The 57,671-nt window shown below is 41.5% G+C and carries 49 protein-coding genes and 1 riboswitch (1 of these 50 only partly in view); of the genes, 22 read left to right on the top strand and 27 right to left on the bottom strand.

Annotation, left to right across the window (positions count from 1 at the left end; all coding sequences use genetic code 11):
- The 5 genes from I8751_RS27215 to petN all read right to left on the bottom strand — a co-directional run.
- Positions 1-283, bottom strand: partial view of a DUF1772 domain-containing protein gene (locus tag I8751_RS27215; RefSeq protein WP_214442203.1) — the 5' portion only. It extends 179 nt beyond the left edge of the window; the window shows 283 of its 462 coding nt (coding positions 1-283); it begins with the start codon at positions 281-283; its stop codon lies beyond the left edge, outside the window.
- Complete coding sequence (locus I8751_RS27210) at positions 273-467, bottom strand: hypothetical protein (protein ID WP_214442202.1); 195 nt, start codon at positions 465-467, stop codon at positions 273-275. The genes I8751_RS27215 and I8751_RS27210 overlap by 11 nt, the downstream gene beginning before the upstream one ends.
- A gap of 88 nt (positions 468-555) precedes the next feature.
- Complete coding sequence (locus I8751_RS27205; protein WP_214442201.1) at positions 556-1,143, bottom strand: TetR/AcrR family transcriptional regulator; 588 nt, start codon at positions 1,141-1,143, stop codon at positions 556-558.
- Between the two features lie 300 nt (positions 1,144-1,443).
- Positions 1,444-1,605, bottom strand: a complete 162-nt coding sequence (locus I8751_RS27200) for a hypothetical protein (protein WP_214442200.1) — start codon at positions 1,603-1,605, stop codon at positions 1,444-1,446.
- Between the two features lie 7 nt (positions 1,606-1,612).
- Positions 1,613-1,702, bottom strand: coding sequence for a cytochrome b6-f complex subunit PetN (petN, locus tag I8751_RS27195; RefSeq protein WP_010998401.1), 90 nt, complete (start codon positions 1,700-1,702; stop codon positions 1,613-1,615).
- Between the two features lie 67 nt (positions 1,703-1,769).
- Here petN and I8751_RS27190 point away from each other — a divergent pair, with 67 nt between their 5' ends.
- Positions 1,770-2,258 (top strand): hypothetical protein, encoded by a 489-nt coding sequence (locus tag I8751_RS27190; RefSeq protein ID WP_225894445.1) that lies wholly within the window; start codon positions 1,770-1,772, stop codon positions 2,256-2,258.
- A gap of 27 nt (positions 2,259-2,285) precedes the next feature.
- On the opposite strand, the gene I8751_RS27185 is transcribed toward I8751_RS27190, so the two are convergent.
- A complete protein-coding gene (locus I8751_RS27185; RefSeq protein WP_214442199.1) occupies positions 2,286-3,971 on the bottom strand; it encodes a glycosyltransferase family 4 protein in 1,686 nt (561 codons plus the stop codon).
- Between the two features lie 311 nt (positions 3,972-4,282).
- On the opposite strand from I8751_RS27185, the gene I8751_RS27180 reads away from it, so the two are divergent.
- Both I8751_RS27180 and I8751_RS27175 read left to right on the top strand, forming a co-directional pair.
- A complete protein-coding gene (locus tag I8751_RS27180; RefSeq protein ID WP_214442198.1) occupies positions 4,283-5,290 on the top strand; it encodes a zinc-dependent alcohol dehydrogenase family protein in 1,008 nt (335 codons plus the stop codon).
- A gap of 48 nt (positions 5,291-5,338) precedes the next feature.
- On the top strand, positions 5,339-7,555 hold the full coding sequence (locus I8751_RS27175; protein ID WP_404800455.1) for a pentapeptide repeat-containing protein: 2,217 nt from the start codon (positions 5,339-5,341) through the stop codon (positions 7,553-7,555).
- Between the two features lie 376 nt (positions 7,556-7,931).
- Here I8751_RS27175 and ilvN read toward each other — a convergent pair whose 3' ends face one another.
- Positions 7,932-8,450: an acetolactate synthase small subunit gene (ilvN, locus tag I8751_RS27170; protein WP_214442196.1), complete on the bottom strand. Its 519-nt coding sequence runs from the start codon at positions 8,448-8,450 to the stop codon at positions 7,932-7,934.
- A gap of 273 nt (positions 8,451-8,723) precedes the next feature.
- On the opposite strand from ilvN, the gene I8751_RS27165 reads away from it, so the two are divergent.
- Positions 8,724-9,089 (top strand): BON domain-containing protein, encoded by a 366-nt coding sequence (locus I8751_RS27165; RefSeq protein ID WP_214442195.1) that lies wholly within the window; start codon positions 8,724-8,726, stop codon positions 9,087-9,089.
- 12 nt (positions 9,090-9,101) lie between these two features.
- Here the strand turns inward: I8751_RS27165 and I8751_RS27160 are convergent, their stop codons facing one another.
- Positions 9,102-10,040, bottom strand: coding sequence for an alpha/beta fold hydrolase (locus I8751_RS27160; protein WP_214442194.1), 939 nt, complete (start codon positions 10,038-10,040; stop codon positions 9,102-9,104).
- A gap of 484 nt (positions 10,041-10,524) precedes the next feature.
- Between I8751_RS27160 and I8751_RS27155 the strand changes: the two genes are divergently transcribed.
- Positions 10,525-10,917: a hypothetical protein gene (locus I8751_RS27155; RefSeq protein WP_214442193.1), complete on the top strand. Its 393-nt coding sequence runs from the start codon at positions 10,525-10,527 to the stop codon at positions 10,915-10,917.
- A gap of 441 nt (positions 10,918-11,358) precedes the next feature.
- Here I8751_RS27155 and I8751_RS27150 read toward each other — a convergent pair whose 3' ends face one another.
- The 6 genes from I8751_RS27150 to I8751_RS27125 all read right to left on the bottom strand — a co-directional run bounded on the left by I8751_RS27150 (position 11,359) and on the right by I8751_RS27125 (position 18,586).
- Entirely contained in the window at positions 11,359-13,335 is a 1,977-nt protein-coding gene (locus I8751_RS27150) for a caspase, EACC1-associated type (RefSeq protein WP_214442192.1), read from the bottom strand.
- On the bottom strand, positions 13,328-13,729 hold the full coding sequence (locus I8751_RS27145; protein WP_214442191.1) for a sugar ABC transporter permease: 402 nt from the start codon (positions 13,727-13,729) through the stop codon (positions 13,328-13,330). The genes I8751_RS27150 and I8751_RS27145 overlap by 8 nt, the downstream gene beginning before the upstream one ends.
- A 332-nt stretch (positions 13,730-14,061) precedes the next feature.
- On the bottom strand, positions 14,062-14,478 hold the full coding sequence (locus I8751_RS27140) for a type II toxin-antitoxin system VapC family toxin (protein WP_214442190.1): 417 nt from the start codon (positions 14,476-14,478) through the stop codon (positions 14,062-14,064).
- Complete coding sequence (locus I8751_RS27135) at positions 14,475-14,720, bottom strand: hypothetical protein (protein ID WP_214442189.1); 246 nt, start codon at positions 14,718-14,720, stop codon at positions 14,475-14,477. The genes I8751_RS27140 and I8751_RS27135 overlap by 4 nt, the downstream gene beginning before the upstream one ends.
- Positions 14,721-14,907: 187 nt before the next feature.
- Positions 14,908-17,835 carry an isoleucine--tRNA ligase gene (ileS, locus tag I8751_RS27130; protein ID WP_214442188.1) on the bottom strand — a complete coding sequence of 976 codons (2,928 nt, stop codon included), beginning with the start codon at positions 17,833-17,835 and terminating at the stop codon, positions 14,908-14,910.
- A 133-nt stretch (positions 17,836-17,968) separates the two neighbouring features.
- Entirely contained in the window at positions 17,969-18,586 is a 618-nt protein-coding gene (locus I8751_RS27125; protein ID WP_214442187.1) for a TetR/AcrR family transcriptional regulator, read from the bottom strand.
- A 501-nt stretch (positions 18,587-19,087) separates the two neighbouring features.
- Between I8751_RS27125 and I8751_RS27120 the strand changes: the two genes are divergently transcribed.
- The 3 genes from I8751_RS27120 to I8751_RS27110 all read left to right on the top strand — a co-directional run bounded on the left by I8751_RS27120 (position 19,088) and on the right by I8751_RS27110 (position 22,512).
- A complete protein-coding gene (locus I8751_RS27120) occupies positions 19,088-20,308 on the top strand; it encodes an ABC exporter membrane fusion protein (RefSeq protein WP_214442186.1) in 1,221 nt (406 codons plus the stop codon).
- 203 nt (positions 20,309-20,511) lie between these two features.
- Positions 20,512-21,684, top strand: a complete 1,173-nt coding sequence (gene devC, locus I8751_RS27115; protein ID WP_214442185.1) for an ABC transporter permease DevC — start codon at positions 20,512-20,514, stop codon at positions 21,682-21,684.
- 141 nt (positions 21,685-21,825) lie between these two features.
- Entirely contained in the window at positions 21,826-22,512 is a 687-nt protein-coding gene (locus I8751_RS27110; RefSeq protein ID WP_214442184.1) for a DevA family ABC transporter ATP-binding protein, read from the top strand.
- 33 nt (positions 22,513-22,545) lie between these two features.
- On the opposite strand, the gene leuS is transcribed toward I8751_RS27110, so the two are convergent.
- Positions 22,546-25,167 carry a leucine--tRNA ligase gene (gene leuS, locus I8751_RS27105; RefSeq protein WP_214442218.1) on the bottom strand — a complete coding sequence of 874 codons (2,622 nt, stop codon included), beginning with the start codon at positions 25,165-25,167 and terminating at the stop codon, positions 22,546-22,548.
- Positions 25,168-25,313: 146 nt separating this feature from the next.
- Between leuS and I8751_RS27100 the strand changes: the two genes are divergently transcribed.
- Positions 25,314-25,754, top strand: coding sequence for a gamma-glutamylcyclotransferase family protein (locus I8751_RS27100; protein WP_214442183.1), 441 nt, complete (start codon positions 25,314-25,316; stop codon positions 25,752-25,754).
- Positions 25,755-25,787: 33 nt separating this feature from the next.
- Here I8751_RS27100 and I8751_RS27095 read toward each other — a convergent pair whose 3' ends face one another.
- The 3 genes from I8751_RS27095 to I8751_RS27085 form a co-directional block, all read right to left on the bottom strand.
- Positions 25,788-26,405: an anti-sigma factor family protein gene (locus I8751_RS27095; RefSeq protein ID WP_214442182.1), complete on the bottom strand. Its 618-nt coding sequence runs from the start codon at positions 26,403-26,405 to the stop codon at positions 25,788-25,790.
- Positions 26,406-26,560: 155 nt separating this feature from the next.
- The gene (locus I8751_RS27090; protein ID WP_214442217.1) at positions 26,561-27,217 is read right to left on the bottom strand and encodes a sigma-70 family RNA polymerase sigma factor; all 657 of its coding nucleotides are present in this window, start codon (positions 27,215-27,217) and stop codon (positions 26,561-26,563) included.
- 719 nt (positions 27,218-27,936) lie between these two features.
- Entirely contained in the window at positions 27,937-28,089 is a 153-nt protein-coding gene (locus tag I8751_RS27085; protein WP_214442181.1) for a hypothetical protein, read from the bottom strand.
- Positions 28,090-28,362: 273 nt separating this feature from the next.
- Here I8751_RS27085 and I8751_RS27080 point away from each other — a divergent pair, with 273 nt between their 5' ends.
- The gene (locus I8751_RS27080) at positions 28,363-29,187 is read left to right on the top strand and encodes a L,D-transpeptidase (RefSeq protein ID WP_214442180.1); all 825 of its coding nucleotides are present in this window, start codon (positions 28,363-28,365) and stop codon (positions 29,185-29,187) included.
- Positions 29,188-29,231: 44 nt separating this feature from the next.
- Here I8751_RS27080 and I8751_RS27075 read toward each other — a convergent pair whose 3' ends face one another.
- Complete coding sequence (locus I8751_RS27075) at positions 29,232-29,789, bottom strand: late competence development ComFB family protein (RefSeq protein WP_214442179.1); 558 nt, start codon at positions 29,787-29,789, stop codon at positions 29,232-29,234.
- Positions 29,790-29,921: 132 nt separating this feature from the next.
- Positions 29,922-30,854 (bottom strand): M23 family metallopeptidase, encoded by a 933-nt coding sequence (locus I8751_RS27070; protein WP_214442178.1) that lies wholly within the window; start codon positions 30,852-30,854, stop codon positions 29,922-29,924.
- A 762-nt stretch (positions 30,855-31,616) separates the two neighbouring features.
- Between I8751_RS27070 and I8751_RS27065 the strand changes: the two genes are divergently transcribed.
- Both I8751_RS27065 and I8751_RS27060 read left to right on the top strand, forming a co-directional pair.
- Positions 31,617-32,567, top strand: a complete 951-nt coding sequence (locus I8751_RS27065; RefSeq protein ID WP_214442177.1) for an RpoD/SigA family RNA polymerase sigma factor — start codon at positions 31,617-31,619, stop codon at positions 32,565-32,567.
- A 79-nt stretch (positions 32,568-32,646) separates the two neighbouring features.
- On the top strand, positions 32,647-32,892 hold the full coding sequence (locus tag I8751_RS27060; protein ID WP_214442176.1) for a hypothetical protein: 246 nt from the start codon (positions 32,647-32,649) through the stop codon (positions 32,890-32,892).
- 70 nt (positions 32,893-32,962) lie between these two features.
- On the opposite strand, the gene I8751_RS27055 is transcribed toward I8751_RS27060, so the two are convergent.
- Positions 32,963-33,610: a class I SAM-dependent methyltransferase gene (locus tag I8751_RS27055; RefSeq protein ID WP_214442175.1), complete on the bottom strand. Its 648-nt coding sequence runs from the start codon at positions 33,608-33,610 to the stop codon at positions 32,963-32,965.
- 218 nt (positions 33,611-33,828) lie between these two features.
- On the bottom strand, positions 33,829-34,830 hold the full coding sequence (locus I8751_RS27050) for a CHAD domain-containing protein (RefSeq protein ID WP_214442174.1): 1,002 nt from the start codon (positions 34,828-34,830) through the stop codon (positions 33,829-33,831).
- 295 nt (positions 34,831-35,125) lie between these two features.
- Here I8751_RS27050 and I8751_RS27045 point away from each other — a divergent pair, with 295 nt between their 5' ends.
- Positions 35,126-36,193 (top strand): DUF3616 domain-containing protein, encoded by a 1,068-nt coding sequence (locus I8751_RS27045; protein ID WP_214442173.1) that lies wholly within the window; start codon positions 35,126-35,128, stop codon positions 36,191-36,193.
- On the opposite strand, the gene I8751_RS27040 is transcribed toward I8751_RS27045, so the two are convergent.
- A complete protein-coding gene (locus I8751_RS27040; RefSeq protein WP_214442172.1) occupies positions 36,190-36,594 on the bottom strand; it encodes an NIL domain-containing protein in 405 nt (134 codons plus the stop codon). The genes I8751_RS27045 and I8751_RS27040 overlap by 4 nt on opposite strands.
- Before the next feature lie 167 nt (positions 36,595-36,761).
- Here I8751_RS27040 and I8751_RS27035 point away from each other — a divergent pair, with 167 nt between their 5' ends.
- Positions 36,762-37,352 carry a thioredoxin family protein gene (locus I8751_RS27035; protein ID WP_214442171.1) on the top strand — a complete coding sequence of 197 codons (591 nt, stop codon included), beginning with the start codon at positions 36,762-36,764 and terminating at the stop codon, positions 37,350-37,352.
- A gap of 302 nt (positions 37,353-37,654) precedes the next feature.
- Here I8751_RS27035 and chlP read toward each other — a convergent pair whose 3' ends face one another.
- Positions 37,655-38,911: a geranylgeranyl reductase gene (gene chlP / locus I8751_RS27030; RefSeq protein WP_214442170.1), complete on the bottom strand. Its 1,257-nt coding sequence runs from the start codon at positions 38,909-38,911 to the stop codon at positions 37,655-37,657.
- A gap of 138 nt (positions 38,912-39,049) precedes the next feature.
- A riboswitch (Fluoride riboswitch) is annotated at positions 39,050-39,133 on the top strand.
- Between the two features lie 90 nt (positions 39,134-39,223).
- On the opposite strand from chlP, the gene I8751_RS27025 reads away from it, so the two are divergent.
- From I8751_RS27025 to I8751_RS27010, 4 genes are all read left to right on the top strand, one after another.
- Entirely contained in the window at positions 39,224-40,864 is a 1,641-nt protein-coding gene (locus tag I8751_RS27025) for a cation:proton antiporter (RefSeq protein WP_214442169.1), read from the top strand.
- Positions 40,865-41,158: 294 nt separating this feature from the next.
- A complete protein-coding gene (locus I8751_RS27020) occupies positions 41,159-45,049 on the top strand; it encodes a DUF2157 domain-containing protein (protein WP_214442168.1) in 3,891 nt (1,296 codons plus the stop codon).
- A gap of 146 nt (positions 45,050-45,195) precedes the next feature.
- Entirely contained in the window at positions 45,196-45,426 is a 231-nt protein-coding gene (locus I8751_RS27015) for a type II toxin-antitoxin system Phd/YefM family antitoxin (RefSeq protein ID WP_214442167.1), read from the top strand.
- Positions 45,423-45,809: a type II toxin-antitoxin system VapC family toxin gene (locus I8751_RS27010; RefSeq protein WP_214442166.1), complete on the top strand. Its 387-nt coding sequence runs from the start codon at positions 45,423-45,425 to the stop codon at positions 45,807-45,809. Before I8751_RS27015 ends, I8751_RS27010 begins: the two co-directional genes overlap by 4 nt.
- Here I8751_RS27010 and I8751_RS27005 read toward each other — a convergent pair.
- On the bottom strand, positions 45,777-46,019 hold the full coding sequence (locus I8751_RS27005; protein WP_214442165.1) for a hypothetical protein: 243 nt from the start codon (positions 46,017-46,019) through the stop codon (positions 45,777-45,779). The two genes, I8751_RS27010 and I8751_RS27005, sit on opposite strands and share 33 nt — an antisense overlap.
- A 40-nt stretch (positions 46,020-46,059) precedes the next feature.
- The gene (locus I8751_RS27000) at positions 46,060-47,007 is read right to left on the bottom strand and encodes an NAD-dependent epimerase/dehydratase family protein (RefSeq protein ID WP_214442164.1); all 948 of its coding nucleotides are present in this window, start codon (positions 47,005-47,007) and stop codon (positions 46,060-46,062) included.
- Between the two features lie 415 nt (positions 47,008-47,422).
- Here I8751_RS27000 and purD point away from each other — a divergent pair, with 415 nt between their 5' ends.
- From purD to nblS, 4 genes are all read left to right on the top strand, one after another.
- A complete protein-coding gene (gene purD / locus I8751_RS26995) occupies positions 47,423-48,706 on the top strand; it encodes a phosphoribosylamine--glycine ligase (RefSeq protein WP_214442163.1) in 1,284 nt (427 codons plus the stop codon).
- A gap of 65 nt (positions 48,707-48,771) precedes the next feature.
- Positions 48,772-49,221 (top strand): element excision factor XisH family protein, encoded by a 450-nt coding sequence (locus I8751_RS26990; protein ID WP_214442216.1) that lies wholly within the window; start codon positions 48,772-48,774, stop codon positions 49,219-49,221.
- The gene (locus I8751_RS26985) at positions 49,209-49,553 is read left to right on the top strand and encodes a XisI protein (protein ID WP_214442162.1); all 345 of its coding nucleotides are present in this window, start codon (positions 49,209-49,211) and stop codon (positions 49,551-49,553) included. The genes I8751_RS26990 and I8751_RS26985 overlap by 13 nt, the downstream gene beginning before the upstream one ends.
- Before the next feature lie 360 nt (positions 49,554-49,913).
- Complete coding sequence (gene nblS / locus I8751_RS26980) at positions 49,914-51,863, top strand: two-component system sensor histidine kinase NblS (protein ID WP_214442161.1); 1,950 nt, start codon at positions 49,914-49,916, stop codon at positions 51,861-51,863.
- Positions 51,864-51,982: 119 nt separating this feature from the next.
- Here the strand turns inward: nblS and I8751_RS26975 are convergent, their stop codons facing one another.
- A complete protein-coding gene (locus I8751_RS26975; protein ID WP_214442160.1) occupies positions 51,983-57,421 on the bottom strand; it encodes an ATP-binding sensor histidine kinase in 5,439 nt (1,812 codons plus the stop codon).
- Positions 57,422-57,671: the final 250 nt, after the last annotated feature.

Genomic DNA, 57,671 nt, shown 5'->3' with positions numbered 1-57,671 from the left:
TCAGTTGAATTAATAATCCAGCTAATGCAATCAATGCCAACCAACTTGAGATCGTCCCAATCTGGCTGACAATTGCAAAAGTAAAAGTTGTTAACACCCCAAATATGCCGAATATAGGCATTCGAGCATCTGCTATTTTGTGAAGATGTCCCATCACGTTGGCGATCGCATCCTCATCACTGGCTGCTAAAGCAGGACGCCCCACAACCGCAAAAAACACATCAACCCCATAAACTACCCCTACTGATAAAATCGCAAATATTAGTAAGACGTTAGCCAACATAAGAACCTTCCTTTAAGTCATCCAGTAACGAAATGGCTTGAGGCTGCCAACCCAAAACTTTTCTGGCCTTTGCTCCACTCACCTGTTGGTCAAGAGCCAGCGCATCGGCAAATGTACCCATTACTATGTGGGCTTCCTCCGCGCTGCCGATATATCCTGTTGCTCCTGTAACTAAAACGTTCATGACAAAATTTCTCCATTAACATTAGTTGGTCAAACAACTAAAAATCCTCAAAAAAAGAAGAGTGTTGCTGATCAACCTCAGAAGGTTATTATTTTTCACTCAACTGTGAGGTAAACATCTGGAGCAGGACACAGTAAGCACTCTCTAAATCAAAGTCTGGGTCTACCAACTTCTGTAAAGCCAACCCATCAAACGCTGCCAGTAAGATACCTGCCACTGCCTCTGGCTTAGTAATCTTACCTCCTGCAATCTGGCACACCAGACGAGTAATACATTGTCGCCCAGTTGAGAGCATAACCTGAACCGCTTCGTGGAAGTTGGGGTTGCGTAGCCCTAGTGCGAACAACTCACATCGCAGCTGAAACCATTCAGGCTCATTGATCACCCGTTGCTTTGGTTCACTAAACGTTGTCTCCAACAATTGCGGTGAAGCCAGTGTGTTACACCACTGTTCCACCTCCTTCATATAACGGTCTCCTGCAACATAGAGTACTTCTTGCAGGAGTTGATCTTTGCTACTGAAGTAGTAGTGAATCAAGCCAGGAGCCACCCCAGCTGCATTTGCGATCTCCTTCATCGTTGCCGCATAGTATCCTTCCTCTGCTAAGAGCTTATAAGCAGCAGAGATAATTAGTGAACGATTATTAGCACCGTTTGATGCCGTTTTTTTGCTCACTGACATTCTCTAGTTATATTTTCTGGTTGGTCGTACAACCAAATATTAACTTACCTCTTCGATTTCTGCAATACTGGGTTACAAGCGTTAGTGTTTACGAGATTTATTTACGTATTGAGAGTTTGGCGCATAGCACCGGTATTTGATTTGGATTCTGTGAACTCTGACGATAAATAAAAGCGTAAGCGCCATCAAGAGATTGACGCTTACAACCAGCAGATATGGGCTTTCTCCTAATATCGCGTCCCTACAAAAGTGGTTTTGAATGCAGAAAACTAGGCTATGTTTACCCCAAAAGAGTTATCGCCGTTTAGTGGTGCTGCGTCGGGTTTCGCGTTTTTCGTCTTCTTGACGACGGCGATCGCGCCAATCTGCTAGCGTCAAATAACCAACGCCACCAGTAACTGCTAGTAGCAGCACCAAGGCAACTAAAGCCAAAATACTCAGGAATGGACTTTCCACAATTCCCCTATAATCCGTTGCGTCCCCAAACTACCATTGCAATTGACCAAGTGAATACAACTAACAGTGATACCCAACCCAATGTCAAAATCGCCATAGTCCTACTTTTTAAATAATTACAACACGTCTCTAATATTTATCATACTGGGAATAGGGAATAGGGAATGGAGAATGGTAAGGGAAGAATTTTTTTGTGTCTATATAGAAATTTAGATAGTCCTATGATGGTAGAACGTCTAGAATCCCTTAAAGCTGGAATAGTTGGGGGTTTTGCCTTATGTTTCGCTTTCGCTACGACCAGTTTTTTGAATACTCTCGTACTAGCGAAGTATTTTCCGATACTCGCAATTCTCCAAATTGATCTGAGTTGGCACTGGTGGGTGAATGGGGTAAGTGCTGCTGTTTGCGGTTTTTTGTTTGGTGTCACGTATCGCTATATCATTCGTTCTGATGAAAATCCCCAACTCAAAGCTGGCGGTGTGTTTGCCTTTGGTTTTGTGCGGGGGTTAACTCAGATAGAAATGGGCTGGAATTCTACTGTTACCATTTTGCCTGCTGTAGTGCTGGCTTTTGAAAGTATTTTGTGGTTTACAATTGCGGCGATCGCTGTTGATATCGCTATACAACTTGGTTGGCTTAAACCTTTTCAGTAGTTTCGAAATTTTTTCTTGTCTTCGATTTTATATCTCTAAAAGTGAATTTTCTACACGCAAAATATCAAATTTGAGCAGATACATCACGGTGCGAAGTAATTCTGTAGAAGAGACATCTGGGTGCTGATGGATAATTGTCTCAATTGAGACTGCTCCATGTTGGGCGATCGCAGCTAAAATTCCATCTACAGTAGAATTTGCGCTTCTTCTGTCTGCACCAAAATTGGTAATCCAGTTTTGCCTAAGTTGCTGTAAATGCTCTGGTGTACCCATACTACCTAGCCCTAATATTAAGTCTGGGGTTAGCTTGATATTGGTGTAATGGGCAAATAGCCTAAAAGGATCATCACACAAAGGTGCAGGCGGGCTACCTCGTAGAACTGGCGCAGACATCGGTGCAGTATTGCGAACTGTGGCTAATTCCTGCCACAATTCCTCATAAGCTGCAATTACAACTCGCCAATCATAAGTTTGCCTCGCACGTTGTCGTCCGTTCTCTCCCAAGCGCTTTCTCATCTCAGGATTAGTAATTAACTCTATTAAAGCTCTGGATGCTGCATCAATATCAACAGCAATTACCATTGATGAATGAGCAATATAGGAACTGTAATTTAAGTTATCGCTCAGATACGCAGAGCCTAAATCAAGTCCAGAACCAGCCGGAGGCATAAGGGTAGGAATGCGTAAACCATCAACTTCATGACGCACAGACTCTTGATAACCGTCCCAGTCTGAGACAATTACAGGTAAACCAGCCGCCATCGCTTCAATGGGCGTTAGTCCAAAAGTTTCTTGAATATTATCTACTAAAGAAATAAAAATATCGGCGGTAGACCAGATTCCCGAACGAATTTCTGGTTTGCGCCCATCGACAAAAATACAATTAACCGATGGACAGAATATTTGAGTACTTTGTTTGAAAGTAACTTCTTCTCTTTCATCTTCAAACCAGCCAGCCTGGACAAAATGAATTTTAGCTTTGGTTGCTTGTGCTGCTTTTTCTAAAGCCAAATACATTGGTACAGGATGTGCTTTGCCATAAAAGCACAATCTGCCTACAAACAACACAACAATGTCATCTTGAGGAATGTTAAGTACTTGACGCAGACTTTTTCTAATATTTGGTGTATTATCACCTTGAGCAAAAGCGTCACAATCAACACCCAAAGGAATTATTGGTAGTTGGATATCAATATTAGGCTTACCGCCTGTACGTTGAGCTAAATATTCAGCCCAAGTATTAAGCAGACGTTCAACAGCAATTTTAACTGCCACAGAAGTACAAATTAAAGCATCCCACGGCTGAAGAGGAGCAATGAGCAAATCGCCAATACCACCCATAACTCCCGTACTAGCAATAGTATGAGTTACCCCACAGATACTATATCCGCGCTGGTCAAAAAATCTTCTATTCCAGGCAAGCTTAGAGAGTATAGGGTCAGGGTGATAAATTGTTCCTGCTTGCGTAAGAATCTGAGGATGGCTGGTAGGTAGCCATTGCACTTGACGAGGACGTTTCATCCAAGGTTTAATGCGATCGCAAAACTCCGCAAATTCTGGTTGAGTATCTGCATAACAATATAGAGAATCGGCTGTCCCATATTGGACTAAAGCTTTGAGAAACCCTTCTCCCGCAGCCTGACGACCTAAAAGTCTTTTTCCAGAAGTATCGTAACCATCTCTTTTATATAAAATTGCGGCAGTGTTATTCATAGTAAGACTTGTAAGATTTTGGGCTGGAATTAACCAAGCCACTGGTCAATTTTTGCTAATCATTTGTGTCTGATCACACAGTACTAGAAAGGCGACTTGCAAAGAGCAAAGGTAATACAAATTTGAAAAAAGAATGCGACAGATAGGTAGGGGCACAACAATGTTGTGCCCTTACGAATAATTGATGTGTCGCAAACATTATTTGAATTGGTATAACATTAATTGCCAAATCATCCAAGCTTCTGTGTACTTGCGATTACGCTAAAGTTGCAAATGAGTGTGCATCTAACTTGAGCCAGGAGAAAAGAATTATGAAAGCAGTCTTAATGACAGCAGCAGGTAATCCTGAAGTTCTACAAATACAAGAAGTTGTCAATCCTGCTGTTCCTGTAGGCAATACCAAACTTTTAATTCGCTTAGTAGCAGCTGGCATTAACCCAATTGATACAAAACTCCGTAGCCGAGGCACTTTCTACCCCGAACTTATGCCTGCAATTTTAGGATGTGATGGTGCGGGTATTGTAGAAGCGGTGGGTGCTGGCGTTCAGCGTTTCCGTCCAGGAGATGCAGTATATTTTTGCTATGGCGGCTTAGGCGCAGAGTCAGGTAATTATGCAGAATATACTGTGGTAGATGAACGGTTTGTAGCACATAAACCCACTTCAGTCTCCTTTGCAGAAGCAGCCGCAGCACCTTTGGTATTAATCACTGCTTGGGAAGCCTTGTACGAACGGGGACGACTGGAACCAGGAGAAAAAGTTTTAATTCATGGAGGTGCTGGGGGTGTAGGTCATGTAGCCATTCAACTAGCAAAACTCAAAGGTGCTGCTGTCTCTACCACTGTGAGTTCTCAAGAAAAGGCTAATTTCGTTAAACAACTTGGTGCTGATGAAGTAATTTTTTACAAACAAACTGACTTTGTGCAAGCGGCTTTAGATTGGACTGATGGCGAAGGTGTAGACTTGGCTTTTGACACCGTAGGCGGGGAAACATTTCACAAAACCTTTCCCGCAGTGCGAGTATATGGTGACATTGTGACGATTCTCGAACCGAATGCCAATACCGTTTGGAAAGTTGCAAGAGCGCGTAATCTCCGCATCGGTTTAGAATTAATGTTGACACCGATGTTGCAAGGATTGGAAGAAAGCCTCCAGCATCAAGCAGAAATTCTCGAACAATGTGCTAAATGGATCGATCAAGGCAAGTTAAAAATCCAAGTTAATCATCAGTTTCCTCTAGAACAAGCAGCAAAAGCACATCAGTTACTTGAAAGTGGGTCTATCACAGGTAAAATTGTTCTGCTAATTAGCGATGAATGATCGAACAATTTGCATAAGTTATTTTTGAAACGCAGAAAAACGCAAAATATCGCAGAGAAAACCCTCTGTGTACTTTTGCGTTTAACCTTTGCGTGCCTCTGCGTTTTATTAATTCTCCTTTTTCTACCTCTACCAGCTAAGGCAGCACAGACACAAATAGAACGCACACCTTTAACCCTGGAATTATTGCAAGAGCGATTACACACACCAATACTTCGTGAAGGCAATTTGACCGTAGATTTGCGGGAGATGGTAATCGATTTGCGGCCTGAAAATGCAACTTTTCGCGATGCTTTTTATCAATTGCTGCGAAAAGAACTGGGTGCAAAACCCTTGGGTTTAGATTTGAGTCAGTCTTTAATTCAAGGAGATTTCATAGGTAGTGATTTGGGTTTAAGAACACCTTTATATGCTCAAGCGATGTCTGGCGACAAGCCACGAGGTGTCTACGCTCCTATATTCACCGCTACCGAACAAGAAGAACTAGAAAGTTTACGCTTGGTTTGCTTACAATCATTAGCGATCGCCTTACCCAATTCTAGGGACTGTCGATCACTTTTGGGAACTGATTTAACTACATCTAGTGAAGTTTCTGTCTTTCGTGGTTCTTTGACACTGGTGCAAACTCGCTTTGCTGGGGAAGTACAGTTTCCAAATACATTTTTTCTACAATCTGTCAATGCCCAAGGTGCAACTTTTCTTCAACCTACTAACTGGACTGAGACCAGATTCAGTCGTTCTTTCAGCTTCAAGGGTGCAATTTTGCGTCAGTTGAGTAATTTTCATGGGAGTATTTTTTTTAAGAAAGCTAATTTTCAACAAACCCAATTTCAAGAAACCGCTAATTTTCATGGCAGCATATTTTTAGATACAGCCAACTTCAGCCAAGCTATTTTTAAACAGTTAGCTAAATTTGGTCATGTGCAATGGCAAGGAAATGCAGATTTTTCCAATGTACGTTTCGCTAATCAAGCACAGTTTACTAGAGCAAATTTTAATCAATTTCTCTTCCTCACAGAAGCAATTTTTGAACAAGCTGTGATCTTTCGGGAAGTGCAGTTTAACCAACCTGTAAATCTTCGCGGCGCTAGTATTCTCAATCAAGCAGATTTTAGTGATGCGGGGTTTGCTAAAGCGGCTTTTTTAAATGTGCCAGGTCTAACTTTTAATTCTAACCAAGCCAAAATTTTAGGTAATTCTGGCGAAATTGGTAAAATGTTCTCGATTCCGACATTGCAAGGTAATCAAAATATTTTACGAAATTTAGGGCAAAATTTCCGTCAACAACAACAAGTTGCCGATGCTAATAAACTAGAGTACACAAAACAGCAACTGCGAATTAAAGAGTTAAGTCATCTTTTAGTGGCGACAAACATTAATAGTGCAACTTTAACAAAATTAATTAATTTGGGATTTTCTGCAATTCAGGCGCAAGAAATAGTCCACCGTCGTATTGTCCAACCGTTTCGTAAAAGCAGTGAGTTACTCACCTTACTAAACATTGATGTAGAAACCTACACTCAACTAGGCGATCGCTTAGTTTTTGCTGAAACTTTATCACTTGGTGGTTGGTTACTGCAAGCTTGGAATTGGTTAGCGTTGAGTTTACTGCTTTTATTGAGTGGGTATGGTACTAATTTTTGGTTAGTGTTTGGCGTGGGTGGACTAGCGATCGCCTATTTTGGTTTATTATTTTGGCTAGTGGATCGCTGCCGTCGCTTGCATCCTGCGCCAATTATTCCCACACATTACGAATCCGTTGCGATATTGGTAAGTTTTGGCTTTATAACATTCTTCAGCTTGCTAGCCATCTTTCGCAGTTCCGAACAACCTTGGCTGACATTAGGGTGTATTTTAATCATTATTGTTCCCTTACCAATAACTTTAATCATCCGACTTTATCAACAAGGTCGTTATCACGATTTAATGGATGTTTCTTATTTCACAGAAGACGGTACTTTCCGACAATTAAGATTACTAATTGGACGATTACCTGTGATACCAAGAAATCAAATGTTTCGTGAACGCTATATGTATTTGTTATGGAACCGCCGTTGGAATTGGTTGAATTACTATGATTTCAGTCTCAATAACTTACTGCGATTAGGATTTAATGATATTCGCCTCCGAGACGAACATTTACCAGGAATTATTGCCACTCTTGCATGGTATCAGTGGAGTCTAGGCGTACTTTATATTACGTTGGTTTTATGGACACTTTCCCGCACAATTCCCGGATTAAACTTGCTAATTTATTTGAAGTAAAGTACACGTCTACTTTCAACTTCTATGCAGATTCAGATGTTTTAGTTGGTATTTTAAGTATTGGTGAGTTCGATAAGTGCCACTGCGTTGGGCGGCTATGCTGACTTGTAGCAAGTGGCGTGGAAACCCCCAAGACCCACAAGGGGTGCGGCAGTCGCTCCTGGGAAGCCACTGCGTTGGGCGGCTATGCTGACTTGTAGCAAGGGCGTGGAAACCCCAAGACCGCGCTGCCTTACCGCACTGGCTCCTCCGTAGGAAACTTTTCAAGACAGAGAACGCAGAGTAAAGAGTTTCAAGAGTTATTTCTTCTCATTTGTAGATGGCAATTTACACCTTGTTTAAGGATGTATAAAATAGCAGCGATCGCATTTTCTCACTAAACCTTTGCTTCCAAAGATTTAAGTAACTCAGTATTCACGCCCGATTCACGAGTCAGGGCAATTTTGCCGGTACGGGCTATTTCCCTCAGACCAAATTTTTGTAGTACCTGAACGATCGCTACCATCTTACCTGGATCTCCCACAACTTCCAGAGTTAATGAATCTTCTGCCACATCTACAACTCGCGCCCGAAAAATCTGAGCTAGTTCGATGACTTCTGAGCGATTGCTACTAGTAGCATTCACTTTCACGAGCATTAATTCTCTCTCTACGCAAGGAGTTTCGGTAATGTCCTGCACCTTGAGGACGTTGACCAGCTTATACAATTGTTTAGTGAGTTGCTCGATTACGCGATCGTCACCAGGTACAACCATCGTAATTCGGGAAACTCCTCCTTGCTCAGCTGGCCCAACAGCAAGGCTTTCTATGTTAAAGCCGCGACGGGCAAATAAACTCGAAATGCGGGATAGAACACCCGCCTCATCTTCTACTAGAACTGAAAGGGTATGTTTCATCTTCGCCAACACAGGCTCAGGCAGCATGTTACTAACATAAACACTAGCTAAAGGCTGCCCTACACGTACTGTTTAAATTGCTAAATTGTAGGTCTAATCCTCTATCTTAAACTTAATACCTGCATTTACTACACTATCTAAAGAAAAGTTATGCACAAATCATACCGAAAGCAGAACCCTTACTCAATTCACATCTTTTTTTCGATAGATGTGGATTTTTGATAAAACTTTTATCCTGTAATGTTATGAACCTTTAATGAGAGAAAAAATTGTATGAGTTGGTTAAAAAGGCTTTTTGGATTAGAAAAACCTCAAAATGCACAAGTAAATCCTACTCCTCAGCCAGTACCCCAAGCTTCTACTAGCGCTGCCCCTACTGCTACTCAATCAATTCCCCCAGAGCGTGTAGGATTAAATGGAGAATACGACCAAAGTGGACTGGCAAAACGGGTAGCATTGGCATTCGATCAAGACCAGCAACTTGATGATGTTGCTACCCTCTGGGTAGCTCAAACAAGTAGCACTGTAGTACTGAAAGGCAAAGTTCCTAGTCAGGAAATTCTGAACAAGATGGTTTCTGTAGCACAATCAGTCCACGGAGCTACAAATGTTGACACTAGGGAAGTTACTGTTGGCTAGGTAGTTTTGTGTTCATTTTTGAGTAGCGGTCAATTGCTGGGTGTCATCAAGGCATCCATCAATCCAATTTAAGATTGCTCGATTTACTTGTTCTGGGCATTCATCATGGGGACAATGACCTACATCTTCTAACTGAAGTATTTGCAATTTTTCGTTGTACTGAGCAAATCGATTAGCAAGTACAGGAGGAACAAATCGGTCTTTTTGCCCCCAAATTAATAGCATTGGTATTGTTAAATTTGGTAATACTGCCTTAACACTAGGACTAAAATTAACAGCGATCGCAGCTTTAAACAAGGCACTAAAAGCACGAGCAGAACCTCGGTCTTGGGGAGGGCCAGCTAAAATGTCTATGAGTTCATCGGTGATTGCCTCTGGATGAGCATAAGCAATAGCGGCCCAGCGACGCAATATACTAGGTCGGCGCACGAAGTGAAATACAGGCTTTAATACCAGTGGAGAAGCAACAATATTTTTAATTGCTTTGACCAAAGGTCGTAGAAAAGGCGGAATCGCTTCTTGTTCTAAGGAGGGATCAGGTAAACTCATCATTACTATCCCTTGCACCATATCAGGATGGGTGGCGGCGGCGGCCATAGAAATCAGCGAACCATTGGAATTTCCGATTAATATTACTGGCTGACGAATAAAAGCTTTCCAAAAAGCGTACACCTGCTCTACCCACAGTTCTATGCTGTAATTCACAGGGGCTTTTTCAGAAGCGCCAAAACCTAGCATATCTAAGGCATAAACTGTGTGGTGTTCTCCTAACACCTCTAAATTATGCCGCCAATGACCAATAGAAGCACCAAACCCGTGTAGCAAGACTAAAGGTGTTGTTTGTTGATTTTCTTGAGCAGGTCGAATATAGGTGTAACGAGTTTGCCAACCCCGCCAAACCCAATCTCTCTGATTACCAACTCGTTGTTGCCAGTGTACTGTAGTGGTCACATTTTCCTCTAAATCTATCAATATTTAATTAAATACTATCTGAAAGACCTCTCTCCAAGGCGGAGAGAGGCTTTGAGTCTTACTCCCCTTCCCTTGCAGGGAAGGGGCTGGGGGTTAGGTCAAATAACTTTTGCTGATAATTTAAAAAGACATAGTTTCAATATTTCCTGTTCCACCTGGCATTACTACCTAACCAATTTTGTCTGCTAATTTCTCTAAATTTTGCAATAAAGTTAAAAAATTTAGAACTAGCTGGGTTTTTATTAATAAAGTCACGATTTTCATCAACAGAATCATGCGTTTCATTAATAAAATCATGTCTCTCATCAATAAAACCATGCGTTTCATCAACAAAATCATAATGGTTGCGGTAAATACACAACTGGAAGTTGTAATATGTATCAATTTGTGAGAATTTTACTGAACTAATATACAGCTTTAGTAAGTCAAACTAGCTCTAAAGCAGAATAAAAAGGATAGATTTATGTCTCGTCAAAAACGTACATACCGCGTTCTAGAAAAAGCTGAATTCAGAACGGCGGGACTTAAAGCAATTGATAGTACTATGGATTTTGGGGATGGGCGCAATTTAGAAAACATGACACAACTAATTGAGCAATACCGCACCAAAATAGATGCTTATAATACTGCTCTAGCTGTGATTGACTCTTCTAAAACTGAAATGGATGAATTGGACAAAGCTTTAAGCGATCTAACTGAAAAAATGCTCATTGGAGTTGCTTTTAAGTACGGCAAAGACAGCCATGAATATCAAATGGCAGGTGCTGTTCGTAAAAGCGATCGCATCCGCAAAAGTCAGGCAACGCGTTTGAAAAATTCAGAGCAAAAATCCAGTCAGAACGTGAAAACAACTTAGCAATTTTGAATTTTAGACTTCGATTATGCTCAGTCAAACGATTTTGAATTTTAGATTAAAAGTCTTAATTATTAAGTTGTTAGTGTAGTTTTAATTTGCATAATTTGGACAGGTAAGATGCTTACCCCACAAGCGTTGTAAGTTTTATTGTGTGTTAAAACTTACCTGCTAAAGCTGCAATACACTGTTCGCAAATTAGCGGATGTTTTGCTGATTATCTCACATGAGATCGCTCAAAGGTTTACAAAGGGTTTAGACCCCGACTTTTTGGAAAAATCGGGGTCTAGTTTTTTACAAAGACCACTTGATTAAATCGCTAGTGTTCTGTATTATGTAAATTACTCATCCAAAAATTAAAAAATATTTGATCGCGCAGAGCGCGAGACGGTAAGAAGGGAAAAAGAACAAGTGTAGAGTGTAAGAGGGGAAAAGTATAAAGGGCTACCGAAGAATCCTCCCGACGGCACACACAACCCGAAACCCAAAATTGAGGAAGTGGTTGTTGCGGAGGTTGATGTCGTTGTCGCGATACGCGGAACGGCAGTTTCCAGGATTGATGAGCCAGGAACCGCCCCGCAGACAACGCGATTGATTATTATCATCACTTAACCAAGCGCTACCATCTGCTGGTGCATTATTATAATTTTCGTGCCACTCATCCTGACACCATTCCCATATACTACCATGCATATCAAATAAACCAAAAGGGTTAGCAGGAAATGTTCCTACATCTGTTGTTTGCTCCCGATATTCACCTTTTGGGCCTTGGTCATAATTACCTAAGTACGTGGTTCCTTTATAATCCCAGTCGGTTCCACGATAATTTGCCAAATCCGTCGTAATTGTTTCACCAAAATAAAAGGGCGTGGTTGTTCCCGCCCGACAAGCATATTCCCATTCAGCCTCACTAGGTAAGCGATAGATTTTTCCAGTCTTTTTTGATAATCGGGCACAAAACTCAACCGCATCGTCCCAAGAAACACATTCCACAGGACGATTAGCACCTTTAAAGTTAGATGGGTCGGGTTGTAAATCAATATTCACCTTATCAAAAGTGGCAACTGTTGCCCATTGTGCCTGGGTAACGGGAAATTTCCCCATAAAAAAGGGTTGAATAGTGACAGTATGCTGTGGACTTTCATCATCACTTCGTTCTGGCTCATTTTCTGGCGAACCCATGATAAATTTACCACCAGGAATTGCCACCATATCTAAAACAACGCCATTACCCAAGTCTTCTGTAAAAAACTCGGCGCGTCCACGACTGCGGTTGATGGGTTGCCCTTGAGCATCTACCTTCACTATGTCAAACTCAAATTGATTGGCTTGATCAGATACAGACGGTTTTCTTTGACCAATAATCCTTTTTTCTATGGGTGCAACATCTTCATCTCTCAAACCTAAATATTGCTGATAATCTCTCAGGTCATTGAGAGTTCCTTTACTCAAGTTCGGCTCATCTTCTATTGTCTCTATCAGCGTTTCTTCATATTCTTTTAATTTACGTTGATACTCCCGATACGGTTGTTGAACTTCAGCCTCAATAGCATCAGCAACATTAGAGTCAAGATTCAAATCACGGCGTAATGAGTTTAATAGGCGACGGGCGGGAATAGTAAACTTACCACCACAGATGCGATTTTCAACTTCCTTGCGATACTTCAGCCTGGGGTCATCCTTGGGCGACTTCGCCAGAAAAATCCGATAACCTTCTTTGTGGGGATAAAACTCTGGTGTCATAGCGGGGGCTGCTTCTTGCACCTTGCTTTTTGCATAGTCATGCAACTCATCCACCGCAATCAAACCGTCGCCGTCTTTATCGGCTGCACCTTTCTCAATTCCTTCTACTAAATAGTGAGTGTAAATCGAAAGGTCTAAACCATCAGACTCAAAAGCATATTGTGTAGAAGTAGAAGCCGTAAGAATTGCCCTTCCCTCACCCCCTAAATACTGTTGTAAATCTATATTCCCACTATCTTTAGCTGTCAAACCTTTGGCAAAAGCACCACTAAAACAGCAATCTAAAATTACCACCAGTCGTTTAGACTTGCTTCTGTTCATCCAGTTATGGACATTTGTCGCAGCTACAGCTGTGGTTGGAATCAATCCATTCTGATTTTTTTGGGTTTGACGAGTGGAGAAGTAAAAGTCACCACCCTCATCAGTCACGCCATGACCAGAAAAATAAAAAAGCAGTAAGTCATCTTTTCCACGATTAGCATACAAGTGATAAATAGCAGTTTCCATATCTTGCCGTTGGGGATTTTGCAGCACCGTGACATCCTCTGGTGCAAAATCACCCATTTCTGGATTTACCAAAACTCGCTGCATCGCTTCAACATCGTTTACAGCATTGGGTAGCGCTGCTAATTCTGGCTCATATTCGCTAATCCCTATCAGCAGTGCTACCTTATTCATCTTTGCTGTTTGCTGTATTGTTCAAAAAATCCTGTGCTTTTTGGAAAGCAAACTCAAATTCTTCCCGACTGCTAGCTTCTAGGTTGAGTTCTCTGCCATCAGGCGCTTTCAGCACCATCTTAATTGGTTTGTTGCCGAGGCGATCGCCCAAAAATTTAAATAGAGTTTTGATATTAGCGGCGTTAACTTGTGCATTTAACAACCCCAACACAAAGCCGCCTAAAGCCTTTGTATTTTTGGGTGCGTTTTCGACTGCAACTAAATCTGCATCTTCGACCCCATCCACTTCTCTTAATTGGGGTAGCAAATTTTGTACTGTTGTTTGTAAATCCTCATCGTCTAAGCCCAGTTCAGTAAGAGAAATGGTTACTTGAGCGTTAGATTGAGTTACCATATAAACCGCTTAAATATAATTTAAATCATTTTAAACGATTGTATCGGTTATTTATAAGTATTTGAGTAAATATCCGGGGAAAACCCTGAAACGAGGGCAATTGCTGATTGTTGTCAAAGATTGATTTTAAAAAGGCGCAGATGCGATCGTCTGCCCTCATTGGGCTAAACTTACGCTCAGTGCTGCGATCGCTTTAAGAAAAAGAGGGTTAAAATTTACGCTACAAGGGAATACATGTATAGGTACACGAGTAGGAATTAAAACCTCATGGGGCTGGCTGTTTTGTTATTTGTAGTTCGACTTAGCCAATTCAAAAGTATTCATAAAATCGTTCATGATAAGGGAGTTGCTGCCCAATTTTCATATTCTAAGTTCAAAATATTTTGAAAATGTTTGATATTTGCAGTAACTAAAACACATTCATGTTGAATTGCTGATGCTGCAATAAGCAAGTCAATCGGAGTAATTAGTAAACCTTTTTGACGTAAGTCTGTGTAAATGATACTTGCAATATTAGCTGTTTCTAAATCAAGTGGGAAGATTTCACTGCTATTGGCAAGAAGTTCAAATTTTTGAAGCAGTTTCTGTGCATCTTTGTAGAGTAAACCACTTTTGATTTCGTAATAGGTGAGAATAGAAAAAGTCAAATTATTATGAAACTTTTGGTATTCACTTAATTTTTTGACAACTTGCATCTCACCTCGTAGGAAGTATGACAAGATATTAGTATCCAATAAAGCTTTTTTCACAGATCAATTTGTCTTTGCAAGTCTAATGAGCGCTGTTCTTCAATTTCACGTTCAAGAGCTTGCAAAAGCATGGTTTCTTCATCACTGGCGATACCAGCGAATTGCATAAAATCTATGGGTATTTGATGCAGTGATTGATCACGCTGAGCTAGTTGCTGGAAAATTAATTGAGCTATCGCATTCTGTTCAGTTTCAGGTAGTTTTGAGACGACGGCAAATGCTTTTTGCAAGAGATCATTCATAGATTTTCCCTATTGTTCATTCTTTATCAATTTAGTCTTACACAATAACAAATCACTTGATTAATGAGTCTTTACTATTTAATTTTACTACTTATGCATTCAGATTTAAAATAAATGAAACCCAACGCCTCACTAGGAAACGCTGGGTTTGATTAAAGTGAAATTATTCGATGGTATTTCCTACTGCCTAAAACTCACCTGCTAAGGCTGGAATGCACCGTTCACACAACAAGGGATGTTCTTTTGATTCTCCCACATGAGTAGAATAATTCCAACAGCGATCGCATTTTTCACCGTCTGCATTCACTACTCCAATTCCCCAGTCTTCTGTCTTAGCTGTATATTTCAATCCTTGCAACTTCTCGGTAGAATCTAATATTTCCACTTGGGAAGTCAGCAATAAATACCGCAGTTCATCAATACCGTTACCTTTTTTGGGGTTAAAGGCTTTGATAGCATCGCCTAACTGTTTGTGAGGTATGTGAATTAACGCCTTCGCTTCCAGAGAAGAACCAATGAGTTTTTCAATCCTGGCTTGTTCTAACACCTTGTTAACATCGGTGCGGAGTTGTCGCAACGCTTGCCAAAATTCCGCTAACTCTGGATTACGCCATTTTTCTTCAATTTGCACCCAACCAGCTTCAAACACTGATTTATAAGGTGTTTTGTAGGGGATATATTGCCAAATATCCTCAGCAGTATGACATAACACAGGTGCGATCGCTCGTGCTAAATTTTCTAAAGCAATCTGCAACACTGTTTGACAGCTGCGACGGCGGAAAGAATCAACAGCGCTGATGTACAACCTATCTTTGGCAACATCTAAATAAAAGTTGGATAAATCCACCACGCAGAAATTCTGCACGGTTTGGAAAAAGCGGAAGAATTGGAAACTTTCAAAGGCTTCCGTTACTTCCTCAAACACTTCGGTGATGCGGTGCAGCATATAACGGTCAAGTTCTGGCAATTCCTCGAAGGCTACTGCATCTTTTTCCGGGTCAAAATCATGCAAGCTACCCAACAAAAAGCGCGCTGTATTGCGGATTTTGCCTCTAACATCATTCAGTTGCTTAATGATGTTTTTTCCAATGCGGACATCGCCGGAGTAGTCTACCGATGATACCCACAACCTCAATACATCTGCACCATAAGGCGGTTCTACTTTTTGATTTTTCCCGCCTTCAATGATTGTATTGGGGTCAACCACATTACCTTCTGACTTACTCATCTTTCGCCCTTGTTCATCTAAAGCGAAGCCGTGAGTTAGCACAGTTTTGTAAGGTGCAATGTCATTTACCGCTACACTGGTGAGCAAACTTGACTGGAACCAACCGCGATGTTGGTCAGAACCTTCCAAATATATATCAGCAGGATAGCGTAACTCTGGACGCTGTTTGGCGACAGCTGCCCAAGATGAGCCAGAATCAAACCATACATCCATAGTGTCTGTACCTCTGCGGTAAGACTTGCCGTTATGGCGATAGGATTCTGGTAATAATTCCTCTACCGACATTTCCCACCAAGCATCAGAACCTTTTTCAGCGATAATTCCTTGGACGTAGTTGATAGTTTCCTCATTCAGCAGTGGTTCGCCTGTAGCTTCATCGTAGAAAACGGGAATTGGTACACCCCAACTCCGCTGACGAGAGATACACCAATCGGAACGTTCCGCTACCATTGGCGTGATCCGATTTTCACCTTGGGCTGGAATCCATTTTACCGTGGCGATCGCCTTTAATGCTTCTTCTCTAAATCCCTCCACCGAAGCAAACCATTGTTCAGTGGCGCGGAAAATCGTTGGTTTCTTCGTCCGCCAATCATAAGGATATTTATGGGGATATGGTTCTTCCTTCAACAAAGAACCAGCCGCAGCCAGTGCATCAATCACCGCCTGATTTCCATCACCCAGCACATTCAATCCAGCAAACTCTCCCGCTTCTTCGGTAAAATTGCCATTGTCATCCACTGGTGCAAGGATAGGCAAACCGTAGCGTTGACCAACAATGTAATCTTCTTGACCATGACCGGGTGCAGTGTGTACCAACCCAGTACCCGACTCAGTTGTGATGTAATCACCACCTACCACAATCGGACTTTCCCGGTCAAATAAAGGATGACGGTAAGTAGTATGTTCTAAATCTTGCCCCTTGAACGTAGCTTTTACAGTTAACTCAACTCCCAAAGTAGAAGATAAACTCTCCACCAAATCAGCAGCCACAATCAAATACTTAAATTCCCTTTGCGCCTCTGCGTCCACCGAAGTTTGCTCAACGGGGGGAACCCCCGCACGCAACTTCTCTTTGCGTGAAACTTCCACCACCGCATAATTCAAATCGCCATTCACCGCCACAGCCAAATTCCCCGGAATAGTCCAAGGCGTAGTCGTCCATACAGCGACACCCAAATCTGAGAGATATTCTCCCAAAACTGGTTTTACAGCTTCCGCCAAACTTGTAACTGCAAAAGCTGTATAGATACTGCGGGAAACGTGACCTTCGGGATATTCCAACTCAGCTTCAGCCAAAGCAGTCTTAGAACTGGGACTCCAGTGAACAGGTTTCAAACCGCGATAGATATAGCCTTTCAAGAACATCTGACCAAACACGCCAATTTGCGCCGCCTCATAAGCAGGCTTCAGAGTTAGATAAGGATGTTCCCAATCACCCCAAATACCATAGCGTTTAAAATTTTGGCGCTGGTCATCTACCGTAGTTAGAGCAAATTCTTCCGCTTTCTGCCGCAGTTGTAAAGGCGTTAAGTTTTGCCGTTCTGCTGATTTCATGTTCTGCAAAACTTTCAGTTCAATTGGTAAACCGTGACAATCCCAACCAGGAACGTAGCGAACTTTACGCCCTTTCAGCAGTTGGTAGCGGTTAATAATATCTTTGAGAATTTTATTTAAGGCATGACCAATATGAAGTGAGCCATTAGCGTAGGGAGGCCCATCGTGCAGTATAAATAATTCGCCTGAGTTATTTTCGGACAGGCGATCGTAAATTTTATTTTCTTCCCAGAATTTTTGGATTTCAGGCTCACGCTTGATGGCGTTTGCCCGCATGTCAAAGTTAGTCTTGGGTAAATTTACAGTATCTTTATAGCTTCCAGTTTCTGTCACAGTCTCATGCCTAAGATTTAATTGTGCAGGTTTATCAATTATAGAAGATGACGTAAAGACCAAAATTAGCTATTCTATAACGTTTTTCTTCTGAATGAAATACACCACACTTTAGCCCCTAACCCCTAACCCCTCAATCAGCGCAGTTGACAATCAAGTGTGTCAAAGCATCAATCAGGCGATCGCCTTCCATTGGCATAATGTCCTTACCGTGCATAATTTCCTGCGTAATCACAAAATGCACTAATGACCCAATCAAAATCCTGGCTGTTGCCTCTGGATCAGGTATATTCAGTTCTGAACAGGATGCTATATATTTACTAATAGTCTCGATTGCCGGTTTAGCAATGCTGTGAATAAAAACCTGCGCTAACTCAGGAAACCGTGCTGATTCTCCCATTAACAGCCTTTCAAACGCTTGATATTCTTGGTCATTAACCATCTGATCTAATGCGGTTGCAGCTAACCCTCGTAGCACCATATAGGGTTCTCCCTTCAGGGGTTGCGTTCCCAAAATAGAGTGAAACCGCTTTCTAGCCAATTTCTCTATCAGCGCCTTAAAAAGTCCTTCTTTATCTTGAAAGTGGCTGTACACCGTTGCTTTAGAAACCCCCGCAGCTTCTGCAACTCTATCCATACTAGTTCCAGCATAGCCATGGGCTAAAAACTCCTGCATTGCCCCTTGCAGAATTTTTTCTACTTTATCGGCTGAACTTGAGCGATCAATTTCCCCAACTTTTGGGCGAGCCATTTTTCAATAATCCTTAGTTTGTAAACAGTCTTAAGAATTTCTGTACTTTGTAACACCTTATACCAATTCACAATAACGCTCCTTCGTCGCTCTAAGCGTAGCTATGCCGCAGGCTTTACGCTGCGAAGATCGCAAGTCGCAAGTCGCAATTAAAAAACCTAGATACAGTAAACCTTTCAATGGTTAAATCTGTATCAAATTTTTCGTGAAATGGTATTACTCGAAAGCATTTTGTGCAAAGTCAGCAAATAACCAATTCCTTTTAGTCAGTGATTGACTAAACTAGTCGGTCTAGTATAATCATATATATAACTGTACAGTTTAGTTTTGTATCTTACAGATCATTCTCTCTGTTAAGCATATAAAAGTAGCTGTAACACTAATCTCAACAATAAAGTGAGAAACGGCATAGCTTTCAAATAGGCATCTACCAAAGTTGGTCAAGACATTTCTAAAATTCAATATTTCCCTAATTTGAATCAGCCAATAAGGTATGCTATTGTGCAAAACTCAAAGCTAGACGGTTCAATATCTCCTCAGTCAATTTTGCGTCCACGCATTTTTATAGCAATAATTGTATCTTTGACTGTATTGGGAATCAGTATTTATACAGTATTAAAATTTCAGGATGCAGCCAATCAGAAGGCACAAGCCCCAGCAGTAATATTGCCAGAGCTAAAAACGGTAACTTCTCTAGGACGAATCGAGCCAAAGGGAAAAGTCATTAAACTTTCTGCTACGACATCTACTGAAGGAAATCGAGTAGAGCAACTGTTAGTCAAGGAGGGAGATAGAGTAAAACCGGGACAAGTGATAGCCATCCTAGACAGTCGCGATCGCTTAGAAGCATCATTAAAAGAAGCACAAGAACAAGTAAAAGTGCAGCAGGCTAACCTGAATCGCATCCAAGCAGGTGCCAAACGTGGAGAAATTGCCGCGCAACAAGCAACAATTGCTCGTCTAGAAGCAGAACGCCAAGGAGATATCAATGCCCAAATAGCGACCGTTGATAGATTAAAAGCCGAAGTGCGTAACGCCGAAGCCGAAGATCAACGTTATCAGGTGTTGTACCAACAAGGAGCAATTTCCGCTTCTCAAAGAGATAGCAAGCGCTTAATTTTAGAAACAGCCCAAAAAAGCCTGCAAGAAGTACAAGCACAATTAAAGCGCATCCGGTTAACCAGCCAGCAACAACTCAAAGAAGCGACAGCAACACTTGATCAAGTTGCAGAAGTCCGAGGAGTAGATGTAGAAGCTGCCAAAGCAGAAGTTAGTCGTGCCATAGCAGCGATGAATCGAGCAGAAGTAGATTTAAAGCAAGCTTATGTGCGTTGGCCAAAAACCTTGGGAGAGCGATCGCCTCAATATGGACAGGTATTCGAGATCCACACCCATCCAGGGGAATTAGTCTCAAGCGATGGCATTGCCGATATCGGGCAAACCAATCAGATGTATGTAGTAGCCGAGATCTACGAAAGCGATATCAACAAAGTGCATTCAGGGCAACGAGCGCGAGTAGTTGGCGACATTCTACCTATTGAATTGCAAGGAACTGTAGAGCGCAAAGGCTTACAAGTACGACGGCAGAATGTAATTAACACTGACCCCTCCAGCAATATTGACAACAGAGTAGTAGAAGTCCATGTCCGCCTGGATGATGCTTCTAGCCAGAAAGCTGCCAACTTAACCAATATGCAAGTCAAGGTAGTTATAGAACTATAAGACAATAGGCAATAGGCAATAGCAAGAGTTATTTAGTTATTTCTCCCCTGCCCCGGTTGTTGAATCTCGACTTACCTCGACTTCGCTCGGCACAAGTCGCTCGATTGCCGCGTAGTCGAAACACTGCTCCATGGCCACTGAGCGTAGCCGAAGTGCTGCTTCCCTGCTTCCCTCTCTTCACCCTGCTCCTCACTCCTTAAATAATGGGACTATTCAAACAACTAAAGCGGCGGACACCTCTAGGGTGGCTGCAACTGAGTCATGAAAAAAGTCGTCTGTTAGTAGCATTGTCAGGCATTGCTTTTGCCGATTTGCTTATGTTCATGCAGCTAGGCTTTCAGACTGCCCTGTATGACAGTAACACTAAGCTACATCGCAGTTTGCGCTCAGACATTGTTTTAATCGGTTCCCAAACTCGTAACTTACAAAGAATATCTACATTTTCTCGTCGGCGACTTTACCAAGCAATGGATGTACCAGGAGTAAAATCGGCAGAGGCAATGTACATCAGCAACATGATCTGGAAGAATCCCCAAACACGGCGCGATACGGAAATTTTAGTAATCGGGTTCAATCCAGACAAGCCAGCTTTTGACTTCCCAGAAGTTATCCAAAAATTGCCAGAAATTAAACTACCAGATACCGTCTTGTTTGACCGTGCTGCTAGAGGAGATTACCACAAGACGATCGCTCAACTTGAGTTAGGTAACACAGTTAAGACTGAAGTAGAAAGGCGCACAGTTACTATTACTGGTTTATTTACACTCGGTGCTTCTTTTAGTGCTGATGGTACCCTCATCACCAGTGATCAAAACTTTTTGCGGCTATTTCCTCGACAACTGGCTTCTAGTGTCAGTATGGGTTTAATCCAAATACAGCCAGGCGTTGATCGCAAACATGTAGTAGCAGCATTGAAAGCACACCTTACAGATGAAATCAAAGTACTAACCCACGAAGAATTTATTGAACTTGAAAACGACTTCTGGAGACGAAATTCCCCCATCGGATTTATCTTCAGCATAGGTGTATCAATGGGGTTTGCGGTTGGTGTAATTCTCGTCTATCAAGTCCTCTCCACAGATGTTAATGCCCACGTTAAAGAATACGCCACCTTTAAAGCAATGGGTTATTGCAATTATTACTTGCTAGGTGTGGTATTTGAAGAAGCTGTGATTTTGGCAGTATTGGGCTTTATGCCAGGAGTTGCAGTTTCTTTAGGACTTTACTATCTGACTCGCACTGCTACAAACTTGCCAATTTACATGACTGCAATCCGGGCATTGCAGGTACTAGTACTGACCATCATCATGTGTACCATTTCTGGGGCGATCGCTACCCGTAAACTCCAATCAGCTGACCCCGCCGACATGTTCTAAAAAACGGTGAGCAGGGGAGCAAGAAGAGAGGGGAAAAGGTTAAAGGTTAAAGGGTAAAGGATGAAGAAACAAACCCCTTCCCCCTTATCCCTTCTTCCCCATGCCCCATGCCCAATGCCCAATGCCCCATACCCGATATCAATGAATAAAGCCATTTCCATTCATAACCTCGACCATTACTTTGGTCACGGTTCACTTCGTAAGCAAGTTTTATTCAATCTCAATTTAGAAATTAGCACTGGTGAAATAATTATTTTGACAGGGCCTTCTGGTTCTGGTAAAACTACCCTGCTGACCTTGGTGGGTGGGTTACGTTCTGCCCAATTTGGTAGTTTAAAGGTATTGGGACAAGAAGTTTGCCATGCTAGCGCTAAACAATTGGTGCAAGTACGACGACGTAACGGTTATATTTTTCAAGCACACAATTTACATGGTAGTTTAACAGCACTCCAGAACGTCAAAATGGGTTTAGAACTGCATCAACATATTGGTCTACAAGAGATGCAAACAAGATCAGCCCAGATGCTTGAGCAGGTAGGATTAGGAAATCGCCTCCATTATTATCCTGATAAACTGTCAGGAGGGCAAAAACAACGCGTGGCGATCGCTCGTGCCTTGGTGAGTTATCCTCAAATTGTCTTAGCAGATGAACCTACGGCCGCCCTTGACAGCCAGTCTGGCCGAGATGTAGTTAACCTCATGCAAAAACTGGCTAAAGAACAAGGCTGTACAATCCTCATGGTTACTCATGACAATCGCATTTTAGATGTTGCCGATCGCATTATTCACATGGAAGATGGCAAACTATTGACAAAAAGCCTCATGTAGAGACGCAATTTATCGCGTCTGATAAGACTAGCTTCAGACAACTACAAAGTTCACTAACTTACCAGGTACCACAATCACCTTCTTAATCTGTTTACCCTCTATGTAACGCTGAGTAACTTCTAATTCACGGGCATACTTCTCCAACTCTGCTTTATCTGCTTGTGCTGGTACTTGAAGATCAGCCCGTTTTTTGCCGTTAATCTGAATTACCAAGGTAATTTCGTCAGCTATCAAGGCAGCAGGGTCAAAAGATGGCCAAGTTTGAATGTGGACTGAGTTGCTATTACCCAATAAATGCCACAACTCATCAGCAATGTGTGGTGCAAAAGGAGCCAGCAACACCACCAAAGCCTGAATACCTTCTGCATAGATTGGAGAATTTTGGCAGTTAGCATCAGCTAGGGCGTTGCTCAACTTCATCAATTCTGAAACCGCTGTATTGAATTGATATTCGTTCTCCAAGTCTTCTGTAACCGCTTTGATAGCGGTGTGAATAGACAGCCGCAATTCCTTTTCTGGCTTAGTTAAATCAGCAAATTGGGCTTTCTTACGGGATACTCCAGCAGCAACATAATCGCTTACCAAGCGCCACACCCGATTTAAAAAGCGGAATTGCCCTTCTACATCAGCTTCATCCCATTCCAAATCCTTTTCTGGTGGCGCTTTGAACAAAATGAACATCCGCGCTGTGTCTATACCATATTTGGAAATTACGTCTTCTGGCGCTACACCATTACCCTTGGATTTGGACATGGTAGCGTAAAGGCGTTGCAATGGTTCGCCTGTTTCAGGGTCACGAGGATCACTTGCATTAACAAGACGAGAGGGAATCCACTTATCTTTACCCCCCTTATTGGGATTTAAGTAAGTTAAACCCTGCACCATACCTTGAGTTAACAAACGTTGAAAGGGTTCGTCAAAATTCAGCAAGCCTCTATCCCGCAATACTTTAGTAAAGAACCGCGAATACAACAAATGTAAAATCGCGTGTTCAATTCCACCCACATATTGATCAACCGGCATCCAGTCATTAGTTTTGCTAGAATCAAAAACCTGCTGTTCGTTATTGGCATCAGGAAACCGCAAGAAATACCATGAGGAATCAATAAAGGTATCCATCGTGTCGGTTTCTCGCTTTGCTGGTGTCCCACAAGTTGGACAAGGTACATTTACCCAGCTTTCCATCTGAGCCAACGGTGAACCACCACGTCCGGTAAATTCCACTTCTTCCGGTAACTGCACTGGCAAATCTTGATCAGGAACAGGCACTATCCCACAATTAGGACAATGAATTACTGGGATAGGTGCGCCCCAATAACGTTGCCGTGAAATTAACCAATCTCGCAAACGATATTGTACTCTTTCTTTACCAAAACCTTGTTCCTGGGCGTATTTAACGATCGCTTCCTTCGCATCCACAGAAGCCATGCCAGTAAATGGCCCAGAATTAATTAAAACACCTGGTTCGGTGTATGCTTCGTTATATTCAATTTGAATCAGTTGTGTGACTTCATCAATCTCTGATACTGGTGTTAAGTCAAAACCTGCAACATCATCCAAAGAAGCAATCACAAACTCAATTGGCAAATCATAAGCTTTAGCAAATTTAAAATCCCGTACGTCATGTGCAGGTACACCCATCACCGCCCCAGTACCATATTCATACAGTACATAGTCAGCAATCCAGATAGGCACTTCTTCCCCTGTAAATGGGTTAGTTACCTTACCACCTGTGGGAATACCCCGCTTTGGTTTGTCTTCGGCAGTACGTTCTAATTCACTTTGATTGGAAACTTCTTTAATAAAGGTTTCTACTGCTGCTTGTTGTTCTTTGGTGGTGACGCGTTTTGTTAAGGGATGTTCTGGTGCTAATACTACATAGCTAACACCATAAACAGTATCTGGACGAGTGGTATACACACCAATTGTTTCATTCATCCCAACAATGGGAAATTCTAAATACGCTCCTGTTGATTTACCAATCCAATTGGCCTGCATCAACTTCACGCGTTCCGGCCAACCTGTTAATTTATCCAAATCATTGAGCAATTCTTCGGCGTAGTCGGTAATCTTCAAAAACCACTGTCGCAATAATTTGCGCTCAACTATAGCCCCACTGCGCCAAGAACGCCCTTCATTATCAACTTGCTCGTTAGCTAGTACAGTTTGGTCAATCGGATCCCAATTTACCGCTGCTTGTTTTTGGTAAGCTAACCCCGCTTGCAAAAATTGTAAAAAAATCCATTGTGTCCACTTGTAATAATCTGGTGAACAAGTAGCAATTTCGTTGTCCCAGTCGATAGATAAACCAAGATGCTGCAATTGCTGCCGCATTTGGGCCATATTTTGATAAGTCCACTTGGCCGGCGGAACTCCTCGGTCAATGGCAGCATTTTCTGCTGGTAAACCAAAAGCATCCCAACCCATAGGATGCAGCACCCGATACCCTTGCATTCGTTTGAGGCGGGCAATCACATCAGTAATTGTGTAATTACGGACGTGACCCATGTGCAGGCTACCAGATGGGTAGGGGAACATGGAGAGAGCATAGAATTTTGGCTTATTGCTATCTGTAGGTGTTTTGTCTAAGCCGTATTCTGCCCATGTCTTTTGCCATTTTTCCTCAATTGCTGCCGGGTTATATCGGGAATCCACCAAAAATTCTCCTACTGGACTTTAAATCTTGTATGCCTACATATTGTAGATGCTAGCCAAGATAAATAGCGGTTTTATATAGATGGATGAAATAGACTACTCTAGCCCCTAGTTCCTAGTCCCTAATCCCTTTTCCTCATTAGAGAATGGCTGAATCAAAAATAATATTATCTCAAGAAGTGCGGGTTTTTGTATACGGCACACTCAAACCAGGTGAAGCTAATTATCATAGATACTGTGCTGGCAAGGTGTTAAATGCCAAAAGGGCAGTTGTCAAAGGCCAACTATTTACTTTGTCAGTGGGCTACCCAGCAATAACGCCTGGAGAATACTTTGTCCACGGTTATTTACTTTCGTTTAACGATTTAAATATTTTAGATACCTTAGACGAACTAGAAGATTACCAACCCACTAGACAAATGTCGGCAAACCTCTATAATCGCCAAGAAGTTGAAATATACGATCGCCAAAATTTACCTCTTGGTCAGGCTTGGGTATATTTCATGACTATAGAGCGAGTTTACCAATTAAAAGGCATTCTCCAACCTGATGGCTGGTGGAGTGGTTGTGGTTTAATCGCCCAGTAAAGTTACGAATTGTAAATTAACTACGCTTGGCAATTAATTAATATCCTGTTCGATTTCCCCAAGTTCAGGCTGCTCCAAATTGACTGGCTTTTCTGGAGAGGCTACTGCTGCTTTGGGAATTTCGATGACGGGATTATTTAAAGTCACCATCAGTGGTGAAGCAGGAGATCCAGGCATTGTCATTGCTTGTGTTGATTCTGCTTTTGGTTTTTGTGCCAGTTGCAGTGTCCTGGATTCACCACCTGGTAGTAAGCCAGATACTGCGCCAATTACACAAGCAGCAACGGCTGCACCGCCAAATACCCAAGCTAACCGAGAACGGCGACGTAAACGCGCCATTACTTGCTGGACTGTTATTTCTGGTGGCTGTTGGGCTGCTGGTACTGGGAGAGTCCGCAAGCCTTGCCGTAGCTTTAACAGTCGGGCATACAAGCATTGAACTGAAGCATCGTTGTCCAGCCATTCTTCTACTTGTCTGCTTTCGGCAGCTGTGACTTCACCATCGAGATAAGCACTCAATAACTCGAAGCGATCGCGCTTCATCATATCCATAGCACCCGTTGATTCATTGGTATGCTGATCCATTCCATCTGACAAATTTCGAGGAAGTTGTAAAGGGGAAGGGTCGTAAAACTGAGAATCAGTAGTCATCTTAACATTATTACCAATTCATACGCGGGTAAAAGCAGCCAGCCATCCTGAAAAATTCATCAATTTTATTCCTAATGGCGTAGTGTTATACATTTCATGATCATTCTTAATCAATGCTTAAATTCTGCCATTAGGCAGAGGGAAGATGTTGTAAGTTAGATGTCTAGATAAGTTTGTAACTGAGTTTGCAGTCTAGATCTAGCTCTGGCTATTCTCGACTTCACTGTTCCCAAAGAAACACCAGTGATTTCAGCAATTTCTTCATAAGCCATTCCTTCAATTTCTCGCAGGACAATAGTAGTACGAAACACCTCTGGTAAATCCGCGATCGCCTCCCGCAGCTGCTCGTAAAATTCTCTAGTCGTGAGTTCTTCTTCAGGCCCTGGAGTATCTCCAGCAATTTCCCAATCCATTTCGCCGTCTTCTACCGAACGGGGAGCATCTAGTGACAAAGGACTGACAACTCGCTTGCGTTTACGCAACTCATCGTAAAACAAGTTGGTCGCAATGCGGCTTAACCAGCCTCGAAACTTAGCCGGCTCTTGCAATCGGTTAACATTTCGATACACTCGAATCCAAACCTCTTGAGCCAAATCGGCTCTGTCAGGCCAATCTGGAGCCAGGTGATACAAAACCCTATCGACTTGATTTTGATAGCGGCGCAGTAGCTCTGCAAACGCAGCACGATCCGGACGCAGCCCGACTTGACAGCGCAAAATTAGATCGTGATTAGATAGTTTGTCAACTTGCACTGATGCTTCCGAATACCTCGCATCAACCGTTGACCAGGATACAGTAATCGACTGACTCATAGATCGTACTGGCTGTAAATTATCCCTTTCTATTAGACCTGTTAATGGACATGATGTTCCTGCATCAGGGACGGATTCACGACTGGAACAATCAGGTATATAAGTTTGGGTACGTTCATAGTTATAAAAAAAGTTAATTTTGCAGCAAAACGATTGAACAGTGGCTTTTTTAGCCATTGTTTATTACTGTTCAAACTACAGCAATGTTACGTATAGCTATGCAGCTAACAGCATCTGACCATCTACCCTTGACAAAAAACGCAATCCGTGTTTCTAACAGTATAAAAATGATAGACTTAGCCACCTGATTGAAAGTGGCTCCTTGCTCCAATAGTTGTTTATTCTTTGTGGTACGCTGGAATGAAAATTTTGCTAATAACATCATTAGTAACAATTTATTATTTCATATAGCTGAAGTATAGTGGCTAAGACAATGTTAGATTAAGAAGCGCCAAATGTCTTTTCTTCTAAAACACTAATTTTGTCAATTGAGAACTTAGATTTACTGGAATAACTTCCCTAAATCTCCCTCTCATAATAGACAAAAAGCTGATTTATTAGCATTTATTTTGAATATTCAATGGTGTTTTAGAACCTTTCAAATACCTCAAACAAAAGTATAACTCCCCTCTGGTAAATACTTAGTTGATGTTTAAAGGTTTAATATCTAGAACAAATCTACAATTTTTCTAATTTAGACATTTGTAGCTATCACAATGTTATCTTTCAGGTTTTGTTACCAAGATTGTGGCTGATTTTTCTGTGTTTTGCTGGTAACTAGCACCCGTATTATTTTGATCGGGTACGCGGACTTGAAAAAATAAATTCAGGGAAAATGTAATCGTCACTGCTAACAATAATTTTTCAAACATGATCTTTCTCCCACCCACACCATTAATGATTGATTTATATACTTGGAAAGTTCCACAGACAAATCTGATTAAAGTCGGCCTTTGGGCAAAACTAGGGATGAACAAAGTTTTTCAGCAAGAGTTTTGTCTATGGGGATGTCAGCCTAACCTTAGTTTGCCCAATGGTATTAGAAGAGTTATAAGGGAACAGATAAGAATTGATAAATTCTTCATAATTGGATAATGAGCGCATCCAATTAGTCATTTGGATATGTCAGGGATAAACAATAGGCGATGGCAATGGTAAGAAATGAATCTGTAGCGCGTATAGTAATGTTTCTCTGTTTTGGCACAGCCATCTTATCGCTAGCTGTCCATTGGCGCGTCAGTTCAACCTTAGCGCAGTTTGAGAAACCTACCTATGCCACAGGAACTCGTCCTGAGAGCTTTCCAGGAAAATTTGGTGGTAGTCTAGGGCAAACTGCTTTGGGTGCGTCTACACCGCCTGGAGAAAACACCCAAGAAAAACTTTCCCAGAGAACTTCTACTGTCACCCCTGATAATACGTCGGGTCAAGTGAGCCAAAATGTAGCTGAAGTAACTGATGTACCTAAAAACACACGATTATTAGCGCCAAAACAAAAGCAGAAACTAAATGAGGAGAACCAACCTAAATTCTTCTTACCCCAGTTTTTCCCTCAACAAAAATCATCAAATAGACTGGGAATTATGAAAACGCAAGTAGTGGTTGATTTAAGCGATCGCCGTACTTACGTTTATGCAGGAGATATAGTTATAGCAAGCTACCCCATTGCTATAGGTAAGCAAGGTTGGGAGACACCCACAGGTTCTTTTGAAGTGAGACATAAGCAGCATGATCCTATTTGGCGTCACCCAATCACTGGCAAAATCTTTCCAGCAGGTACTGATAGTCCTTTAGGAGATCGATGGATTGGTTTTTGGTCAGATGGGCGTAACGAAATTGGCTTCCACGGTACGCCAGATATCCACTTGCTGGGAACTGCTATCTCTCACGGCTGCTTAAGAATGCGTAATGCTGATGTACGTTTATTGTATGAACAGGTGAAGGTGGGCACACTTGTCACAGTGCGCGATTAAATAGTCGAAAGTTAAGAGTACAAATACTCTTAACTTTCGACTATTTAATCTGAATCTTGCCCATCTGATTTTTGTTCAAAGTTAGGTGCGTAAGCTTGGAGTAAAGCACTGACTTGGCGCACAACTTCATTACCGGTGTTTTTGCCCAATGCCTGACGTTCTGGGAAGAAACTGGGTCGATCTAGGTAACGACTGATCGCTTCGCTAACTTGTTGAAAAATTAACTCTTCAAGTTCGGCTTGAGCGCGTTGGCGCTGATAATTAGCGCCTTCTTCGGTGGTGGCGTACAAAGGTGGGAGCCTGTTAAGGGCATAAGCCGCAATATCTCCTACTTCAAGGGAGCTTTCGCTGGTAGCTTCAATTTCTGCTACTCTGGCGATCGCCTCAGTTAGTACCAATTCTTCCATGACGTTAATAAATTGTTTTCGAGGTACCGCCACTACCTCACCAGTCAACAACGATCCCATCAGTCGATCTAACGCCATGTACTCTTCAATTGAGAGTTCCGACGCATTATCACAGATTCGCCCGACTTCTGCTTCCATTGCTGGTGTAAGATAACCATCCTGGAGAGCTTGTTCTACAATTTTTTCAATACTCATAACGCTCATTTTCTTAAAGCAACCCAAGCAAGGTAGGGACGGGACGGTATCAATTCAATTTATTTTGCTTAATTGGTCAGCAAAATATATCTAAAATTTATGCGTAGACACGGTTTGTTTGTGCCGTCTCTACTATTCAACTGCATTAAATCGCCAGGGCACTGGATCAACAGCTTGCCCATTCACATATAGACCCCAGTGTAAATGTGGCCCTGTGGAAGCACCTGTAGAGCCAACTGCACCAATTAATTGGCCAGTTTTGACAATATCGCCTTCTTTAACATTAATGCGACTGAGGTGCATGAAAATGCTTACCACTCCCTGACCGTGGTCAACGCCAACTACGTTACCATGAACCCGGAAACCTTGGGATACTGTACCTACTAAAGCAACTCGCCCAGCAGCTGGGGCAACTACAGGCGAACCCGCAGCACCAGCGTAGTCAACGCCACGATGGTAGTAGTCTTTAGCAAATTTACCATTATAGTAACGACGTACACCATAGATTGTACTAATCCGCCCTGCATTTGGTTTCCCAAATAAACCATTCCAATACTTTTGCGGTGTTTGTAACGCCTTAAAAGCTGCTACACGCTTGAGTTCATACTCGGTAGCTCCGTCTGCGGATTTACCTGGTGGTAAAGTAATGCGTTGTACGGGGAATTTACGATTACGTACTGTTACTGCCAAGTTTTGCACCTGACCATCACCTGAAATCTTCAGTTTTCTGATTCCAGCGGGTTCCACTGGAGTTGTGGGGACAAAAGCCCGATATTTATTAGGGGCAATTGCAAAGGCTGGGTATGTTTTTTCGCCAATAGCCACTATTGGATTACTACCGTTATCTGGATTATCGAGATTAATAACTACAGATAACGTATCTCCTAACTCAGGATTACTCGGTGTTACTTTTACTTGTAAAGCATCAGCAGGCAATGCCAAAGTTACAGGAACAGAGGCAAATATACCAATGAATAAGTTCGTGACACGGCGATGGGGTTTTCCACCTGTGATATCACAGAGCAACTTGTTTTCGGAGTTTCTAGTGCGATCCTTAGTAGTCATAGAGCTATAAAACAACTTCTTACTTTCTGTTGAACAACAGACTAGCTTATGTAAGCTAGTGTTTCCCAACCGAAGTAGAAATTTTTGAAACAGTATATAATGTTAAGTGATATCAAGCAGCATCCTAAGAACCAAACTATACTAGACTAGCTCAGGCGATCGCATCTTGGGAATAATAAAGTAAAAAACTTTAATCCCCAAGGGGTTTTAGAAGTTACAGATAAATCAATCCACGCCCCTAGGGATGGTAAACATACTACCAAGTGGCATAAACAAAAAAACTCTGGATTCTTGCCACAGAGCAGTTTTCTTATATATAACGAAGATAGATGATGGGACGATAAATATAATTTAATAAAAAAGGAAAAGGTAGAATTTCCTACCTTTTATCCAGAAAAAAGCATTTTGTAACCAAATACAAAACTAAATATCACACACAGTTATGACATGACTATTACAAAATGACGACAAAAGTGTGAAATATTTAAGGCTATAAAAAAGTGATATCCCTGGCTGGGTGCTGTACTGATGACCAACAGCACTATACTTGGTTACAGTAGAGATCGGTTTACATTGATACTAGGGTACAGGTAAAAGGCTTGAAAGCCCCTTGTTATCGGGGCTTTATGATTAGTTGATTTCCTAAGCTAAGTGGCAACTGCTATACCTGCTGCAATTTAAAGTTGATATTTTTTAAGCAGCTATTTGATTATTTGATTTATACTTTTAAATTCGCCTAATTATCAAAAAACTTTAAGTTGTATGTCCAGCCTGAGTCCAGACATGGTTCGTATCTATTTGCAAGAAATTGGTCGTTACCCAATGCTGACCGCAGACCAAGAAATTGCTTATGGCAGGCAGGTACAGCAAATGATGGCAATTGAGCAAAGAAAAAATGAACTCATCCAACAATTACATCGCTCACCAACAACTGCTGAATTAGCTGCCGATGCCGATAAACCCGAAGCTGAAATAGCTCAAATCCTTCATCTTGGTCAACGAGCCAAGCAAAAGATGGTGACAGCAAACCTGCGTTTGGTGGTTTCTGTTGCCAAAAAGTATCAGGGGCGCAATCTAGAATTCTTAGATTTGCTGCAAGAAGGGGCAATAGGTTTACAAAGAGGTGTGGAGAAGTTTGACCCCAACCGAGGTTATAAGCTATCGACATACGTCTACTGGTGGATTACGCAATCAATCACACGAGCGATCGCCGAAAAATCCCGCACTGTACGCTTACCAATTCATATCACCGAACAACTCAACAAAATTAAAAAAGTACAACGAGAACTGTTTCAAACCCTTGGTCGTTTTCCGACTATGGTAGAAATTGCCGGAGCTTTGAATTTACAACCTAATCAGATACGAGAATATCTGAGTGCTTCAAAGCAGCCATTTTCTTTAGATTTAAAAGTCGGAGATAATCAAGACACAGAACTCAATGAACTTTTACCCGATGAGGGCATATCTCCAAACGAACATATCACCCAAGAACTTCTGCGCCAAGATATGAAGAATTTGTTAGCATCACTCAAACCGACGCAGCGTGAAGTATTAATTTTGCGCTTTGGGTTAGAGAACGATCAAGAACTCACTTTGGCTCAGATTGGAGAAAAGTTGAATGTCAGTCGGGAACGAGTTCGCCAAATCCAGCAGCAAGCCATAAATATCTTGCGTCGTCAACAACCTGAAATTCAACAGTATTTATTTTCCTGAAAGATGCCAAATTGTGATTGTTTGAATAACCCTCTTCTGGGCGAGGCAATAAGCAAAAAGGTACTCTTGCAATAAAGGGATGTATAACCACGAAGTACGGCTTAAAACCTTACTTCGTCCAAAAATCTTTGTACCAGTTTCTGAAGTTGAAACCAATACTGTTCGGTTAAGGCAAGAGACGGCGATTGATTGCCGTCTCTTGGAAGGACTGAAGGTACGCTTGGTTTCTGTATTATGGAGTTCAACTTGGTATTACTATCAGTCAAAACCAGGCGTAAGCGTCAATCTCACGATGACGCTTACACCCAACAAATTTTGGCTTTAACTTCTTAAGTTGACACCAATGGGCATTGCTTCGCCCCAAAGCCGCTGGTTAAGATGCCCTAGACAGACTTTTAACTTTTCGAGTTTTTTAGCAGTAATTGGCAACCACATGAAAATGGATTTAGGCTTTCTATACGCTCATCCGAAACCACCTCAACCGGAAGTTTACTGTTGTAAATCAACTCGTCGTAATCCATTAATGCATTCCACTTAATCTTGCCGGTTGGGAAGCCTAATTCTAAAGCTGCATCAGATATTAACTCCTGCCATTTCTGAACCTCTGGGTTTTGCGATTTGCAGTAATCAAGAATGGCGATAAATGCACCAGGTTTAGTAACCCGTAAAATCTCCTCAAGGGCGCGGACTGGATTTGCAACAACACAAAGAGTAAAGCCCGACGCTGCTGCATCAAAGTTATCATCAGGAAAATCAAGGTTTTGAAGATCCGCTACTTTGAGAGTGATGTCTGCGGATACACGTTTTTTACGGGCTTCATCTAGCATTTTCTCTGAAAGATCAACCCCTACGACATGCACTCCTTCAGGGTAGGCTGAAAAATTAAGACCTGTTCCTGCGGCAGCATCAAGTACAGTTTGTCCTGGCTGAAGTTGCAAAGAATCAATTAGCGGTTTGCGATTAATATCCCAGTAACGCAGCATAATCGACTCATAATCCACTGCTCCCTGATTGTAGGCCTCAATTACCTTGGCTACTTGCATACTATTTCCTAATTAATAGAAGTACTTTTCGACTCAATGTCGTTATCACTTTGTCACAATTTAGATACCTTTGCCTATACCCTCTATTTTTAATACAGTCATCTTCACTGACTATACAAACTCAACCATAAAGAGTTATAAAATAAAAATTCATCCCAAGTCTCACTAATAATGAGCGTGGAATGAATTTTTGGATGATTCCGCAGTATTTTTTTTGATCAATCTACCTTTTGTGATTCATCACCTGCCAGTTCAAGAGGATGCAGTATTGTTAAATGAAAGCTATGCTTAGTTTCAGCTTTCAAATACCGTTCTTGTAAAGGTTGCCACTGCTGCCATAGCTGGGAACGATTTTCTGTCAATAAAGTAGCAAGACCAGGTAAAGAAGTTTGTATTTCTGATTTAAATACATCTACAAGCCACTCATCTAAAACCACATTATCTTGCATAGAACCCAAAATATCTTGCATACTATTCACTTCTGCAATATAAGCCGCGTAAGACTCACCATAGAGTTCAGTAAATAACTCCATTTGGTAACGTACTCGTTTGGCTTGTTTCCGCAAACTATGAATAGTTGAGCCTTTTGCTGTCAACTGTTGTTCAATTTTTTCTGCTTTCCAATTTGTGCGGATTTCTACTTGTGAGTCTACAACATGAGTACCAACTAGCCAACCTGGATGTAGCAAGAAACTACTGACTTCAGGTAAAAGCAAATCTGGTAGAACTTGCTGAATTGGTAAAGATGCCAACAATTGATAATTAGGTTTCTCCAACCACTCTTCTAATTCATGTTTTAAAGACTTGTAAGGATCATCTTTTAATGTTGCTTGCACCTTAGTAAGTGCATCTTCACGTTGTTTAGCTAAAACATTAAAAGCTATTTGTAGAGATTCTTGTTCTTTAGCTGGTAAATATGGTTGGTAACGAGTTTTTAATGTTTCTTTTAATACGTCCAAATCTCGTAGATTACCAAGACGACGGGCAATTTTACCAATGTTCTTATCACTAGCTGGCTTTGGCAAATTCAGTGCCAAATCAAACCTACTTACAGCCGTGCGTAAACGGCGCATCCCCACTCGCATTTGGTGCAGTGCTTCCGGGTCTTCATCTTTCTTAACTGATTTTTCCCACTTCAAGGTTTTCTTAAAGTGTTTTTGAAGCGCCTGGTAAGCGTAGTCTCCTAGAGTTTTTACTGTTGGTTCTGTCGCTAATTTCATATTTGATAGCAATGACCTACTTAATCAGGTTATTGCATAATAGCATTAGTTAAAACTTTCCATCTATCTATCTATCTATTGATATTTTTTTAAATAATACTTTAGAAGTAAGTATTATTGTTACCATCGATACTAGATATTTTTGTAAAAAAATACAAATAATACTAAAGATTTAAAACACAAGTTACTTGCTAAAGTGCATTCTGACTAAGGTTTTGGCAAATTTTATATTGCTCAGTATTAAAGCATATTAAAATAGAAATTTAGTATTTTTGAATAAAAGAGACTAAGTTAAATGCTGAATTCACACCTGCTCCATCAAGTTTCTCTGATGTTTAGCGACAATTTTCAAGAACACAGGAAAGACATTTCAGCTTTGCGATTTACTCCTGATCATCATTTGTGGTTTGGATCAGATGAAACTTCTTCTATTGAACGTCTTTCTTTTGTTGATTCACAAAACTTTGCAAAACACAAACAATTTCGGGTAGCAGAATTTATCAGCTTACCTGAATCAGAGAATAATGAAATTGATATTGAAGGAATTGCTTATGACGATTATTATCTTTGGTTTGTTGGCTCCCATAGCTGGAAACGCGAAAAAACTAAAACAGAGAATAATGATCCTGAAAATATTCTCAGGCTCACACAAATAGAATCAGAACACAATCGCTATATCTTAGGAAAAATTCCGTTAATCGACGGTGAATTATTGGCATCTTGCCCTCATCCTCAAAATCCTGATGTACAATTGAGCGCCGCCAAATTAGATCTCAAAAAAGACGGTAATTTGCTGACCAAACATTTAGCAGACGATCCGCACTTGGGCTTATTTATTAACGCTAAAATTCCTGGTAAAGATAATGGTTTTGATATTGAGGGAATAGCTGTTTATCAAAATCGAATTTTTTTAGGTTTGCGCGGCCCTGTGTTGCGTGGTTGGGCAATGATGCTAGAGATAGAATTAGAAAACTCTAGCCCAGATGTAATGAAGTTACAAAAAATTGGCGCAGACAAACAAAGATATAAAAAACATTTTGTTTGGTTAAATGGGTTAGGTATTCGGGATTTATGTTTGGATGGCGATGACTTATTAATTTTGGCTGGCCCAACAATGGTTTTAGATGGCAAGGTGCAAGTTTATCGCTTAAAAAATGGTGTAAATATGCAAGAAAATGTTTTGAATAATCCTGAATTGCTGCTTGATCTTCCCTACGGAAATGGAGACGATCGCCCGGAGGGAATTACCTTGTTTAATGATATTACTGGTGTACCTTCGCTATTAGTGGTTTATGACTCTCCAGCACAAAATAGGCTGGTAGGAGATAGTGGTGTGATGGCAGATGTGTTTAGCCTGGATTAAAGATTGGTTGAGATTGCCTGTACAGGACAGGTAGGGATACATTGTTCACAAACAATGCAACGCGATCGCGTGAATGTCAATTTGTATGTCTCTGGATGAAGACTAAGGGCTTCAGTAGGGCAAACCCCAGTGCATAAGCCGCAGTGGACACATACATCTTCATCTATGGCAATTTCACCTAAAGTATAGGAAACATTAATATGCCGTGATCGCATCCATTCAATAGCAGCATCTAACTGATCAATGTCTCCCGATAGTTCTACCACGAGGTTGCCAATTTGATTGGGGGCAACTTGGGCGCGGATAATATTAGCAGCTACGTTAAATTCTTTTGCCAAGACGTAAGTGACTGGCATTTGAACAGCACGTTTGGGAAAGGTCAGGGTAACTCGTTTTTTCACAGGTTTAGCAGAGGGTTTTTTCTGTTGTAGCGTACTAGGGCTGGATAATTCGTAATTCGTAATTCGTAAACGCTACACTGGCTTTCACCTCACCCTACGCACTAGACCTTGGTTTCGGTCAGTTAAACTGAAGAGGAAATTGCTTAATAAGTTTTAATAAATTTGTTATGACTAAATATTCACCAGTTAATTCGCCTGAAAAGCCTGTATCTACGATGGGCGTGCGTGTGAGAAATTTCTTAATTGCAATAGTGGCGATCGCTCTTAGTGTTGCTTTAGTCGTAGGATTGCGAACTGAGACAACTTCAGCTTCTTTGGTTCAATTAGAAGAGACATCAATACCTTTGGAAGTAGCTATCAGCAACGGTAAGCCATCAATAGTAGAATTTTATGCTGATTGGTGTACTGTCTGCCAAAAAATGGCTCCAGATATAGCTGAATTAGAACAACAGTACGCTGACAAAGTTAATTTTGTCATGTTGAACGTCGATAACACCAAATGGCTGCCAGAGATGCTGAAATATCGTGTAGATGGCATTCCCCATTTTGTATTTTTGGCTAAGAACGGAGAAGCTATCGCCCAAGCGATCGGCGATCAACCCCGTCTAGTCATGGCCAGCAATTTAGATGGTTTGGTTACTGGTTCATCTCTACCTTATGCTCAAGCTAGTGGGCAAGTTTCCAAATTTTCAGCCCCAGTTGCACCAGCGAACAGTCAAGATGACCCGCGCAGTCATGGTAGTCAAGTAGTTAATTAAGGCAGGGGAAGAAGCAGAGGGGCAGGGAGCAGGGGAGCAACAAGAGGGGAAAAGGTTAAAGGGTAAAGGGTAAAGGACGAAGAAATAAACCCTTTCCCCCTTACCCATTCCCCTTTGCCCCTTTTTCCACATGTCCAATGCCCAATGCCCCATGCCCCATGCCCCAAGACTTCTCGCTTAAGTATTTTTAATTCGGATCGGGTTTTGGGAAAAGGTTAAAGGGGAAGGGTTAAAGGTTTTTTCTTTCCCTTTCCCCCTTACCCTTTTTCCTTTAACCGAGAAGCATTGCCCCATGCCCTACTTTAAGGAGCTAAGGCGTTACCGCGAATTAGGCTACCAAGGGTCTTGGCAGTAATTTTCAGTTGAGTGATGGGATTGGCTGGGACAACTGTCTTATACAGATAGCTATCGAATGTTAATTTCTGCACATCCATATCACCGCACATTTCCACAAAGGCTTCGCGGGTAGCGTCGGAACGATAGAACACACTTTGCAAGATATCTAATACCTTGTAAGTGAGTCCGTATTTTTTATCCCAGCGCTTGATGTAAACCTTGAGGTCGTCTTCTGTGGGAATGCGGCTACCACTATTGGACATTTCCACAATGGTTTCAGCACACATCCGCCCAGACTTAGCGGCGAAATAAATGCCTTCACCAGAAGACTTGGTAACATAGCCAGCAGCATCTCCGACTAAAGCGATGCGACCTACAACGCGACGAGGACGTGGATGCTCAGGAATTGGGTGTGCTTCGACTTTGATAATTTTACCGCCTGCTAGCTTCTCGGAAGCACGGGCGCGGATACCAGCTTGCAACTGTTTGATACTGGCTTTGTTGACATGCATTGTGCCAGTACCCACGGCTACGTGGTCATATTTGGGGAAAACCCAGGCGTAGAAGTCGGTAGAAACATCATTGCCGACATACATTTCGGCAAGGTTGTTGTAATACGCCATTTTATCTTCGGGTAGGCGAATGCGCTCTTGGAAAGCGATCGCATAATTGTAATCCCCAGCATCCATTTCTTTGGCAATCCGGGAATTAGCCCCATCTGCCCCAATGATTAAATCCACTTTCAGGGTTTTGGTAATGCCCTGTCCGCCGCCTGCTGTATGGTCAACGTAATGGATAGTATAAGGCTCAGTATTGTTTATGGGTATATCGAGTTTATGAACAGTCGCATTAATTAAATTTGCGCCGAGTTTTGCCGCGCGATCACGCATGAAACCGTCTAGAACTTCACGGCGGCACATTCCTATATATTCATCTTGATTTACCAGATTGATATCAACCTCACGATTTGAGGGCGAAATCATTTTCATCTTTCGCACTTGGCGATCGATAATCTCTGGTGGTAGGTCAAATTCACCCACCATACACAGGGGAATAGCTCCCCCGCAGGGTTTGGCATTGTCTAGCTTACGCTCAAACAAATAAGTTTCAATTCCTGCTTTGGCCAGTGTTTCAGCGGCAGATGAACCAGCAGGGCCTGACCCAACAACAGCAACCCGTAGTGTCAAAGGTCTTCTCCCAATCTTGACATTTACCGAAAGCATCGTATCACGGTCTTTTGGCTGATTTCTCGCTTACCCTCCAGGTTTTCATGGAATTGCAATATTCCTTAATTTTTCGACATGAAGTAGAGTAAAGGAAATAGCTTTTCACAATGCCAATTAAAAATGGTATTGTTTACCTAATTTAATGGCGATGGAGCTCGCCAAAACCGCCCTTCCAGTTCTGTAAATGTGATCTGGATGGCTGATGGTTCCTACTTTCCTAACTGCGGGAGAGTAGGGCTTGGCTAAATGCATTACCTGACTCTCTTGTAGAAAGTGTTTATCTACAAATTTCGTTTCTGGAGTCGTGGAATGTTAGCCAGTGTATTGTGGGTTTTAATCATCGGCTTTTTTGGGGGTCAACTTGCCCGTCGTTTAGGCGCTCCGCCTTTAATTGGGATGATTTTAGTGGGAATTATCCTTGGCCCCCAAGTTCGTAATGTCATCAGTGAAGATGTGCTGGGTGCTGCTGATGAATTGAGAACTTTGGCAGTGATGATTATCTTAATGAAAGCCGGACTGGGGCTAGATAGAGAAAAACTAGCTCAACAAGGAAGTGTCGCGCTGCGCTTGGGTTTTTTGCCAGCAGCAATCGAAGCGATCGCCATTGCTTTTGCCGCTATGGTAATTTTTAAATTTGACTTTCCCATTGGCTTACTCTTGGGTTGTGTGATTGGCGCTGAATCTCCGGCTGTGATTGTTCCAGGAATGCTGAGACTTAAAAGTTTGGGCTGGGGTGTTACTAAAGGCATTCCCGATGCCATTTTAACTGGTAGTGCCTTATCTGATGTGCTGCTATTGCTAGTTTTTAGCCTACTGTTGAGTTTCTTAGGTGACGGAGGTATTGAGCAGATTGTCCTACCTGGGGGATTCACTTTTACTGCTCTCCAACTGCTGCCATTGCAAATTATCATGCAAATATTTCTGGGAGTGTTATTGGGGTATTTAGCAGCTCGTTTATTGGTTGTAGTTTTAACCAAACAAAACTGGACTCAGAACATCGTTCAAGATACTGTAATTGCTGCTAGTTTAGCCTTATTTTTGGTAATTGTTGCTCATGATTTGCCTTACTTTTCTGGTTATTTAGCAGCAATGGCTATGGGGTTTTTCTTAATTGAATTAGATGCTCCTCTAGCCAGGAGATTACGCGGCGGATTTGATAGTTTATGGATAGTAGCCGAGATTTTTTTGTTTGTATTGTTAGGAGCAACTATTCAACTACAAGTATTAGAGAAGATTCTATTACCTGGTATTTTAATTTTGGCAATTGGTTTATTGATTGGTCGGATGCTGGGCTGGTATCTCTCGACTTTGGGTAGTAATTGGAATTGGCGAGAAAGACTATTTTTATTACCAGGGAATTCAGCCAAAGCTACAGTTCAAGCTGCCATTGGGGCAATTCCTCTTTCTCAAGGAATTGCGGGAGGAGAAACTATACTAGCGATCGCAGCTCTTTCAATTTTAATCACTGCACCATTAGGGGCTTGGTCAACTATGACTTTCGCTCCTAAATTGTTAACTAAGGGCGAAGTTGATCCTACTAAAGTTACAGTTTCTACTCGTACTCTATTGCTAGCAGCAGTAGATACTTCTAGTTTGGCTACAGAAGTTTTAACGAAAGTTGCAGATTTAGCACGTCGCAGTAATGGTGAGGCAATTATTTTGCATGTAATTAATACTTCCAGCCAGCAAGATATTCAACAAATAAAACAACAAACTAAACAGTTATTATCTGATATCAAATATGAATTTTTGACTATTACAGGCGCTGTGCCAGAAGAAATTATTCGCATCGCCGAGGAGTTTCATGTAACTGCGATCGTGATGGGAAAACGCGGCCATCAACCTTGGGAACAAGTGCTGTTAGGCTCAGTATCACAAGCAGTCTTGGAAACTAGCCATATACCTGTAATTTTGCTAGAAAATCGTGAATATGATACTAATTCTCTATAAGGATGCACTTAAATATTTATTAGATGTAGACGCGTTCGCGTAGCGTCTCGTAGAGAAGTGGCTTGCCGCAGGCTACCACAAAGTACGCAAAGTGCCCAAAGAAAGAGAGCAGTCAAAAAATTAATTATTAAGTGTAAGTTTACAAAGAAGGCGATCGCCATCGATACTGCACTGCCATTTTTCCAAGATTCAATTAAAAATTAAGATTAGTCAGCCGAATAAGTGGCACAAATAGAACCAAAATATACTTAATCAAACCCATGATTTAAGTACATATTTGTAGGGCTGCCACTCATGTCTTCACCACTTGACCGCCCTTTGGAAATTGAAATCAGATTACCATCTTCCCATCCTCAATTACTGGAAGGATTGGATATATGGCTACGTTTAGGTTTGATCTCTGATGCTCAAGTCAGGCAACTATGCCGCGAGTTTCTAGCTTGTCGAGTAGTATTGCAAGCCCAGATTGAACCTGAACCACAGGTAACAGTTGCAACTTATGACCCTGTTAAGCAGTTGCCTGTGGGAGTTTTACAAAGCCCCAGACAACCAGCTAAACCGAACTTTTTAGCCACAATGTTGCAGTCATTGGGGGCAGAATTGAGTGTCCGCTGGCTGCTATTTTTAGGTGTATTTCTGGTAGTGGTTTCTTCTGGGGTACTAGCTGCTAGTCAATGGGAGAGGTTTCCTGCCTCTGGACAATATGGGGTTTTATTTGCTTATACCTTGAGTTTCTGGGGATTCAGTTTTTGGGCAGGTAGGCAAACCAACCTCAGATTAACGGCTCAGACATTGCTGATTGTCACTTTGTTATTGATACCAGTCAACTTTTGGGCAATGGATAGTTTCCGGTTATGGCAAAATCCATTGGACTGGTTGACAGTGGCGATCGCTTTTCCTACTTTGACGTTGGTTACAGTTTTGCTTTGCAGCAATCGGGCAGTTTTTCATAATTTATCAACTGGGAAATTGCCTCTAGTCAATATTCTCGGATTGATTTATCTGCATTGGGGTTGGCAATTACCAAATTTTCCCTTAATTGCTGTTTATGTGGCAATGGTAGGTACAGCTATCATTACCATCTATCAAAATCTTTACCTCCAACCAAACCCTCCTCTTCCATTAGTAAATGAGGATAGGCGGCGTACTGTAACAGGCATGAGTTTGTACGCTGCTGTAATTATTTATGCCCTAATAGTACTGCTGGTACGGGCAATTTTTGTGGCTGGGGTAGATGTCACTGAGTTGGGCTTGGCTATTGGCATTTGTGGCTGGCTGGCAACTTGGTTAGCACAGCAAAAAGCAGAATTGCTTTCTACTACTCCTTTGCCCCTCGGTCTCTTAGTTTGGGAGAGACTTGGCGGAGTTTTACTCTTCTTGGGTTGGCTAGTGGCTGTAATCGATCATCCTTGGCAAGCAATAGCTGTCAGTGGATTGAGTTTATGGTTTTTGGTTCGTCGCTTGCATAGGCATAGTTTAAAGGTTGATTTGGCAGCAATTTTTGCTATTGGTTTACAGACAATTTGGTTGGGTTGGCGGTTAGTTCCTTCTGGGGCGCAAGAATGGGCGATCGCTACTGGTACTATAATCACGAATGCTCAAAATCAACCTTGGGCGTTGCTGAGTGTAGCTTTATTTCCTTACTTAATTTTGATGGTAGCGATCGCAGATCATTTATATCGCACCCAAAAGCGGGACTTAGCCCAGTTTGGCGAAATATTAGCATTATTATTTGGCAGCTGTTTAACCACGCTTTCTTTAGTAAATCCCACATTGCGATCGCTAAATCTGCTATGTTCTACAATCACTATCGCCATCGTTACCAAACGCCGTTCTTCTAACCCTGCCCTCTTGATCTACTTTACTCACATCATGGGGGTATTCACGCTTTGCTCTACTATTAATTGGTTATTGCCAACTCTCAGCAAAGAAGTCTGGGCAAGCATTTTGTTAGCTTTGATGGTGGCTGAATGGATATTCAGCCTTAGAAGTGGATTATGGCAACGTAGTGCATGGTACATCGGTTTAGGACTTGCCGTTGTTAGTTTTGCCCTATTGTGGATTAATGCTGAATCGTCTTGGTATGGCTTTACTACTAGCCCAGATTATTGGGGTGTCACTTGGTTAATTACACCTTTAGCACTTACAGGTTTAGCCAATAGCACATCTGTCACACAACGTACTACCAATAGTTTCTTGAGTGTCCTGGCTGCGGGTATGTCCCAGACGCTAACTTTACCGCAACCAGAAACCAGATTAATTGGTTTAGCTGTGGCTGCGGTTGTGATGTTTGTCAATACGCGCTATTTACGCAACCAAGTAACTGCGGGAATTACGGTAGGTTTTGGTCTAACTTTTATTGCTACGCTGCTATGGGAAGGATTGCCTGGGCTACCACGGTTAACGATTGCAGGTTGGTTTGTCGTAGAAGCGATCGCCATTTTCAGTTTATGGCTAGGGCGGACATTTCTCAACCGACGCGGTGATCAGTTAGCAACTCTATATGCCCAAGCAAGCGATCAATGGGCGATCGCATTGTGTAGTTTTGAGTTAGTAACTATGACACTACACTCGACATTAATTTATTGGAATGTTGTCACACCAGGAATATTTTACTTAGCAGCCACTGCCATTACATTAGGGGCGATCGCTTATCGCAGTTGGAGAGAACCGACAAATTGGGCATTTTATGGCATCGGTTGGTGTCTGGAATTGTTAATTGCCCAAGTATTGGGCTTTGGGGAACATTCAGTTATTAGAATTGCTGCTGCTAACATTGCCTTGGGTTTGCTCACTCAGTTTCTAGGCGAGTGGTGGCGACGACGATACCAATTAGAAAGGCTTCCTAGTAGCTTCCACATTTTGCCATTAATTTATGGTGCATTCAGTGTATTGCTGCGTTTGAACACCTTCACCGAGTGGACAGGTTTGTATTCCTTGGGTGTAGCTTTAATTATTATTGGCGTGGGGCGACGACGCGAGAACTTTAAACCCCTGCTGTACTTAGGAATTATTGGCGTATCAATTTCTGCTTATGAACTTCTGTTTTATCAAATGTTACAAGCTTCAGGCGGAGCATTAGGTGATGGATTGATTGCCATGTCTGCCCTAGGTACTAGCATCATGTATGCTTATCGCATTCTCTCCCCTTGGCTTGTAAGCTACTTACGCCTGACTCCTCAAGAACTCAAAGGTATTGCTCATCTTCATTGGGCTTGGAGTAGCTGTTTATTAATGGCGGCTATTCCTCTTCCCATTGGAGTTAACCGTTTGGTGGGATTGGCAACAGGGGTATTTTTGATTCGCTATGCCATCTTTCAAGGACGAAATTCGCGCACTTCCCCCAGCATCTTGGGAGGAATCACAAGAGCCGAGATGTGGGTTTACCTTGGTTTATTAGAGGTAGCCGCGATGAGGGTTTATTGGCGGGAGACAGCAGTGGGAAAATTTTGGGCTGGGCCGTTACTTCCTTGGAACGGTGCGATCGCCTGTGTGGTAGCTTATTTTCTGTATATCCTGCCTTGGGAAAATTGGGGTTGGTCTAAAAGACCTTGGCAACAAGCCGCCTACATCATACCACTGATAATTTTATGGGAAACCAGACTGCAAACTTACCCTATTACCTTGGTACTCGCAGCTGGATTCTACATTTTTCTAGCAAAGGTGAGCGAAAACATTCGTTTTACCTATATTAGTGTGGCATTGATTGATTGGGCGCTTTACCGTTGGTTTGATTCCCTACGCCTGACTGAAGCTTTATGGTATGTAACACCCATTGGGTTATCACTGTTGTATATTGCTCAAGTAGATACCCAGCTGAGGCTACCAGAGTACAAAGCAGCTCGGCATATTTTGAGAATGCTAGGTAGTGGTTTAATTTGTGGGTGGGCAATTTTATTTAATCAAGATACAGCCTGGATTCCGGGAATTTTCAGCCTCATTGCCATTTTTGCTGGATTAGCTTTGCGAGTACGAGCTTTTCTCTACATTGGTACAGCCACTTTTTTAATTACTACAATCTATCAATCAGTAATTTTTAGTTTGCAGTACTCCTTTTTAAAATGGATTATTGGCTTACTAGTTGGCATTTTACTCATTTATATTGCTGCCAACTTTGAGACCCGTCGCGCTCAAATCACTTCCCTAATTCGTAGCACCATTGATGAATTTCAATCATGGGAATAGGGGTAGGTATTAAGCTAAGAGTTGAACTAATTAGACAGGCGATCGCCTAAATTCAAGATACCTGTAAAATTAAACAAGAGCGATGGCTTTGCCAAAGTCTTCTCTACCAGACGCTAAGAACGGCTAACGCATAGAAGCACAAAACAATGACGCAGATTCCGTTAACAGAAGCTCAACTTCGTTTACCTGAACTAATTGCAAGTCTGCAACCTGGTGAAGAAGTGCAAATTCTTTCCGGTAATCGCACTGTCGCCAGACTGATTGGCGAACTTCAACCACCCCGTAAGCCTCGCCAGCCCGGTAGTGCAATCGGAACCCTAACCATCCTTTCCGAAGATGAAACCCACTTGGAAGACTTTCACGACTACATGCCATGAAGTTTCTGCTCGATACTCAGGCATTCCTCTGGTTTGTACTTAACGAGCGCGCTCTTAGTCAAGTCGCCTGTGATTTGATTGTCGATCCCCTCAATGATATCTTGCTCAGTCCTGCTTCCTATTGGGAAATTGCCATTAAAGTTAGTATTGGTAAGTATCAAATTCCTGGAAATTTTGAAACATGGATGGAGCATCAAATCCAAGTTAACGAATTAGAAATATTACCGATTAAAGTTGCTCATGCAGCCGCGATCGTGACTCTGCCCTTCCATCATAAAGATCCCTTTGATCGGCTTTTGGTTGCCCAAGCACTCACAGAAAAGATCCCTATCATTAGCGTGGATGCAGTGCTAGACAATTACGCAGTTACTCGTTCTTGGTAAGTACCATAACCTGACTTTCAAGATAGTTGCTACAAAAGCGGCGATCGCACTCACTCTACCTAAACTCACTCCATGCAGGCAAAATGTTCCAGCAAGTCTCCGGTGGACGAAGATATAACCGCCGCCGACCTTTTGCAGAAAAATGCGATCGCTGGCGTAGTTGAGGAAACTAACATAGTCTAAGGGAATGTAATTTTTGCGGTAAAGCATGAAACGCCAAGTGTAATGTTGAATGCAAACTACACTAGAGTTAATACAAAGATTTAATCCACTCCCATTCCTGCGTCAAACCCTCTCGTAAAGAGACTTGCGGCTGATATCCCAGAATTTTCTGTGCTTTAGATACATCAGCAGCAGTGTGGCGTGCGTCTCCCATTGCCTTTTCTATGTGGTTTCTTTTGATTGGTTTCCCGACAATTTCTTCAATCGTATCCAAGACTTCTGCTAAAATTACCCTGCTACCGCCACCAATATTAAAGATTTCTCCCACTGCTTCGGGTGCGATCGCGGCGGCTAAATTGGCGGCGACAATATCACTAACAAAGGTAAACTCCCGCGTTTGCTGCCCATCCCCATAAATAGGAATTGCTTCATCTTGCAAAATGGATTTAAAGAACTTATGGAATGCCATATCTGGGCGCTGTTTGGGGCCATAGACTGTGAAATAGCGCAATGTTACACAGGGTACGCCAAAGTTTTTGTGATACAGTTCACATAAAAACTCCGATGCTAGCTTCGTAATGCCATAAGGAGAAACTGGTTGAGGACAAATTCCTTCGTGGGTGGGTAATGTTTCTGCATCACCATATACACTCGATGAAGAAGCAAACACTAACCTTTTCAGATGTTTAGCATCCTTAGCTGCTTCCAGCAAAACTTGTGTAGCGTTAATATTTCGTTCTGTATAACCTCGAAAACCTTTACCCCAACTTGCTCTTACCCCTGCTTGTGCCGCTTGATGGTAAACTAAATCAACATCTTTTAGGAGTTTTGGCCAATCTAAAAACTGCATATCTCCTTCAATTAATGTAAAACCAGGTGATTGATGTAAGTGTGCAATATTGTTACGCTTTAATATCGGATCGTAGTAATCATTGAATTCATCAATTCCGATTACTTCTTTTCCTTGTTTTAACAATGTTTCTGTAAGATGAGAGCCAATAAATCCGGCGGCTCCAGTAACGATAATTTTAGCCATGCTGCCTATTTTTTATATCCTGATTAATCTCTAGATATTCACAAGTTACTAATTATAATCAATAATTTGTTGTTAATTGGATTTTTTTAATTTTTGGTGAGAGCATTATAATAAATAATTAAATTAAAAATCTTCTATTTTAGGATGCTAATAATATAAAATTATAAATTTGCTAATTAATTAAATTTAATTTCAAGAAAAATATAGTTAAAATTCAATAGCTAAAACAGGTCAGTAGATGCGAAGAATTAAAGTTAGATATGGGTAATAAATTAACTTTTTAGCTAACTACATTGGTTAATGCCTATATATTTAATCATAAGAGGCTTGTACAAGTGCGAGAATTGATGAAAAAATTGATCCGCGAGAGCCGAATTGGGCATTCTCGTTTCGCAAGAAACGCACGAGGAAATCAGTGAAAGTTTTAGTTGTAGGTAATGGGGGGCGCGAACACGCTCTGGCATGGAAGCTGTTGCAATCTAAGCAAATTGAGCAAGTTGCCTGTGTACCGGGGAATGGAGGCACAGCAAGTATGGAACGTTGCCATAACTTGCCCTTAGCAGTGGATGATTTTGAAGGCATAAGCCGATATGCTCTAGAAAACGGTATCACTCTTGTGATAATTGGGCCAGAAGTACCTTTGGCAGAGGGAATTACAGATTACCTCCAAGACAAAGGATTGATGGTATTTGGCCCAGTCAGAGCCGGAGCGCAAATTGAGGCAAGCAAAGCTTGGGCAAAAGCCCTGATGCAAGAAGCGGGGATTCCAACGGCACGGGCCGCGGTTTTTACGCAGGCAGTAGCAGCTAAATCTTATGTCAAAGCACAAGGAACGCCTATAGTTGTCAAAGCTGATGGTTTAGCAGCTGGTAAGGGTGTAATAGTTGCTGAAACGCTAAAACAGGCAGAAATTGCCATAGATAGCATTTTTCAAGGTCAGTTTGGTAGTGCAGGCAATTTTGTCGTTATTGAAGAATGTTTGATTGGGCAAGAGGTTTCGGTTTTAGCACTGACCGATGGACTGACAATTCGAGCTTTGCTACCTGCTCAAGATCATAAGCGAATTGGTGAAGGCGATACAGGAGACAATACTGGTGGTATGGGAGCTTATGCCCCAGCACCTATTGCCACGTCAGAGTTGATGGCACGCGTTCAAACAGAAGTTTTAGAAAAGGCGATCGCAGCTTTAAAATCTAAAGGTATTGACTACCGAGGCGTGCTTTATGCTGGGTTAATGATTGCACCCAACGGCGATTTTAAAGTTTTAGAATTTAACTGTCGCTTTGGCGATCCAGAAACCCAGGTAATTTTGCCACTTTTGGCAACACCCTTAGAAGATTTACTTCTAGCTTGTGTACAGCAGCGTTTAGGCGAATTGCCTCCCATTGCTTGGCAAGAGGGAGCATGTGCAACTGTCGTCGCTGCCTCCGGCGGTTATCCTGGAGCTTATGAGAAAGGTAAAGTCATTACTGGCATTAGTGAAGCAGAGGCAGCAGGAGCAACTGTATTTCATGCTGGCACCAAGTTAAATCAGCAACAACAACTAGTGACAGATGGAGGGAGAGTGTTAAATGTCACCGGGGTAGGCAAAAATTTTGAGCAAGCGATCGCCCAAGCATACACTGGCATCAAAGCTATTCAATTTGAGGGGATATATTATCGAGGAGACATCGGTTATAGAGTGGTAAATAAAGAGTAATCTTCGCATACTCAACAAGTATAGACATCATGCAAAAGTAAATTTTGCAAGATGTCTAGTGATTTATATCAGGCAGCGAAGCTGACTTATACTTAAGTTATGCCCAAGTTAGACTTATCCATAATGCGGTAAAAAACGCACTGATAAAGGACGGCTGGGCGATTACAGATGATCCCTACGTAATTCAGTATCGAAGAACAACGTTGTACGCTGATCTTGGTGCTGAACGTCCTATTGCAGTTGAACGAGATGGGCTAAAACTTGTAGTTGAAGTGAAAAGCTTTATTGGCGCATCAAAGATACAAGATTTGAAAGAGGCTCTTGGTCAGTATGACATCTACCGTTATCTTTTAGAGGAAACAGCGCCAGACCGTAAACTTTACGTTGCTATCAATGCGATCACCCACAAAAGCTTTTTCACGCAAGATGTGATTCAACTCATCCTCCAAAAACATCAACTTCCACTCATTGTCGTCGATACAGAGACAGAGGAGATCACACAATGGATAAATTAACTGAGTATCCCAAGCTAATTAAGCGTATCCTGACAGAGTATATAGAACTATGTAACCGTCGTCCGCACCAAGGCATCGAAACATTCTTGATTATGGATGAGCCAAAGGGTCACTATATTTGGATGAACCTTGGCTGGCAAAAAGGCGATCGCATTACTGGTATGACTGTATACGTTCGGATTCAAGATGGCAAATTCTGGATCGAGGAGGACTGGACTGAAGATGGTATCGCAACTGACCCCGTTCGTGCAGGTGTTCCCAAGCAAGATATAGTGTTGGCATTCCATGAGCCTAAGATGCGGCAGTACACAGATTTTGCAGTCGCATCGTAGCTGTTTGTGGCGACCTCTCACAATGCGGTGCGGCAGAAGGTACGAAAATTTTGGTGCCCAGTTCAAGTTTATTAGCCATCGCTAACCGGAACCGGACAGCTAGCTCAAAATTTAGATAGATTAGATTTTTGTTACACTACTACGCGTTTACGCATAACCTAGCAGTCAAAAAATAGAGTTGAACGCATCAATCCTCAACTAGATATTAACTCCGATGTCTGAAATAAGTTAAATTCGTTGTTGAGGCTACCTTAAGGGAAACCTCCAATTTCCCCATCTCCTTAACATGTTTGTCAAATTAACTGTTAATTTTTTAGTTGTTGGGGTTTATAACAAAGACTACTAACAACTTTATTTAAAATGCTAGCTCTTTTTACAACAATCCGAGAAGCGATCGCCAATTGGTGGTCAGAGTTCACCCTCCAGACCAAGCTTTTGGCTGTCGCCACGTTGGTGGTTTCTTTGGTAATGAGTGGTCTGACCTTCTGGGCTGTGAATACAATCCAGCAGGATGCGCGCATGAACGATACACGCTTCGGTCGTGATTTAGGGCTACTGCTCGCTGCCAACGTTACCCCCCTGGTCGCTGAACATAATCTTACAGAGGTTGCCCAATTCTCCCAACGCTTCTATAGCAGTACCTCTAGTGTACGTTACATGCTCTACGCTGATGAAACTGGGAAAATCTATTTTGGCATTCCTTTTTGGGAACCAGAGGTAGAAAATTCCCTCACCATTGAACGGCGGATACAACTGCCGGAAGATTATCCCGGTGAAGGGGATAAACCAATGGTGCGGCAACACATGTCCCCAGATGGGGTCGTCACCGATGTATTTATTCCTCTGATTGTCGATAAAAAATATTTAGGTGTATTGGCGATTGGGATCAACCCTAACCAAGCAGCAGTTATTTCTACAAATTTCACCCGTGATGTCACCATCGCTGTTTTTATCACAATTTGGGTAATGGTGATTTTGGCAGGAGTCATTAACGCTTTAACCATCACTAAGCCGATTAAAGAACTTTTGGTAGGGGTAAAACAAATTGCTGCCGGTAATTTCAAACAGCGAATTGATTTACCCCTAGGAGGTGAACTAGGAGAATTAATTTTCAGTTTTAATGAAATGGCGGAACGCCTAGAGAGTTATGAAGAGCAAAACATCGAGGAACTAACAGCAGAAAAAGCCAAATTAGAAACCTTGGTTTCAACAATCGCCGATGGTGCTGTCTTGATCGACAACAGTATGCAAGTTATCTTAGTTAATCCCACGGCACGGCGAATTTTTGGCTGGGAAGGTGATGAGGTGGTAGGGAGCAATGTTTTACATAACTTGCCTCCAGCTGTACAAATGGAAATCACCAATCCCTTGTATGAAATGGCAGCTGGCGAATGTGAAAGTGCCGAGTTCCGCATTCATCTTAGCCAACCTATCAAGCGCACAATCCGCATTCTCTTAACGACAGTACTTAACCTGCAACGGGAGAGTATTAAAGGAATTGCCATAACTGTGCAAGATATTACCCGCGAGGTAGAACTCAACGAGGCCAAAAGCCAATTTATCAGCAACGTTTCTCACGAACTGCGAACGCCTTTATTTAATATCAAATCGTTTATTGAAACTTTGCATGACTACGGCGAAGACTTGAGTTTAGAACAACGGCAGGATTTTTTGCAGACTGTCAATCATGAAACTGATCGCCTGACTCGCTTAGTTAACGATGTTTTGGATTTGTCAAAACTCGAATCAGGTCGCAATTATAACTTCGGTGGGGTGGATTTGGCACAAGCGATCGAACAAACGCTACGTACTTACCAACTCAATGCTAGAGATAAAGGCATTGAACTAATTCAAGAAGTCGCTCCCAATTTACCATTAGTCGTGGGTAATTATGATTTGTTGCTGCAAGTTTTAGCTAATTTAGTTGGCAATGCTTTGAAATTCACTCAGGCAGGTGGCAAGGTGGCCATCCGTACTTACCAATTAGATTCCAAGCCCACTTCTCATACTCTGTCTTCTCAAGTGCGGGTGGAAATCTCTGATACTGGCATTGGTATTGCCTCAGAAGACCAACAAGCAATTTTTGACCGCTTCTTCCGTGTAGAAAATCGAGTTCACACTTTAGAAGGTACTGGCTTGGGTCTATCAATTGTGAGAAACATCATGGAAAGGCATCGTAGCAAGGTGCATCTGGTCAGTGAAGTTGGGGTGGGAACCACTTTTTGGTTTGACTTAAACGTTTTTGATGAGGAAACACTAAAAAAAATCGTAGAACCTAAGGCTGAAGCACCCAAAATTTCCGCAGCCTAGAAGCAGAGTGTAGGGGAACCCTCCGACGCTCGCGCAGCGTCTCGTAGAGAGGAACGAGCGTCAGGGGTTTTGTTTGTATAGGCGCGATTTCCAATCGCCCGGTGTCTCTTTTCTATTGCCTATTGCCTTTCGCTCTGAGTTTGAGACAGAATCGGTAAGCTAATGACAAATTCTGTTCCCTCACCTGGAGTAGAATTGACATCCAAAGTTCCGCCATGTTTTTCTACAACAAGAGACTGAGCGATCGCTAATCCTAATCCCGTACCTTTCCCAACTGCTTTGGTAGTAAATAAGTGGTCAAAAACTTTTTGCTTGATTGATTCACTCATGCCTTGACCATTATCAGCAATCTTCACCTCAACCTGTTTATCTTTTAAAGAGGTGGTAATTGTAATCCGATTAGGATTGGTTTTTATTTCCTCAAAACTCCGACCTATATTTGCTTCATCCAATGCATCAATAGCGTTCGCTAAGATATTCATAAATACTTGATTTAATTGACCAGGAAAGCATTCAATTTGGGGTAAGTTACTATACTCAGTCACTACAGCAATTGCCGGACGAATATCATTGGCTTTGAGACGATGTTTTAAAATTAAAATTGTGCTATCAATGCCTTCATGAATATTAAACGGTACTTTGTAATCTCTATCGGCACGAGAAAAAGTGCGGAGACTGGTACTGATATTTTTGAGCCTGTCACACGCCATAGTCATCGAATCAATCATCTTAGGAAAATCTTCTAAGCTATATTCCAAGTCGATTTTTTCGGCATGAATCAGAATTTCATCTCCGGGAGTAGGAAACCTTTTTTCATATAATTTCAAGTGTTGGATAACATCAGTAAATATTGGTTTAGCTTGTTTGAGACTGGCAGCAATAAAACCGAGAGGATTATTCATTTCATGAGCTACTCCAGCAACTAAGTTACCCAATGCAGACATCTTTTCACTCTGAACAATTTGTAATTGAGCTTGTTGTAAATCTTGTAAAGCTTGCCCAGCTTGCTGATAAAGTCGAGCATTTTCTAAGGCGATTGCTGCTTGGGAGGACAGTAGGTTAATCACTCGTAGACGCTGACTAGTAAATACCCCTTGATTAAGTTGATTTTCTAGGTAGAGAATCCCTACCAAATGACCTTGGTTAATAATGGGTGTACATAATACACTTTGAGGTTGATGTAAGAGCATATATTCCCCAATCACACCAGGAATATTTGTTTTACAGTTGTCTATGATGACGGTTTCTTGAGTATTTTTAACGTAATTGATCAGTTTTCTAGGAATATTTTCACAAGCATCTAATAGTTGTGAATCAAGAATAGTTTTGACATCAGTTTGAGAATTGGACTGTTGATCAATAAAGTTAATTGCCCGCACTTGCCAAGTATCTTCTTGAGGAAGAATTAATACAGATTTTTTTGCACCAGAATTTTCTAGAATAATTCGAGTCAGACTGCTGATAAGTTCGTCTAATTCTATACAACTAGAGATTGTTTGAGCAGCTTTGAGAATGCAAGTTAAATCTAGAGCATCAGAAATATTAGTACTGCTGGTGGTGTAAGTAGATGTAGAAGCTGATGTACGGGAAATGCTGGCTATGGTTTCTAAGGGATAGAAGTTGAATTCTTGCTGTTGCAGAATGGGTTTGAGTGATTTGGGATAGCGTCTTTCCAAGTCATCAGTTTTGGCTTTTGCTCCCCAACGGGCATAGCTGTAATATGCTTGTTGCAGATATCCTTCTGCGGCTTTTTCTTTACCCCATTCTAAGTAAAATTTGGCAGCAAGTTCGTTAGCGATCGCTGCTTCTTGAATATAGTCATTGGCGATTGCTTGTTGGATAGCGATTTCATAATAATCTGCGGCTTGTAGGCGATCGCCAGTTACACGAGCTTGTTCAGCTAAAATTAAATTGTACTTATGCTGATAATTGACTGGTGCATGATCTGCCCATTCTTGCATTTTTGCTTGATTTTGGGCTACTTTATTAAGATAAAGCTGTTGCTGCGCTTCACTTACCTGAGAACAAAGAGCTAATAAACTTAAAGATTGATAGAAATTTCTTAAAGGAACAATTAATAAGCCTGCTGCTCCCTGTTCATACTGCTCAAATTTTTGGGAATATTCCCAAGCAGATTCGTATTCACCAAAAAGATAAGACAGTAGTATTTTTGCTAAATAGACATAACAAATACCATTGATATTGTTAGTTTCAATCAAAGTTGGTAACATTTCTATTTCGTGAAAATGCTTACCATTTAAGCAGCAGGGGTTAGCCACTTCTCCTTGTAAATTTAGAACCGTTTGCCGCCAGATATTTCCCCAAATTAGAGATACCTCTTGTTTAATTTGCTGCATGAGGTCACAATATTTATCTGCCTCCAGCACAGCATTTTCTAGGTTTTCTCCACTCCAAAAGAGAAACTGACAATAGCAATTGGCGCAATAGCCTACATATTCTAAATTTCCGGTTTCTAAACCACTTTGTAATCCATCTAAAAATAAACTTAACGTGGATTTAATTGAATCTTTCCAGTGCTTAATGAATAAGCTGAATGTTAGATAAACTCTGCTTTTAAGTTCTTTAGTTTGAAATTTATCTAAAAGTTGTACTGCCAGTTTTCCAAAGTTATATCCATCTTCAATTGCACCTACACTACACAAAAATAACCCATAGAGGCTATAAGCAACAGCTGCCTGTGGTGAGTTGCCATGCTGGATACAAATTTTGATCATTGTAAAAATTTTCAGCGGCAACAACATCGGTTTGGCTATATAAACCGGGGCAAACAAACCTGATAAAATGCGGAGTGCAACTAATTGGTTGGGATTAGTTATTTCGGGCAAATCTGCCAATGCTGCAATCGATTGATGAACAAACATTTTTTGCAACTGATCATGTTCATCAAAAATCATTTGAGTGCTACCATCTTCAGGTAACGTCAAATCTAGTAATTGGAGTGCTTCTCTACCTGTGGCTATTGCTTCAATAAATTTATTTTGTGCCGTATAAGATTGGATTTGAATCTCATAAGTACGAACTTTTTCTAATGGAGATTTAGCATTTTTGAGAATAATCTCTACTAATAATTTTGATGATTCAAAGTTTGTATTGAGATATTCTGCCTCAGCCGCAGATTCATAAACAGCAAGGGCCAAATCATAGCTGCTTTGCCAAGCATTTATCGGTAACAGAAGCATCGCAACTTTTAAATACTCCACTGCTGTCGCATAAGCAGTCGAGTTCTTGGCTTTACAACCAGCTATGAGATTTAACCGAGCCAGATGTTCTCGTTCGCCAGGTTCCTCTAATAACTCCAATCCGTAATTGAATTGGTTAGCGATCGCAAAAATTCCAGACTCTTGCTGGTCTTTATGTGTATTATGTAATAATAATCGCCCAATTTGCAGATGTGTTGACTGTTTTTGTGCTTGTGGAATCAGTGAATAGGCAGCTTGTTGGACGCGATCGTGTAAAAATTTATATATAACCGTCTCAGAGTGTTCTTGAGTAGCTGTTTGATTTTCAGAACCAACAAAAAACTTATAAACTTCACTTTGCGGCAAAATCAACCCTTCTTGCAAAGCCTTCCACAAGCAATCTGCGGTTTCCACCTCCGATTGTTTGGAAACAATTGCTAATGTTTTTAAATCGAACTGATTCCCAATACAAGCGGCTAGCTTCAATTGGTGTTGAGTTGATTCTGGTAGTCTTCGTAATTGAAAAACCATAAAATCAACAACATTGTCTGCTAGAGTTTGCTGATTGATTTGAGAAATGTCACATTGCCAACATCCTTCTATATAATTGAATTGAATCAGTTGGTCTTGATGTAATGATTTGAGAAGCTGAGTTGCAAAGAAGGGATTTCCTTGAACTTTACGATCAACTAATTGTGAAAGAGATAATGCTACACTTTCTGCACAATTTAACGTATCGGCTACAAGTTGATTCAAATGTAATTGATTAAGTGGCTTCAGGATAAGACTATTTACTGTTACACCTATTTTGCGAATTTCATCCAACATCACCATCAATGGATGTGCTGGAAAAACTTCATTGTCTCGATATGCACCAATTAACAATAAATATCCCTGATTAGCTTCATTCATTAATAATTGCATAAGTTTCAATGAAGCCGAATCCACCCATTGCAAGTCATCTAAGAATATTACTAAGGGATGGTCTTTAGTTGTAAATACCTGAACAAATTTCTGAAATAATAAATTAAATCGATTTTGTGCTGCGTTACCTGATAATTCTGGTGCGGGTGGTTGATTGCCAATGATTTTTTCTAATTCAGGAACGACTTCAATAATTACCTGTCCATCTTCACCTAATGCTTGAACAATTTTATTTTTCCATTTTTGTATTTGACCATCACTTTCTGCTAGTAATTGCTCCATGAAATTACGGAAAGCTTGAACAAATGCCGAAAAAGGAATATTTCGATTAAATTGGTCAAATTTGCCTTTAATAAAATAACCACGTTGTTTAACTATTGGCTTATGAATTTCGTTAACAACCGCAGTTTTACCAATTCCTGAAAATCCAGCTACCAATGTTATTTCTGTTGAACCCAGGCTAACTTTTTTAAAGGCTTCTAATAGGGTTTTTACTTCTAATTCTCGTCCATAGAGTTTATCAGGGATAATAAATCTGTCGGATACATCCCTTTGAGCAATTGGAAAATTCTCAATTTGGCCTGTTGTCTTCAGCTGAGCAAAACAAATTTCTAAATCATGCTTCAATCCTAATACACTCTGATAGCGGTTTTCAGCATTTTTTGCCATCAATTTGCTGACGATTTCCGAAATTACAGATGGTATTTGTGAGTTAATTTCATGTACTGAAGGGGCTGCTTTAGCAATATGGGAATGCACCAACTCCATTGGGTCATTTGATTGAAAGGGTAACTCGTTTGCGAGTAACTCGTAGAAAGTTACACCAAGTGAATAAAAATCAGTCCGGTAGTCAATACCCCGATTCATTCTCCCTGTTTGCTCTGGAGAAATATAAGCTAGTGTTCCTTCTAACACATTGGGGCTGATTAGCGTTTGTGTTTCCCTTGGTAATAGTGATGCAATACTAAAGTCGATTAATTTAACTTGTTTGGAATGAGGGTTGATTAAAATATTGCTCGGTTTAATATCTTTATGAATGATGCGCTGACTATAGAGTATCTCTAAAGTATTACACAGGGCGATCGCTATTTGTAAAAACTCTTGTAAAGACTCTATATCTCGCGTCTGGTCATGAGCAAAATAATCTTTGAGGGAAATGCCCCCAAAATCTTCCATCACCAATACGTAGCCATTTTGATAGGCTTCCAGGCTGTAAGTTTGGATGATTAGGGGTGAGTTGAGATTTTTGGCAATGGTGTACTGATTGCGAAACTGCACCAATTCACTGAAAGTAGGATATGGATTTTTCAGCAGTTTGATCACTACAGGTAATGAGTCAACTTCTCGATACCCTCGATAAACTAAGGTTCTTGAACCATTGTAGATTTCTTCAGTTATTTGGTGTCCGGGAATACTAACACGAGTGTTGAGCATACTGCTAAATCCTAGTGATTTCTAAATTTATTGTTCCCGAATCAGTAACGTCTGTTTAATGTCTATTGGTAAACATTACTGTGGTTTAAATTTAGATTTGAATTCCTAGGCTTTTGATAAGACTCGGTGACAACCAAATTTCTTTAGATGCTGTTGCTCAAGTCCAGCAGTAAGGACAAAATTTGGCGTTGCTGAATTAGGATATGAAATTAAAAAAGCAACTCTTACTCTCTGCGGTTCTGCGCGGCAG

This window comes from Atlanticothrix silvestris CENA357, from assembly GCF_016056295.1.
Taxonomy (GTDB): Bacteria; Cyanobacteriota; Cyanobacteriia; order Cyanobacteriales; family Nostocaceae; genus Atlanticothrix; species Atlanticothrix silvestris.
This window is presented reverse-complemented; position numbering and strand designations above follow the sequence as displayed.

Bases quoted from the DNA above. Each gene is read 5' to 3' on its own strand.
- I8751_RS27090 (WP_214442217.1), bottom strand. From the start codon at position 27,217: ATGAGTCAGTCGATTACTGTATCCTGGTCAACGGTTGATGCGAGGTAT.
- I8751_RS27055 (WP_214442175.1), bottom strand. From the start codon at position 33,610: ATGCAAGTAGCCAAGGTAATTGAGGCCTACAATCAGGGAGCAGTGGAT.
- I8751_RS27000 (WP_214442164.1), bottom strand. From the start codon at position 47,007: ATGGCTAAAATTATCGTTACTGGAGCCGCCGGATTTATTGGCTCTCAT.
- I8751_RS27015 (WP_214442167.1), top strand. From the start codon at position 45,196: ATGACGCAGATTCCGTTAACAGAAGCTCAACTTCGTTTACCTGAACTA.
- I8751_RS27045 (WP_214442173.1), top strand. From the start codon at position 35,126: ATGCTGAATTCACACCTGCTCCATCAAGTTTCTCTGATGTTTAGCGAC.
- I8751_RS27100 (WP_214442183.1), top strand. From the start codon at position 25,314: ATGGCTGAATCAAAAATAATATTATCTCAAGAAGTGCGGGTTTTTGTA.
- I8751_RS27085 (WP_214442181.1), bottom strand. From the start codon at position 28,089: ATGTTTGAAAAATTATTGTTAGCAGTGACGATTACATTTTCCCTGAAT.
- I8751_RS27135 (WP_214442189.1), bottom strand. From the start codon at position 14,720: ATGAATGATCTCTTGCAAAAAGCATTTGCCGTCGTCTCAAAACTACCT.
- I8751_RS27025 (WP_214442169.1), top strand. From the start codon at position 39,224: ATGTTAGCCAGTGTATTGTGGGTTTTAATCATCGGCTTTTTTGGGGGT.
- I8751_RS27065 (WP_214442177.1), top strand. From the start codon at position 31,617: ATGTCCAGCCTGAGTCCAGACATGGTTCGTATCTATTTGCAAGAAATT.
- I8751_RS27145 (WP_214442191.1), bottom strand. From the start codon at position 13,729: ATGGTAACTCAATCTAACGCTCAAGTAACCATTTCTCTTACTGAACTG.
- I8751_RS27005 (WP_214442165.1), bottom strand. From the start codon at position 46,019: ATGCTTTACCGCAAAAATTACATTCCCTTAGACTATGTTAGTTTCCTC.
- I8751_RS26975 (WP_214442160.1), bottom strand. From the start codon at position 57,421: ATGCTCAACACTCGTGTTAGTATTCCCGGACACCAAATAACTGAAGAA.
- I8751_RS26985 (WP_214442162.1), top strand. From the start codon at position 49,209: ATGGATAAATTAACTGAGTATCCCAAGCTAATTAAGCGTATCCTGACA.
- I8751_RS27125 (WP_214442187.1), bottom strand. From the start codon at position 18,586: ATGGCTCGCCCAAAAGTTGGGGAAATTGATCGCTCAAGTTCAGCCGAT.
- devC (WP_214442185.1), top strand. From the start codon at position 20,512: ATGGGACTATTCAAACAACTAAAGCGGCGGACACCTCTAGGGTGGCTG.
- I8751_RS27190 (WP_225894445.1), top strand. From the start codon at position 1,770: ATGGAGAATGGTAAGGGAAGAATTTTTTTGTGTCTATATAGAAATTTA.
- I8751_RS27180 (WP_214442198.1), top strand. From the start codon at position 4,283: ATGAAAGCAGTCTTAATGACAGCAGCAGGTAATCCTGAAGTTCTACAA.
- I8751_RS27210 (WP_214442202.1), bottom strand. From the start codon at position 467: ATGAACGTTTTAGTTACAGGAGCAACAGGATATATCGGCAGCGCGGAG.
- I8751_RS27070 (WP_214442178.1), bottom strand. From the start codon at position 30,854: ATGACTACTAAGGATCGCACTAGAAACTCCGAAAACAAGTTGCTCTGT.
- I8751_RS27080 (WP_214442180.1), top strand. From the start codon at position 28,363: ATGGCAATGGTAAGAAATGAATCTGTAGCGCGTATAGTAATGTTTCTC.
- I8751_RS27050 (WP_214442174.1), bottom strand. From the start codon at position 34,830: ATGAAATTAGCGACAGAACCAACAGTAAAAACTCTAGGAGACTACGCT.
- chlP (WP_214442170.1), bottom strand. From the start codon at position 38,911: ATGCTTTCGGTAAATGTCAAGATTGGGAGAAGACCTTTGACACTACGG.
- I8751_RS27035 (WP_214442171.1), top strand. From the start codon at position 36,762: ATGACTAAATATTCACCAGTTAATTCGCCTGAAAAGCCTGTATCTACG.
- I8751_RS27165 (WP_214442195.1), top strand. From the start codon at position 8,724: ATGAGTTGGTTAAAAAGGCTTTTTGGATTAGAAAAACCTCAAAATGCA.
- petN (WP_010998401.1), bottom strand. From the start codon at position 1,702: ATGGCGATTTTGACATTGGGTTGGGTATCACTGTTAGTTGTATTCACT.
- ilvN (WP_214442196.1), bottom strand. From the start codon at position 8,450: ATGAAACATACCCTTTCAGTTCTAGTAGAAGATGAGGCGGGTGTTCTA.
- I8751_RS27020 (WP_214442168.1), top strand. From the start codon at position 41,159: ATGTCTTCACCACTTGACCGCCCTTTGGAAATTGAAATCAGATTACCA.
- nblS (WP_214442161.1), top strand. From the start codon at position 49,914: ATGCTAGCTCTTTTTACAACAATCCGAGAAGCGATCGCCAATTGGTGG.
- I8751_RS27185 (WP_214442199.1), bottom strand. From the start codon at position 3,971: ATGAATAACACTGCCGCAATTTTATATAAAAGAGATGGTTACGATACT.
- I8751_RS27095 (WP_214442182.1), bottom strand. From the start codon at position 26,405: ATGACTACTGATTCTCAGTTTTACGACCCTTCCCCTTTACAACTTCCT.
- I8751_RS27150 (WP_214442192.1), bottom strand. From the start codon at position 13,335: ATGAATAAGGTAGCACTGCTGATAGGGATTAGCGAATATGAGCCAGAA.
- I8751_RS27010 (WP_214442166.1), top strand. From the start codon at position 45,423: ATGAAGTTTCTGCTCGATACTCAGGCATTCCTCTGGTTTGTACTTAAC.
- I8751_RS27060 (WP_214442176.1), top strand. From the start codon at position 32,647: ATGTATAACCACGAAGTACGGCTTAAAACCTTACTTCGTCCAAAAATC.
- I8751_RS27075 (WP_214442179.1), bottom strand. From the start codon at position 29,789: ATGAGTATTGAAAAAATTGTAGAACAAGCTCTCCAGGATGGTTATCTT.
- I8751_RS27155 (WP_214442193.1), top strand. From the start codon at position 10,525: ATGTCTCGTCAAAAACGTACATACCGCGTTCTAGAAAAAGCTGAATTC.
- I8751_RS27110 (WP_214442184.1), top strand. From the start codon at position 21,826: ATGAATAAAGCCATTTCCATTCATAACCTCGACCATTACTTTGGTCAC.